The sequence below is a fragment of the Bacillus sp. FSL W8-0519 genome, from assembly GCF_038005585.1.
In the GTDB taxonomy this organism is placed as follows: domain Bacteria; phylum Bacillota; class Bacilli; order Bacillales; family Bacillaceae_G; genus Bacillus_A; species Bacillus_A paranthracis.
Genome location: NZ_JBBOTL010000002.1, coordinates 1 through 57,671, shown reverse-complemented (window position 1 = coordinate 57,671; position 57,671 = coordinate 1). Strand labels below are relative to the sequence as shown.

Genomic DNA, 57,671 nt, shown 5'->3' with positions numbered 1-57,671 from the left:
TTTGTACTACTGATTTTAGGCTAATTTAATATAAAAATAGGCAAATAAAACACAAAAAGCCCACTATTTAAGTGTGGGCAAAATAACGTATAGATAGCGAGCGTTTTTTTATATAAGGCTCTAAAAACAGCCATTTATAACATTATGTGAATAAATTGGATAGTGAGCCTGGTTAACAAAAAAATAAAGAAAAGACACCCTAAGGTGCCTTCCTTCGACTTGAACCACTTTAATTTTAATAACATCACTTTTAAAACCACAAATATATCTTTAATCTTTCATATGTAATTTTATCATATTTTTCAGTAAATTCAACAAAATAAAAGCACTCTTTCGAGTGCTCAATTACTATTCCAGCTTCAAAGTGATTTCTTTCCCTGTCATGCCACCACGAGCTTTTAACACTAATCCTTGAACGTCTTTTGGTACATCGAATATTATTTTACCAGTTTGAGATAAACCAGGATTTAATTTTTCTAATAGGGGTCACCATATCATTTTAAGAAAATTGTACGCTAAGAGATTTATAAAGGTCGTTGATACTTTATAAACGTTTATAAATATTTCGTTACATGTTTATAAACATGACAAGCCTTGATTTCATAAGGATTAAAGTTTCGTCCTTAAAGGTATACCTTTACAAACTACGAGAACTTTTCCCATTAGTGAAAGTAATATTCCAGTTGACATTTTAGAAAACATCGAATTTCCAGTGCCAAATAGTCCTTATTTAACTGAAAAATAGTCTTAGCGTACAGAAAACGCCTTAAATGTGTCTAAATTGTGACATAACGTACAATTTTCTTTTTTTGATATGGTGACCTCTTATAAATAAACCCTTATGTTATATAAAAATTAATGATATCAAATAACCCTAGAAATAGATTCTTTTATTATTAGAGATAGAACCTCAGAATAAAAAAGACACCCTAAGGTGCCTTCCTCTAATTTAAAACCTTTATTAAGTATAAGTGGTATAGAGCGTAAAATTCGTCTTATTATCAAAAATAATACCATTTCCGGTGAATTTTAATAAAAAAATCCACGCTAAACTAGACTCATATACTCACACCATCCTTTCTAGACGAGCATAAGATGTACTAACGAACGAAAGGGGGTCCATATTATGGGGTTTGGTTTTGGTGGAGGCTGCGACTTTAACAGATGTAATAGTCATAGAGAACAGCCTAGAAGAGAAGAAAATCGAAATAACAACAATAACGGTAGCCCAGAATTATTACAATTTTTAAGAACATTAACTCCTGGAACTTGTCTTGTTATTCAGTACGATTGTCAGCCGCCTACAAGTGCAACATTCCAAGGGTTCCAAGGTAACAATGTAATAATCCTTTCAGATTTTGATTGTTTCCCTGGATTAGCACGTATTGCCATCAATAAAATTAACGTAGTTTCTGTAAATTCTCCTGATTGCAGCCGTTTCTGCTGTAAACGTAAAAAATGCGATCATCATCACAGTTCTTGTGATGAATATGAAATCTAAAAGTTAATAAATCAGAAAACAAATTCTTTTAATTTATAAGCTTACTTTTGCAAGAAAAACACCTATTAATAAAAATAGGTGTTTTTCATTTGTATTTTTTATTAAAATAAACAATAATAACAAACCAATTATTAATTAAAACATACAATAATGTAAGGGACAGCATCCAAGCGTTCCAAACACCCATGCCAAGAAATAAAACTACAAACTATTTCTTGGCCCCTTTTACATAAAAATAAAATGAATTTTTTCCAAAATGTACAAGCTTATTTACGCACTATTCATAAGATAATATTAAGGATTTATTAATCCTTAAACTCCACCAATAGCTACACCTATAATTTACCCGCGGCATGAAAGTAAAACAGAGTGATATATGAAGTGACCCCTAAAAGTTAGACACGGTTATTTCATTAGGCAGCTTGATAAAAGTGAGTCCGGTATTGTACCGGGCTCATTTTTAATTTTGCCTTAATCCGTTTCGTATTATAATAATCTATATATTTTTCTAATTCTATTTTAAAGTGCTCTACATTTTCAAATTCTTTTATGTAGAGGAACTCCGACTTCATAATCCCAAAGAAATTTTCTATTACTGCGTTGTCGTAACAGTTGCCTTTTCGAGACATACTCTGGACGATAGCTCTTGATTCAAGTGTCCGGACGTACTGTCTCATTTGATAATGCCATCCTTGATCCGAATACATCAGTAGCTGGTGGGTTTCAGGTAAACGTTCCAATGCTTTCTCTAACATGTCTGAAACAAGCGAATACGTCGGTCTAGAACCAATTGTATAGGTAATAATTTCACCATTATACAAATCTAATACAGGTGATACATACAGTTTTTCTCCAAATAATTTAAACTCTGTGATGTCTGTTACCCACTTTTGATTCGGTGCATCTGTATGAAAATTACGCTCTAAAATATTAGGTGCAATTTTGCCGACTTTTCCTTTATAGGATTTATATTTCTTCATACGCACAACACACTTTAACCCAAGCACTTTCATAATGCGCTGTACCTTCTTGTGGTTCACTTTCTGGCCACGATTCGTTAATTCATCACGAATGCGACGGTAACCATAACGACCTTCATTTTCCTCATAAATCGCTTTAATCTCAGCTTTTAAATCGGCATCTACATCTGGACGATTCATTTTCTTTACTAAATCATAATACGTGCTTCGAGGAATAGTAGCTAGCTCCACGAGTGCCTTCACCGAATATTTATGCCTTAATTCATAGACTACTTGCGCTTTGTCTTGTTTTGTGATTTTTCCTTGTTTTGAACTAAGGCATTTAACTTTTTTAAGTACTCATTTTCCATCTCAAGCTGTTTAATGCGTGCTTCAAGTGCTTCGACAGATCCTTCAGCTAAAGGTTGTTTTACTTGTTTATTTGAATCTTTTTTCATGGATGGACGCCCCTTTTTCTTAGATTGAAGGGCATCAATTCCTTGTGTTTCGAGCTGTTTTTTCCAAACAGAAATCGTTGAAGGGGCAGGAATATTAAAGATAGCTGCCGTCTCAAATAAGGACATACCGTTTTCAATCATAAAGTTTAGTACGTCTAGTTTAAATTGTTGTGTGTAATTTGTACATCGTTTTAGAAAAGCTTCCAGACCATTCTGTTTATATTGGTTTACCCAATTCAAAATGATTGTGTCACTTATACCGAGCGATCTACCCACTTCTCGATAACTTTCATTTCCGTTCAAATAACGTAGAACGATTTGTATTTTTTCATCAGCTGTAAATTTAGCCATAGAAAAACTGCACCTCCAATTGTTAGATTGTGTCTAACAATTGGGGTGCAGTTCAATATATCACTCTGTTTTACTTTCATATTATAATTTTCTAAATTTAAAATTTCTATAATTCTTCCTCTCAATATTAAGAGCAAAATAAATCTAGCTACATATATTTCTTACTTCTCCTTTAGATCCATTTTTTATATAATCTCGATATTTATATACAATGAATAGAATATTTATCCAATCGCTTGTTCTAAACTTGCATATATTATTGGTAAAATCATTTAATGTTACAAAGGAGTTATGCTAATGGAAACTACCAATGGTAAATCTTATGTAAATACTAACGAAGGAGTATTTAATTCTATATAATTACAAGAAGCTATTGATCAGACTTTTTGAATACCTGTATTTTTAAGCACAGTAAATACTTTAAATCAATTACAACAACAATTTTTGGATCGGATCATCTTAGAAATTGAACAAGCTCTTTTATTCCCTCGTACTATACCACGAAGTGATCAATACCCGGAATCCCCATTGATAAGTATACGACAAATGATATTATCCAGCTATGGTTTAATAGCAATAAACTTCCAAAGATTTTTCGTCCAAGGAGTTAAAACAAACGTAGGAGCATTTCAACCTGTAGAACTATTTTGGGAAGGAACTACTTTTTCACAAATCGAACCTTCCAGGGGTTATCAATATGGACTTCCCTTATTATTGATACGAGAGATAGGAACTGATAATAACAGAGGTATTTGGCAATTAGGAAATGCTCCATTCTTAATTTTAAATTGGAATTCTGAAACTCAATCCATAGATTCAATTTTTAACAGTGTCTCATGGAAACAATTCTTTAATAATTGGACAGATCATGTAAGAAACGGTTATTACCTTCAGACAGAACCAAAATTTAAATACTAATCTAATTTTATAAAAAGCTTTTCATTAATATACTAAGTAATACAGTTAACAATCCACCTATGATTAAACGCAACACCCACGTAGTATTAGCACTTATTTTTTCTAGTTGTTTATTGATAGTTAAAATCTCCTTTTCATTTACCAATACCCTTGATTCTAAAACTCTTATATCATGTTGTATCTCTTTTTGATCTAATTTTAATTGTTGTATCTTATCATTTAATTCACGAAGTTCTTCTATACATAGTCCCCCTTCTCTAAGCTTGTCTTATATCACTGTAAATAAAAAGTTACTTAATATTTATATGCTGCTTAAATTATTGAGTATAGATTTTCTTCTTACTTTCCACTTTTAATCAAAACTATATTTTTAATGCTCATAGGCATTGGATATTTGATTTACAGATTTTCCGAATGGGAAAGCCCACTCACTCCCTTTAAGGCGGGAGTGAGGTCAAATGCGATATACAACTAAAACACAGAAGGTATGTTCTGTATGTCGAACATTTGAAATGATTTAATTTTCATAATAGACAAGTAAACTTCCTAAAACAACCTTTTTCTCTGAAAACAGAATATAAGGTTGGTGTAACAAATTCTTCTACTTCGTAAAATGTATTGAGCCGTCAAGCACAAGATGCTAAAACACATTTGAGAACTCATAATCTGACTTGTTTGGTAATAGAACATGTGCCATATCTGCTATATGCACTGGATACAGAGTGATGATGGTACACCGCATTTTTACACATCAATGATACTAGAAATAGACTTTGCCTTTATTAGTAAGAATCCCACTGATGTTAGTCAGTTTGTAGTTTTAGCCGAAGGGGGCAAATTATAACTTATACAGTAAATTTTTGTATAGGAGATTATTTTTAGTTTGCCCCCCTTTATATCCTCATTTTATATAATAAAATATACATTCCAAGTTATGTACATAAAGGTTTTGGATGTAAATAAAAAATAAGGAGTCCTCATAGGCTCCTTATTTTTTACAAACAACATTGTTTCATTAAATATACATTTTAATACCTAAAAACAAAAATAATTATTTATCAACATTTTCAAAATCTTATTAATTTTAATAAGGGAGTTTTCACATTCGTCAGAACCTATATTTTATATTATTTAATTTGAATAAAAAATCCACGCTAAACTAGACTCATATACTCACACCATCCTTTCTAGACGAGCATAAGATGTACTAACGAACGAAAGGGGGTCATATTATGGGGTTTGGTTTTGGTGGAGGCTGCGACTTTAACAGATGTAATAGTCATAGAGATCAGCCTAGAAGAGAAGAAAATCGAAATAACAACAATAACGGTAGCCCAGAATTATTACAATTTTTAAGAACATTAACTCCTGGAACTTGTCTTGTTATTCAGTACGATTGTCAGCCGCCTACAAGTGCAACATTCCAAGGGTTCCAAGGTAACAATGTAATAATCCTTTCAGATTTTGATTGTTTCCCTGGATTAGCACGTATTGCCATCAATAAAATTAACGTAGTTTCTGTAAATTCTCCTGATTGCAGCCGTTTCTGCTGTAAACGCAAAAAATGTAGAGATTGCGATCATCACCACAGTCTTTGTGATGATGAATATGAATTCTAAAAATTAAAAAATCAGAAAACAAATTCTTTTAATTTATAAGCTTACTTTTGCAAGAAAAACACCTATTAATAAAAATAGGTGTTTTTCATTTGTATTTTTTATTAAAATAAACAATAATAACAAACCAATTATTAATTAAAACATACAATAATGTAAGGGACAGCATCCAAGCGTTCCAAACACCCGTGCCAAGAGATAAAACTACGAACTATCTCTTGGCACTTTTTATATAAAATTAAAATAATTTTTTCAAATTGTACAAGCTTATTTACAAACTATTCATAAGATAATAGCTACACCTATAATTTACTTTCATGTAACCTCTAAATATATTTTTTGATATGTTATCAATCCTTCTTTATAAATATTGTTTCAAATTGTATTTTAGCAGTCTGTTTCTTTTTTATTTCTTCATACATTTGACTGACAGAGAAATCTTGAATTACATACAACATACCTTAATTAATATTCATTTATTTTTTTAACTTCAAAAAATTCACCTTTAAATTATACAAGCATATAGTATTGTATGGAGATTCCCCGCTCATAGGAATCTACCTTTCTATTTAAAAGCACACTAATAAGTGTGCTCTTTTTTATTTACCATAAAAAGAGAAATTTGATCACATTCCCATAAACATAAAAAATAGAAAATACAAATTTATAAATTTATTTATTGATTAAAAATAGGTGTTTTTCTTTATTAAAATAAACAATAATAACAAACCTTTTCTTCGTACAAACATATAATACTGTAAGGAACAGCATCCAAATGTTCCAAACACCCATGCCAAGAAATAAAACTACAAGCTATTTCTTGGCCCCTTTTACATAAAAAAACAGAACTAATGTTTAAAATATACAAGCTGTTTCATACATTACAAAAATTAATTAATAGAGAACCTAAAAAACATCCCTCTCTTTCTTAATACTATTTATGCTGTATTTTTCATTCTACGATTCATTCATCTATTCCCTTCCCTGGTCAAAAGTTATGAGACAAGGAGGAATCACATTAGAATTAATAAAAATATAATATATTAGACCAATTTTTGATCTACATAAAAAATTCATATAAAACTAGACTTATATCCCCTCACAATCCCTTTCAGACGAGCATAGGATATATTAACGAACGAAAGGGGGTCATATTATGGGGTTTGGTTTTGGTGGAGGTTGTGACTTTAACAGATGTAATAGTCATAGAGATCAGCCTAGAAGAGAAGAAAATCAAAATAATAACAACAACGGTAACCCAGAATTGTTACAATTTTTAAGAGCATTAACTCCTGGAACTTGTCTTGTTATTCAGTACGATTGTCAGCCGCCTACAAGTGCAACATTCCAAGGGTTCCAAGGTAACAATGTAATAATCCTTTCAGATTTTGATTGTTTCCCTGGATTAGCACGTATTGCCATCAATAAAATTAACGTAGTCTCTGTAAATTCTCCTGATTGTAATAATTTCTGTTGCAAACGTAAACACTGTAGAGACTGTGATCATGATTATGAAGTTTAGAAGAATAAAATTAAAATAATGAAATACCTTTCTTTTAATTTATAAGATACTTTTGTAAGAAAACACCTATTAATGAAAATAGGTGTTTTTCTTTTCCATTCCATTTAAATTGGTACTAACGTTGCTAATTTAACAATTACATGTGTTCCAGGACTAGACCAATCACGTGGATCTTGTGTCAAAGACCAAAGTACAATTTAATACTTACTTTTCTTGGCCAGAGTTAATACAGTTTCATTTACATAACCACCAGGTGGTCTAAAAAGAACAGCCCCTTTCATGTATTTACTGATTTGGGTACAGAATTCGCATCAGAAACAGATGTTAACGCGGTGAAAAAAGCAAATGCTCAATCTACAGCTCATAAATTAAACCGATCTAATAATCAACATTAATTTAAAAACACTTCTTTATGATTAGAGAAGTGTTTTTAGATGCAAATCAATACAGTTTGAATATTTCGAGTTTTTATTCTTTGTGGGTTAACATTATATGTAAAGAGACACAACTCCTTGCAAAAGTTAATATGCAATTATTACACACGAAAACGATTCCTTTATAGAGGAATTGTTTTTTGTGTGTAATACTAAATAATTATATTGGCGATGTGAAAAATATTTAGTATAATTACGATTGTATGACTAAGGCGATGGAGTTCGCCATAACCGCTATTTAATTAGCTAATGACTCCTACCAATGAACAAGATCACTCTTGTCTATTGGTAGGAGTCTATTTTTTTGGACAAAATATAAAAAGAGGTGAAAAAATGGCATATATTATCGTTGGGATTTTTGGAATATTAGGTGCGCTCTCTCGCTATCAATTTGGTTTAATAATTGATAGGTATTGGCATCAATCATTCCCTTTAGCCACATTATTAATTAACTTGATTGGATGTTGTTTATTGGGATGGCTTACAACCTATATTTCCCGTTTGAAAATTCTAAGAAAAGAGATTGTTACTGGCATTGGAACAGGATTTTTAGGGGCATTCACAACTTTTTCTACATTTAGCGTAGAAACGATAAAGTTAGTCAATCATTCGGAGTGGATTCAAGCGCTGCTGTATGTATGCATCAGTATGTTAGGTGGTTTACTTATGTCTGGAATGGGCTATAAACTAGGAGAAATTCAATTTATGAGGTATGAGATGAAACAAAACGTTTTACAAGCCAAAGGAGGAACAGAGTCATGACAGAGTATCATGCTTTATTGGTTGCCATTGGTGGGTTTTGTGGAGCAATTACTCGTTTTGGTATCAGCAATTGGTTTAAGAAAAGAAATAAAACCTCCTTTCCAATGGCTACATTTATCATTAATATAACAGGGGCTTTTTTATTAGGATATATAGTAGGAACAGGTTTGGATAAAAGTTGGCAACTGTTGGTGGGGACAGGATTTATGGGGGCCTATACAACTTTTTCTACATTCAAGCTGGAAGCTATTCAGCTTGGTACAAATAAAAAGTGGTTTCATTTCGTTCTCTATTTGGGAGCCACTTATACTATAGGTCTATTTTTTGCTTTTGTAGGAATGTATGTAGGAAAATTATAAACCTATAAATAAAACCAGCTGATAAAATCAGCTGGTTTTATTTATAATTCAGTTTTTGACTTCATAAGGTATGATACCAATATTTCCATGTCCAGAACCTGATATTCGTATGTGATAGCCCTCTCCTTTAGGTGCTCGTAATTTTATAAAAAAGCTTTCATTCGGATTATGGCTCCCCTTTACTTCAACTGAATCAAATACTTCATCGGATAAAAACTTCTTTTTTACTAGTTCATACTTAATTGTATGTTTTTCAGAATAAAGCGATTGAGAACCTTTGATACCAATTCCTTGATTTTCTACTGAAATATTAGGAATGTATGTAAATGGGATGTCTACACCTGTATGCCAATCATAGGAACTCTTTGCAATACTTACTGTGCATGCTATAAAGATACTCAATATCGCCAGAGCGAAAATACACACTTGTTTTTTTATCATGCTTCATCTTCTCCTTCAATCAAAGTACATGGCTTTCATTGAAAGAAATTTCTCTTTATTTATTTTGAAAAGGGTGTTGAAAATGGTTTAATCCCAATTCTTCCTCAATACGTAAAAATTGATTATATTTAGAAACACGTTCTGTACGTGCAACAGCTCCTGTTTTAATTTGACCTACCATCATCCCCACTGCGAAATCTGAAATAAATGTATCTTCTGTTTCGCCTGATCGATGTGAAATCATAGTTTGATACCCAGCTTTTCTCGCTATTTGAATGGTTTGTATCGTTTCCGTAACAGTACCAATTTGATTCAATTTAATGAGAATAGCATTACCAATATTCTTTTCAATTCCTTGTTTGAATATTGATGAATTTGTTACAAAAATATCGTCCCCCACGATTTGAATTGTATATCCTAATTTTGTTGTGAGTTCATTCCAGGAGTCCCAATCGTTTTCTGACAGGCCATCTTCAATTGAAATGATAGGATATTTTTGTACGAGCTGTTCATAATAAGAAACCATCTCAACACTAGATAAAGTCTTACCCTCAAAGTGATATTTCCCTTCTCTATAAAATTCACTAGCGGCCGGATCTAAAGCAATTGCAATATCTTTTCCAGATTGATACCCCGCGTCGTTCATAGCCCGTATTAAAAATTCAATTGCTTCTTCACTAGAAGATAGTCTTGGAGCAAATCCACCTTCATCTCCTACAGAGGTTACATAGCCCTCTTTAGATAAAAGCTCTTTTAGTTTATGATAAACGTTTACAATAGATTCCATTCCTAATCTAAATGTCGGCGCTCCTATGGGCGTAATCATAAACTCCTGAATATCAATACCAGAATCCGCATGCCTTCCGCCATTAATCACATTAAAGAATGGTAATGGTACACCAATATCCATCCCTCCAATATAACGGTATAGCGGAACTTGTTCAGAAGCAGCAGCGGCACGAGAAACCGCCATAGAAACTCCTAACATCGCATTAGCACCTAACTTACTTTTATTTGTTGTACCATCTAATTCAATCATCAATTCGTCAATTTCTCTTTGACGAGTAGGAGTCATTCCCCGGAGTTTAGGGGCTATGACATGTTGAACATTTTTTAACGCATTTAACACCCCATTTCCATTTAGCCGTTTTATGTCTCGATCTCTTAGTTCAACTGCTTCTTTTTCTCCAGTAGAAGCTCCTGAAGGTACAGTTGCCCTGCCGATTACTCCATTCGATAAGATACAATCGACTTCTACAGTGGGGTTGCCTCTGGAATCAAATATTTCACGAGCTATAAATGTTTCAATCGTTGGTTTCATAGAAATTCCTCCTACATATAAAGTGAAGTCCAATTTTGTATATGTTTTTATGTACAAAAAAATGACTCCTACCCATAGACAGAAATATTCCTGTCTATGGGTAGGAGTCATTAGCTATATAATAGCGATTATGGCGAACTCCATCGCCTATTATAAAAATATGGATTGTCTTACATGGATAGAGTATAACAAAAGATAAAGGCTTATACAAATTTTTTATCCACCTAATATGTTAAGGATTGTATTTTACAAGTCTAATTTGACATATTAAAGTGTTTAATAATTATCAAAATGAAAAAATGGGCACATGGGACTTACATACAGAATATGTATATACCAGGGGAGAATGCTGCTGTAAGGTTTCAAAATATATGATAGGGTGCAAATTAGCACATAGTAAGTTAGCTATATGTATGAAGAATCCCTAATTGAATAGGCGATGGAGTTCGCCATAACCGCTACTTAGCTAATGACTCCTACCAGTAAAAATTTACTGGTAGGAGTCTGTTTTTTTGTCAAGAAAAATGGAGAAAGGAGTAGATTTCTGGTGAATCCTAAAGTAAAAGAAGCTCACGAGAATTATATAGGTAATTTGTTTACACTAGGAGGTTCAACATTTTTTGTGATTGGTTTTTTCATAGCTGCGGGAGCGGCATATAAAACTTATAAACGATTAAGTAACAAGGAGTTGCAGGAATAAGCTTTAGCAAGCATAAGCTTATTTAGAATAAATAAAGTACATTCCGATATAGTTTCCCTTTTTATCAATTCCAAAAATCATTAAATTTAATTAGAGGATTGAATTTATGTAACACCTTTAAGATCTTGCGTTTATTATTTCTTGAGGGACATTTGTGCGGGTTACTTATTAAATCGTCCAGTATCTTCTTGCCGATTCCTGTTTTTTTTATAAGCCATTCTTCCTCTATCTTATGTTTATATAAAAATCTACCGAACGTTGTTTTTTTCTTTTTAAATTCCATTAAAATATTCACTCCTTATTTATGTAATTATGTGTGATATACAAAAAAATGACTCCTACTGATAAACATGAAAAAGCCTCGTTTATCAGTAGGAGTCATTAGCTATATATAGCGATTACGGCGAACTCCATCGCCTATTATGAAAAAAGTACATTTACTATATGTATTCCTATTCAAATGTTATTCTACATATAATTAATTTTCGTAAAATATGGTTATTTCTGTTAGAATGAATAGATTTTAAATACACTTTACAGAATATCGATAAATATGTAAATAAAAAATTGTTTTTTATTTATCAACCCCCATTTATGGAATTCTAACCCTAATTATGGTAATATACATGTAAATTTATAACTAACATTGTTGATCAACTATATAACATTCCCTATTAGAAGGTCCTGCTCCCCTAGTCAGGGCCTTCTAAAGTTAATAATAGTGCATTATTAATTTTAGACCGACATACAAATGCTATTTTCTTGCAATGAATATTTTGAAATTTTTTATATGTAAAATGAATCTATCCCATAATGAAAGTGGATAGATAAGTCCCAATTGATCTTCTATTAGATAAAATTCTGTCAACCATTCAGGTAGTTCACGGCCTATGTTGTTTGTTTTCCACAATTTAATTCGTTCTAATGCTAATTCAACACTCATCCGTACCCAACAATAACAATTGTAACTTTGACTGCTGTATCTCCACCTAAGGTGCCCTTCATGTTCAACTAAATAGGAAAAGCTATTAAAAAAAGGCTCTGTTTCTCCTAAATGACTGCAGTTTCTAACCCAAATTTTTGTGTTTTTAGGTAATAACGCTATATTAAGTTTATGACCTTTCCTCATTTTTAAAGGGCCATCGTCGTCAGTAATATTTTTTTCGTATTCACTTAAAAAACAAAAACAGCCTGACCACATATTGTCATTATATTTAGGTGTATGGACGTTTTTTTCTAGTATATCTTGATTAAATAAAGTTAGGTCGGTTACTTCAGTATCTATAAATTCAAATACATGATCGTATGTATCAGAATTATAAGGTTTGCAAAAAAAAACTTTGTTATCAAATCGATAAATTTTCACATAGTCGAGAGAATTCGTATCTATTTTCATATACTTTACTCCTATATTATTTATAATTTCATGGATATCTTATAGTAAATCACTTCTTGTAATTTATTTATTTTGCAATTTATTTATTTTGAATTTTCTTTTATTTTGGGTTATACTAAGAAAAAGAGTCGAATCTCCTTTAGGCTATGTTATTACAAAAAACCAATTCTACCATACAAGAATTGGTTTTTTGTAATTTATTCACTATAAATCTCGCAACTAGTTTTTGGGTTGCTATTCCTAATTAAAATTCATTTGTGCTATACTTTTAAAGAGAACATAACAATGACAAGTCTCTTCTATGTATAAATAACTTGTCACTGTACTTTTCTCTTGTGTCTTCTTCTTGTATCTTGAAAGAGCCATAATCTCAGCCATTGGGGATTGTGGCTCTTTTGCGTTCTTAATATAATATACATTTGAAGGAACGTTCCTCAAATTTTAAAGTTGGTTATTTTTTCATGTTCAGTTGGTCCATATTTGAGAATTACATATAAAATATATTCTTCAAAAAATATATAAAGAACCGGGCAATTTATGCCTGGTTCTTTTAAACTAAATTTGAGTTTGGAGTTCATTAAATTTAGACGCAATCTCTTCTTTTTCTTTTTGCTCATCTTTTGGTGTATGCGTGAAACATACGGAAATATTCCTTGTACCAATAACCTTATGAGCATCTGGTAAAAGTTTTTCTGTCTTCGCTTTATTTTCTAAACTCCGTTTATTTCCATTTAGATCATTATTAAGGAAACTGCGAAAATAAATTTTTTCTTGCTCATTATCTTTACTGGTAGGATATGAATATGAATATGAACAAGCCAATCTATCTTTAAATTTAATACTAGCTTTTGTTGGAATAGCGTTATGTAGAGCCTTGAAAAAATCTAGTGGTTTAAAAGGACCGTTTTTTGCATAATCAATTTCTAAGAATTTGCAAAGGTCTTTGTATAAACTAGCGTTTGGTCCTACTAATGGTAATGTAAATGACTTATATTCCCCTTTAATTTCGTATTCTAATGGTAATTCCAAAAATTCTCTAGTTCCTCTTTTAAATAAGCCCAATGTATATATTTTATTTGTAATTTCATCATACTTTATCTTATTATTTATATCTTTATAATCATACTTGAAAATTGCACATATTTCTAAATTGTTTTTATAGCGTATTCCATTTACAACCTGGTAATCAATTTTATGTCGTAACATATCTTCTGATAAAGAAAACAATCTTCCTAGTTTAAAGATTCCTCCCATGCTAATTCCCCTTCCGTAAATTAAATATACTTATTTTTTAGTAATTACGTGTACCTTTTTATTGTATCGTATAATTAGGAATTTTTTCAACACTTGTGCTGCATCGGCTATCAATGCTATACATTAATCCCTCCATTTTAGTAACAGGACAAGTACATAAGTATGTTTAATTTAGTTAGATTATGTAATAGGTGAAGTGGACATGAAATCAGTTGTTCTTTCTATATTAAGGTGAGGCATCTGTTAGGAAACTAATATAAAAATATCTGAGTTTTTTTGGAATAATTAGAAGGACTGTGGAGAATTTTGATAGAAATAACTTTATAAAAACGGAAGTGATTCTTTGAAAAAAATCATGTTTTTATTATTACTATTTATTGTTATTAGTTCCTCTATTTTTGTTCTTTCACATTTCAATAATACACATACTGATATTCCTTTCTCTACAAAAGTAACAAAAAATAATTATGGAAAACAAGATGGGATTACGATGTTTCAAGCTTATCAATTAGGACTAAAGGAAGCGAGGAAAATAGATGATGCATGTGAATTAATATATATCGGAAGTATTGAGGATGGAGAAAATAGTGGTCAAAATGGAAAAAAAGAAAATTGGAACATGATTCTTGGTTTATTAAATGAAAAAAACGATTAATAGTCTCAATAGAGAAAAGTAAATTAAAAAAGGCATCTGTAATAGAAGAATTAAATGAACCAACTATTAAAAATGAAGAAATTAAAATTGACAGTAACACAGCAGTAGAGAAAGCAATACAAGATTTTGCATTACTACCTGGACAAAATATGGTTGCTAAAGGATATCATTTTAGACTTTTTAAAGAGGAGAATAATATATTTTTATCAATTATAGGCAGTAAAAATCAAAAAGAAGAAGAGATATTTTTAGATGGAGTGACAGGTAACTATCTAGGCAGGACGCAGGTTAATTAATTAAAGGAGGTGACAAATTACGTTGTTATATTAGTTTTTTTAAGGGGGATATCAAATTGAGAAAATCTATTATTACTTTTTTTCACTTGTAACACTCTTTGCCTTGCCGGTTAGCTCCTTGGCAGAAACTAATCTAAATGAAAGTAATGAAACTGTAACTATAGAAGGGAAGGAGCTACTTGCTAATTATAAAAATGAGGTTGTAACAGCATATGTGGCTGCTTCAGGTAAGAAAACTTATCATGGTACAACACCACGTCAATATGTTACCGCTGCAGTGCATCCATATACATGTGGCAATGTTTGCTCTGGGACTAGATTTCCAAAAGGGACTATTATCAATACTAGCTATGCCTAATGGTACTGCAAAGAACACATTTGTAGTGGAAGATATGGGAGATGTATATTGCACAAGGGATATAACATACAATTGGTTTGATATTTATTTTGGAGTATCTAATACTAGTAATTATAATAATGCAGTCAATTTCGGTAAACAACCAATCAGCTACTCTAGTTATTAATTTTCTTGTTGAAAATTAATAACTGTTACCCCGCTTGGACTAACATTATAAGTAATTGTTACAACATGATTAGGTGGATTGTGAGCGTTGGTATATGTTTTATATTTAGCTACTACAATAAAGGTAAAAGTATATTTTTGGGGTCGCTCAATCTTTATAATTTTTGCATCCGTTAAACTATACTGATGATCTGGTCCAAGTTTACTTCGGATAGTTTTACTTGCGTAAGGAGCTAATAAAGTATTATAAGAATCATAAAAATCTTTATTGAGTATATTTTCTGCCTTTCCTTCTATTGGAGATTTAAATAAAACCAGTATTAAAAAACCACAAAATACCATTAACAGTTTCCGTTTAAACATAAAATCGACTCCAAACTCATTGTATAATATCGATTAGAGTGCACAAAAAAATAATGAATTATTCATTTGTAATATTTTTAATCAAATATCAATGTAAATTACGACCAGTTTTGCACTTATCTTAACTACTCTTTCCTTTTATACTTTTTGGTGTTATTAAAATAAATTTTGATCAGAAATTCTGTTATTCAAACTTTCTTATGCAACTAACAGGGGAGTTTAGTTCGTAGCTGTCAGTTGGTGAAAATTTCATTCTATTTCCGACAAAGAAAAAACCCAATGCAATTGCATTAGGTTTTAAATATTGGTACAAAGCGTTCGCCAAGTAACCGAGTCAATATAGCCTCATCTAAAAAGCAAATTTCGGTAGACCAATAGATATTAGAGGGCGACTAGCTCTGCAAGCTTGGCCGCTACTTCTGCCATTGACTCTTCTGAAGTGTTCAGACCGCTTCGTGATCCGAGTAAGGGACTGACTTCGCGGAGCGCTTCATATGTTGTATTGTGCACAATCGGAACGAGCCGCTCACCTGCGAGGAGTGCCGAAAGTTCTTTGTCGGCAATACCCTCTGTAGGGAGGCGGCGTAGCATCGCAGGAGTCACCAGCACAATCCCAACTCGTGAGTTCGCTAAGCCTTTGTCGATGGCACGAAGCAACGGCACACCGAGTCCAACGTCTTTCTCGCTGAACCAGACGGAGACACCATGTGACTCAAGTAGATCGTGCAGATCCTTGGCTGCCCCTTTCCGGTCGTCCCACGCATGGCAGAGGAAGACATCCCGAAGGTCAGGCTGATTTGCCAGGATTTCGACGTTGTTGCGGACTGGTGTAAGCGTCCGAACTTGTTCAAGCGTGTACAATATGGGTGAACCTTTTCCTGACCAGCTCGGTTTTGAACTGCGTACAGAACTTCCTCCGCTGCTTCGGCTGCCCCCACTTGTCAGGGACGAGGAGTAAGATGACGATGAATACGAGTTGTAGCCGCCATAACGCCCTCCTCTGCATGCTGGACAATTGGCTGCGGCACTCGCTGAGCTATGTCCCCTTACTGGAGCTGTACATCTAACCATGTTTCTACCTCCCTAATTGAATGAATATTCTTACAAATTATATCATTTTTCACCAATAAAATACATAAGATTTGAGATGCCCTACCTTTTATCATGGAGGGTATGTAATTCTTGTCTTGAGAGCATATTGTTTCTACCTTTCCTGTGAATTTGGACTCAGGGCATTGGATGTTTAGAAAAGAGAACGAATATGCGTAATTTTCTATTTTCATTCATGCCACGCTAACGGGAAACATTAGTTTAACGAGAAAAAGGCAGTAGTCACTATCATGTTCTTTTATTATCGGGCGCGATTGTTGAAGAAGCGATACTCTTCTTATTAAATTAAATGGGGCTTTAGTGAAATAAGGGGCATTAAAATAATCAAACTTTATTCCAAATCTACAACAATTCTGCTCATATATACGCTGTAAATCTTCAAGAAAAGATAAATGAATCGGATTTTATGATTTTAAAAATGAATGTCGTCTCTTTAACCCAATATAACGCTGACTAATCAGAGCATGCACTGACGTTATTATACTGATGTATATAATAGAAATCAATACTATGATAATAGGTAGATTTTCCCTCACCTTATTCGCTTTTTTTGATTTGAATATTATTAAAACATTATCTATAAATATATAGTTTTATAATTTTAATTATTATATACTTATACAAGTGATTTAGCTCTTTTTGCGAGTTGAAATTAAGTTATATGTAAGGAGCGGTTTAAATGAAGAACAAATTTATGCGTATGATCATGTTAATAGTGGTAATGGCTTTATCAGTTACAACACTTGCAGCATGTGGAAATAATCGTGATCCTGAAGAAGTTGCTACAGCGTATTTCGAGGATGCAAAAGAAGGAAATGTTAAAGATTTTGGTGAGTTATTCACTCCAGAAGCAAAAAAAATAGTTGGTTTTATTGGCGGAAATGCAGAATTAATGAAATCAATTAGTGAAGACCTTAAAAGCTATAAGATTCGAAAAGTCGAAGAGAAAAATGAAATTGCTACAGTAACTGTTGATGCTGTATACAAAGGTAATCCTAAAAAAGTAATCGTAATTGAGCTTGAGAAAACGGATGATGGTTGGAAAATTAGTAAATCATAAAAAAACGGTCTAGAATTCTAGACCGTTTTTTAGTTTCCTCAATTTTCTTCTTCGAAATCACGTAGACTTGCAAGCAATTCTGTAAATGTTGAGCAAACAGGATGTATTGCTTTTTCCATGTCCTCTTCTTCATGATCCCAAAATACGATTGTTGGTGATGTGGGATTGTTACGGTAGTCAAAGCATAAGAAATTCCCAAAAGGGTCATTTGCGAAAGGATATATGTTATCTAATAATTCTTCTTTTACATCTTCGTAATTTTTAATAATTGAATACTCATCTTCCATATGGAAGGTCAATAAATCATTGAATACATTTTCATCTTGTCCTGGTACATCAAATATTTTAGGCCGAGGGTAACCTCCATCGTATTCTTTCACACATTCAATAAAATCATTAGGTAGTTTAATGTTTAAATATTTTTCTACTTGTTCGATTTCATAATCTGTAACCTTTTCTTTACTTACACCGACCCATACAATGTTATGCATTAATAAACCTCCCTATTTTTCTCCGTCTTTACCCCAGATGTTATACCCACCCGTGTGACCAGTCTGCTTATGCAATTTCGCGTCTACAAGCTGCATTCTGCCTGTGTCCTGATGGTGATGCCATGTATATGTTTTGGGTTTCTGACCATTTTTAAATAATTCAACTTCCTCTGCAGTAAATTTAGCAGCAAGTTTGGGATCTTCTAATATCTGTTCGTATAACAGTTTATTACATATTCTATCATGAGTAGGTCTTGATTTTTTAAAGTCAACTTCTTTTAATTTTACTTCAGCAAAAGCATCGAAAATAGGGAATCCCTTTAAGTCATATGGTATACCTGAAACTGGATGTTTATCGCCAGCTAATTCACCCATTCTTAACCTAATTGTCTTTGGACCATTTTTACCTTCATAAGTATAGGTGGCCGCTTTCTGTAAATATTGATGTGTGCTACCAATTCCCGCATATGAAAGGTATTTACCACCTTTGAACTCATAGTTATTTAATATATGCAATGCATTCCTATAAGCAGGAGAATTAATTACAAGTGATTTCCCTTTGTTAATACCTGTAATTGCAGCTACCTTCCCCACTTGTCCTGCTTTACTAAGACCCTTATCCCCCAGAAGTCCGAATCCTAACGTTGCTACACCATAAGCTACATAATGCTCTCTACTTTCCATATCTCCATTCCAAAAATTGTTTACAAATGAATCAGATAGAGCATTCAACGCAGCAGGAATAGTTTCATCATAGTTTACAATCGCATCTCGCATATTTAACCAGGTTTCTTTATCACCTAAGGATATTAGTCCTTCCCAGGCATCCACTGCACCATCTACAAACCCAGTAGAAATACCAGTCCACGCAGCATTTAAATCCTTTTTATTCAAAAATGACTCTTCTGATTTTGGAGGGAGTTTACCACACATGCCTCCTTCTTGAATGTCAGAGTCAACTAAATTTCCGCCATACAATTCATCCGCTTCTCTGAATTTAACAGCTGCACGATCTAATTCTACTGCGATTTTATCTAATTCTTGCAAAATGTTAAACATCATTGGCTTTGCTTCATTAAACATCTGATAGAAACGATCACTGCTTGCTCCGCTCCACTGAGAAGCTATATATTCAGTTTGAGAGTATAAATCTTTATGTAAATATTCTAATGATGATTTCGTATTTTTTACGGTTTTAGCAGCTTGTTCTATTTGTTCCGGTGTTACTTTAATTTGTGTGCTCATTCCATCCCTTCTTTTCGTGTATATTATGAAAATTATAACATATCATTATTTCATGAATAGTTACCATTTGAAAATATCCATTTCTAAAAGCGAGAATATTTCGCCTTACAAAAAAGACCCAGTTCCTAATAAGGAATGGGCTGTTTTTGTGATAAATATGTTTTATTTTATATTAAATACAACATTAAAATTTATTCTGATTTTGGTTGTACATTGTACGCAGATCAAGCTACCCCTTCTCTATAAAACCACAGTTATTTTTTCTTATCACCTGTATTATGAATTAATGTATATACTTCTTTATTTAGCCCCTTATATTACCAAACGTTGACCAAAAAATAAAAATATGGTATGTTTACTGTAGATTAGATATATATTGAATGCATATCCAATATATATAAAGTATAGTACTTAACTGAATTGCATAAACTAAAAAAGACGAGATGCTGTCAACATCTCGCCTTATAACTGCTACTGTCAAGGTGGTTGTTATTATGCATTATCTTTTTCTTTTAGGCCCACGCTTGAACTTTGGTCGGTGAAGCGAGGGTTTTTTGTTGTCTTTTTTTTCAAATTGCTTTTTCAGTGCATATGCTGAAACCTCACGCACAACTGCTCTTGCAATTTCTTTTAAAAGTTCAAACAAAAATTCCATGTTATATCACCCCCTTTCCTTCCGAATGGAAAGAAGGGATAATAACAAGCCCACCTTCACACGATATACAGTTATACTTCTATTTTACCATACTTCTACACTCTAAAATAGCAAATTCGTCCAATTGAAGCCTAATCATAATCTTATAGTTTAAGAGTTTAACAAGAAATTAGTTTACTATAATCAAAATATGTAAACTTAAATGTTTGATTTTTTTATCTTGTAAATTTCATATAAAGCTTTGTACTCAACCTATTAATAGGTTCATTTTTAATTGCGTTTCTCATTTCTTTTTGTACTCTTTTTTCATCTAAAATAAACCTCCTTTAAAATCAACTCTCAAATTCCTTTTATTAACTTTACATTTATATAAAACCTATTTTAGAAATTTTAGTAATTTATACAGAAGTTGACGTAAAAAACGACCTCTCAAATTCCTCTTTAATAATCAATAGCGATTCAGTTAATGCAATTATATTCAACGGTTAAAAAACCTCTTAAAAACGGAAATAGACCCCTTGTAACGTTTTTTCGTTTTTTTGGAGTCTATCCTCTTTGGGAATTCTATTCTTCTATGTCTTCTTTTACTTCGGCGGATAAAATGTCTTCAGCAAACTTCTTGTAGCCATTATATCCTTTCTTTTCAGCCTTTTTCTTTATTGCTTCTAAAACTTTTTCATCAAGGTATAGGCTTAAATGCTGCTTTTTTTCTTTCGATTCCTCTTTTGATCTGTTTTCAATTTTTTCTTTGAAAACTTCCAAATCTTTTTTTAAGTACAGTCGTTCAGTAGATTTCCCTTTAGCAATCTCTTTAAAGGGCAATATCCCATCTTTAGCTGCATTATGAACGTAAGTCTTAGATTTATTTAAAAATTCAGCTGCTTCTTTTAATGTTAAAGAGTCTTTGTATAACTCCTCTAACTTTCTTACATCTTCTTGCTCAAAACGATATCCACCATCTGCTTTCCAGGTAGCCAAATTAATAGGTTCGATGTGTTTATACTTAACTAAATAGCCTAATTGATTTTTGGTTAAACCTACTCTATCGCATGCCTCTTCTAAAGATAAATAGTTCATTTCTCACCTCATCCGAAACTTTCATTCTAGCTGTTGTTTAAACTTTCTTAGTTGATATTTTGTTAAACCTGTTTCTTTTACTACATCTGTGATTGAATACTCCTTATACTGCAGGTACTTAAATGGATTTTCCATATAACGTTCTCGTACCTTATTAAATGTACTCTTTTTCGATAAAGAATTCAATTGCTCTCCTTTCTCTCGTATGGAATCAAAAATGGGACATCCTTTACAATGTTTGTAGTTTCTCTGTTTTGCCTGTTCTTGCTCATCTGTACAATTCACTGATAGGTTGTTCAGAGGGCAAATTGAACAATGGGTGCTTTCTAAATTATGGATTTCATGTAAAATTTTCAGACGAAGATGAGTCAAAAAATCTCCTCCTACCGCATTTGGATTGAAATGTACAAAAAAAATCAATCAAACATTTCCATTATACATTACCTAAATAGAAACGTTAAATATTTAGGTTGAAATATTTATTTAATCATTTCATTTTATACCACAATAAATTATGTATTTATTGTGGTATAATAAGAATCATGAAATTTTATAAAAAATATATGTGTATCTTTTCATTCCATTAAAGGGTGTGTGTAAATTTGAATATTATAAATTACGAACATAATAATCAACTGGTAAAATCCAAATCGGATTTTTTTGATAGCAGTCATTTCGAAAAGATTATGGCCATGGGCATTCGAAACATTGACTACTCCAAATTAAGCGAAGAATCATTAGTTTATTTATTTTTACACGATGAGCCTTCTTTAACGAAAAAAAGAAGTGAACGAACAAAAAAACTTTATCTGCATGATCTTTCTCATTTTCTTCGTTATATAAAAGAATCAATCGGAACCATTAAGGAATTATCCCATAATGAGATGGAAATCTACTTCTATCAACTAAGTAAGAAGTATGCGGCCACCACATTACGTCGAAAGAAAACAGTGGTTCAGCAGTTTTTAAAATATGTGTATGATAACAATGGACTTTCTGACAACTTTAGTAGTCGTCTCAAAAAAGTATCGGTAAGAAAAGAAGAGCTAATCAATCGTGATCTCTTTCCAGAAGAAGTGAACGAAATTCTAGATACACTGAAGAAAACGAATTTCTTTATGTATTCCTTGTTTTTTCTTCTTACAACTACTGGACTCCGGATTGAGGAAGTTGCAAATACAAAGTGGGCTGACCTTGCATTCCACTCTTCTTTAAATGTTTATCTTCTACGTGTAGTTGGAAAGGGAAATAAAACTAGAGAAGTCCGTATCTTTGAGGATGTACTTGATGATATCTGTCGTCTTCGTCAATTGCGTAAACAAACAAGTCAATTGGACGCCTCTAGCATATCTGCTTTTCTACCTAAAGCGAATGGCTCTCATTATAGAGCCGACTATTTATCAAAATATGTAGCAGAAAAAATTGAAGAAACAAACTTACCATTTCTACGTTACCGAAAAGATAGAATTACTCCCCATACCTGCAGACACTTCTTTGCAAATCATTTGATGGGAAAAGGTGTTGAGCTTAAGAAAATACGTGACTATTTAGGACATGAATCTATTATGACGACAGAACGTTATTTAAGGGAACGTACAAGACGCCAAAACTTGGCCACAATAGATATAGGAAATTCATTATTTTAGTAAGTATATAATTAGGAAGAAGCTCGATTTTAAGGTTTAAAAGTTCAATTTAGGAAATATCTCTAAAAACAACAAATGCGATTGCCTCTATTGAGATAATCGCATTCGAATTATTTAAGGGTTAATCCATTTTAGCTAATAATTGTTCTGATTCATTTTTACTAAATTGCTTGGTTGCTCTTTACTACCAGCAGCGGTGTAAACAATTCCTACCGTCAAAACGATACTTGTTAATATAAATAATATTTTCTTCGCATTATGCTACCCTCGTATATTATATCATTTTTTAAAAATTCTCCTACTATCTTTTTAGGGGATTTACTATAGAACCTCACTCATACAACTCAACTTTGCTTCTTTAAACTTTGTAACAGATGCACTTCTAATCTCGACTAAATAGGTCCCTAGTATAAACTTTATCAGTTAGGTCACATAATTCATCAGATAATCTATTAGCTACAATTACATCACTTATCTTTTTAAATTCTTCAAAGTTATTAATAACCCTAGAATTATAAAATGCTTTCCCGTGAAAAGCAGGTTCATATATAACTACTTCAATCCCTTTTTCTTTAATACGCCTCATAATTCCTTGAACAGCTGATTGTCTAAAATTATCTGAATTCATTTTCATGGTTAATCGATATATACCCACAACCTTAGGTTTTCTCTTTATAATCATTTCTGCAATATGATTTTTTCTCGTTCTATTTGCAGCAACAATTGCTGTCATTATATTATTGGGGATATTCTCATAGTTTACCAATAGTTGTTTTGTGTCTTTTGGCAAACAATATCCACCATAACCAAATGATGGATTGTTGTAATGATTCCCAATTCTATTATCTAATCCAATCCCATCGATAATTTGTTTTGTGTGTAATCCTCTTACTTCTGCATATGAGTCTAATTCATTAAAAAAAGCCACTCTCATTGCTAAATATGTGTTAGCAAACAATTTAATCGCTTCTGCTTCAGTTGAGTTTGTAAATAAGACAGGAATATCTTTCTTAGCAGCTCCTTCTACTAACAAGTCAGCAAATACTTTAGCCCTACTAGACTGTTCACCAACGATTATACGTGAAGGATATAAGTTATCATATAAAGCGTTACCCTCTCTTAAAAATTCTGGTGAAAAAATAATATTACTTGTTTTAAACTTTCGCTTTACTTTTTCTGTATAGCCTACGGGTACAGTTGATTTAATTATCATTATAGCTTCTGGATTAATTGTTAAGATTTTAGCAATTACAGTTTCAACGGTCCTTGTATTAAAAGAATTTTTTTCTGGATCATAATCTGTTGGCGTTGCAATAATTACATAATCAGCATCCTTAAATGCTTTGTAACTATCGGTAGTTGCAATTAAATTTAATTCTTTTGTTGCTAAAAATTTCTCAATTTCATCATCTAAAATAGGAGATTTTTTATCATTTATCATATCTACTTTTTTTTGAATAATATCAAATGCTATAACTTCGTTATTTTGAGACAATAAAATCGCATTAGATAGTCCTACGTATCCTATTCCTGCTATTGTAATTTTCACAATAAGCACACCCTCAATATCTTTTTGTTTTATATCCCAATCTCCTTAATTCTATATATTTTTTTATAGTATTTAAATCCAACTTTATTTTCTATATTAATAATAAACCTGTCTTATTAGAGTCTCAAGGAAATACAGTCAGCGTTGATTAATCATAAATTAATATAATACTAGAGTTAGTGTTGTCTATTATTGATTGATTTAACTTTTTAGTATTTTTGATAGCTACAATAATAACCTGTTTTCAATTTCCAAAAATATAAGGTAACATACTGTTTCTCTTTTAAATGAAAGTTGGATAGTACATTTTTTCAAGGAAATTTAGTTGGCCTAAATTTTTATTTAAGAATACCGTTAATTTATTATTATTACTAAAAGCTGTAACATAAATTAAATCTTGTATTTTTTCCAAGTTATCAAAGACATTGCTGATTGTATCATAATAAGAGCTCTTTTCGTAATCTGATACTTCTCCAATATAATTTATTGAGGTATTTGAAATCGAATTCCACTGATCTTTAAGTTTTTTTTGTTCTTTTGTTTTACTTGGGTAATTTGAACCAAACGCATACCCTGGTCTGTATGGGTGGGTAGTGTAGTATTTTCCGAATATCCCCTCAGATTTATTCGTAAATTGTTCATAGTTTTCATCTTTTGAATAAATTAAATATAAACTACCATGAAAATCACCGATTGTGGTTGAAAAATCAAAAAGCTTATTTTCTCGCCCGTTAATGACTGATTTTATTACAATTTGTTCTCGATCTACGATTTCTAATAATCTTTTTCCTATAACATATGAAAGAAAATTTATAATCCGAAAAGAATCACCTTGGCTAGGATAATCTATTTCATAACATTTTAAACTTTTACTTAGCTTATTTAAGTTGACATCATTCACATTTTTGCTTATAGCAAGTAAATTATTATGATATGCATTATTTTTTAAGCTATCAATTGTATTATATTCTCTAACCTCATAACAGAAATCATTATAACTTGCCTTTTCTTTACTTGAATAGCCATTTAGTTCCTCACCAATCATTTTTTTAATTATATTAATACATGAGATATCAGCAATAGTATGATCTAACACACCAACTATTGTATACCCTGATTTATCTATTAGTAAGGCTAAAAAACCGAGTAACCCACCATTATTGCGAGCCTTATACACCAAGTTTTCTCCTATTGATTCGATTTTTTGGATAAATGATTTTTTTTCAACATTTCGATTTAATGTAAATATAGGGAAACTATCAATGGAATTTAAAATTTTAAATTCTAATCTGGAATCACTTTCCCTTAACATAGCTCTCATCAAATCATTGCTATTAATAATAGTTTTAATTGCTTTTATTACTGTTTCCTTATCGTATGAAGTATCTACCCTATAATCAAAGGAAACTGAACTCTTAAAATTATCAAAATAGTAAACCCGTTGTGAGTGTATAGTTTCAAAGCTATAAGTAGTTTGATATTCATCATTTAATAAATAACCGTTGATTTCTTTTTCCATGAGCTTAAAGTCTTCCTCATGTAGCTTTTCTTCAAAAACTTCTTCTCTTTCTGTTGTTAATAATTTTGAAACTTCGGAAGCAATCCTAGATAATGTTCGATTAGTATAAATTAACTCCAAAGAAAACTCTGTTTCATACATTTCTTCTAATTTTAAAAGTAATTGAAATACATCTAGGGAATCTCCACCTAACTCAAAGAAATCACTATCTTTTCCAATTAACTCTTTTGGTAAATTAAGTATTAGAGCGACTTTATCTCTTAAAACCTCTTCAAATTCTGTCATATCCTTACTAATGATTAGTTTTTCCGATTTCTTACTCTCTTCATAAGAAAATAATAAAGATTTTCGGTCAACTTTATTATTTTCGGTCAATGGAAACGTCTTGATGATATGATAATCATTTGGAAACATATACCTTTCAAGTACTGAAGTAGCCATTTTTTTCATATCATGAATTGTTAAATTAGAACTCAGGATAAATGCAAGCAATTTATCCTGATAAAATAAAACAACCGCTTGTTGAACCCCATGTATTTTTTCAAGTAAATATTCAATTTCACCTAATTCTACACGTATACCGTTAATTTGTATTTGACTATCATTTCTTCCATGGTAGTATAGTTGATCTTTATTACATGAAACTACATCGCCAGTATTGTAATATTTTTCCCCATTAATTACTACAAACCTCTCTTTATTTAAGGATTCATCTGTATATCCAGCTGTTACTCCATCTCCCCCTATCAAAAGAATTCCTAAATTTGAGTCATCGATAGGTTGAATTTCAATTTTCACACCATCTAGTGGTTGGCCAATTGGAATATCATCCATCGCAATTTTCGGGAGTTCAAAACAAGTTGCATATATTGTCGTCTCTGTCGGACCATATGCATTGAACAATTTAAAATTCATGTTATTTTGAATCCATTTGTGTTGAATAATAGGATTAAATCTTTCTCCAGCTATTACAACATATTTCATAGAATTATTCATTAATTGCAAATCATTCATGTCCATTGAATCTAGAATTGTATTAAATGCGGAAGGAGATGCTGCCATATGTGTAACACCATACTTATTAATTAAGGATGGGAACTTCCTGTAGACTTCTAAAGAGCTTAAATCTAGACAATAAACTGATCCACCTCCAATAATCCACCCTAAAATTTCAGAAATAGATACATCGAAAGTATATGGAGTGGAGAAAAGGTATACTGATTCCTTATTTACAGGAAATAAATTTTGGAGATTTTCTAAAATATAGTCGAGATTTTTCCTAATAACCTTTACTCCTTTTGGCTTTCCTGTACTACCAGAAGTATGTAATACATACACTTCTTTTTCTGAAGCAATAATTTTAAAATTATTGCTCATAAAACAATCAGAATTTCTTATCTCTTCACTTAAACATTCATCTGGCGTATTAAACCTAGAAATCTCGCTTGGTAAAGTTAACTCCGAGTTATCGCTAATAATTGCACTTGCTTTTGTTCCTATAATAATATCTTTTATTTTCTCATTTGAGATTGTATTGCTAACAGGAACATAACTATTTCCAGATTTAATAATAGAAATTATTGCGAAAATAACATTTGCTCCGTGAGGTAATTTAACCAAAACTCTATTATTCTCACCAATTGATTTTAATAGTTTATTTGCAAAATAGTTTGTAATGTCTTCAACATCTCTATATGTGTATACTTCTGCACCATCAAAAATTGCTATTTTATCCGGAGTGTTTTTTGAATAATAACTCAATTTTTCTAAAAAAAACATCATTTCTCCTCCTTATTTTTAAACATTTTCATTTTTATTAGAAGTATTAAAAATAAAAATAGTATGCCAGTCCCAATAAATCCAAACGCATTCCAACTAGGTGTAGTAAAGTTGGCAAAAAAGAACGAACCTATTGGCATAAATAAAACCGCGACAGTAAATACAATACTAAAAACTCTACCTAAAAATTCTGTATCAACAGTATTTTGTATGTAAGTAAAGAACTTTATGTTATAAATTGTTAATGATATTGAAAAAATAAAAAAATAAAAAAACATACTCCACTTAAAGGGTCTAAATAAAGCAAGGAATAAAAGCGAAATCCCCATAAAAAATAAACAATAGTGTATACTTTTTAAATCGATTTTTTTAAAAAAAAATCGATTTAAAAGAGCCCCAACAATACTCCCTATAGATTCTGTAATTAAAATGGATGCATAGATACCTTGATTTTCAGAAAAAATATTTGTATATGGTAAAAAGAAATTATATCCTGCTAGAAAAAAATTAATAAAAGAAGATACAATTAATAATTCAAGAACATTACGCTGCTTCAAAACATATTTAAAACCATCTGAAAGAACTACCATATATTTTTCTTTACCCTTTTTCTTCTTCTGCACATAATTTATAACTTGAAATCTACTTACACAATAAGCAGAAATAAGAAAACTAATACTATTAATTAACATTCCTGTCTTAAATCCAAAATAATGTACGGTACTTATAGCAACTAAAGGACCCAATACAGAAACCACTTCTGAAAAAGCATTAGAGTATGAATTGAATTTATTTAAATCTTCTGCTTTCAGTATATCTTTAACAATAGCTTTATATGCAGGGGAATTAAAAGAATACAATAACGCCAATAAAATGTTTATTAAAATAATTAAAAATAAGGAATTTTTACTATCCCAAAAAAGATAGAGTAGAAAGGTTGCTAGTGAAGCAGTTAAATCTGTTATAATAATTATTTTCTTCCTATTTTTTAAATCTGCAAAAACACCACCTAACATATTAAACAATATATTTACAATAATTTCAGAACTTTGATATAGTGCTAAAAGGTTAGAAGCCTTTGTTCCTAAAGAAGCTATTAATACATTATTTATATAATCAAAAATTACATTACCTATTTTATTTGTTGTTTTACCCGTAAGCATATATATACCATTTTTCTTTGAACGATCCATTATGTTCCCTCCTACCAACTTAAAAATAATTTCAATATTTATTCTCCTCATCATTCCCAATAGTTCATTTAGCTTTGATACAACAAACAAGCGAAGGAGGGACTATACCGATATCGAAAAATTTAAGCTTCATAATTCATCTCTAAATTAATTTGAAATAGAGAAATTACTCCATTTTTCAACAAATAGAAGCCATTAAAATAGAATAAGAATTATAAACCATTTGCACTATAATTCAAATTTTTAATGTTATCATTTTAAAGTGATGAACGGACTATTTGGATCTTACAATAAGATAGTCAAATAGTCCGTATGATGAAGTTTTCAAGGAAAAGGATAGTTATTCGAATTTTAAAAAAATACAAGGTATTAATCTTTAATTTAAATACTGTTTATAAAATCTACATCAAATTCAACATCTGATTTGACAGCTTCATTTTTTTGTAATTGCAATAAATCAATTTCCTTTTCGATATTAAGTTCTGCATCTTTCACATTAGAAATGTTTTGTAAATAGTCTACAACACGTAACAAATAATACGGCAATATTGATTTTGCAAGCAATTGACTATCTACCTGTCCTATCCTTTTCTCATGAGCAAGCAATATTTCCACCCAAACTGATGGATTAATTTCAATATCTTTTCTCATATTTAATATTGTCTCTTTCGATGCTAATATTTTATTAGCTTCCTCTTTTTTCTTTAATATTTCCTCTTGGCTTAAAAATATTTTAGGAGAAAATAAAACTGATGGATTACTAGATTTTATTACTGCTGTATTGAAAATGCCATTTTTCTTTTTACTTTCAAATATGATTTTGGAGGTTTCATAATAACTACTCGCAACTTCAACAAACATGTCTACCATTTTCCCGAAACTAGGGTTATGTTCTTTTCTATCTAGATTGATCTCCTCTATTCGAAAATTATTATATACAGCATGTAAAGTAAGAAATATATCAATACCATACCCATAACAATATTTGTGCCAGTGCACAGAATTGACAAGAAATTTGATGAAATTTTTCGATAAACCAAAATCACCAGCGATTGGCTGTCTTGGGCAATTGCCGTTCGTATGGTAATTGATTAATGGATAAACAAAGTGATTTGTTGTGTTCCCTTCCTGAAAACTCCTTGAATAATTAGGTACAACAAAATCTACTTTGTCTATTAAAAGTTCAGTGAATTTTTTAAGCCAAGACTCTGAAAAAGATGTAATATCACCATCAATTAATATGCAACCTTCACAATTATCTAGGTTATTTACAATATCAATTATTGCTTTAATATTGAAACCTTTACCAACTTCCTTGGTAACAACAGATATTTTTTTATTTAATGTTTTAACTGATGTAAATATTGTGGCCGTATTATCTGGACTGTTATTGTCTGCATTAATAATAACTATTTCTAGCCCTATTTTTACTGCTACACAATCAATTAATTGGGTAAGTTTAGAAATATTTTTTGCTTCATTATAAGTTGGAATTCCGATAGCAATCATAGTACTTCTTCCTTAAACCAGGTTGCAAGTGCTTTACTGTCCGGACCAAATAGTTCAGTTATTCCTGTATTGACCATACACTTAACTATATTATCCCTTACCAATGAAGCCTTATCACGATTTATGCTTGGTAGTGATCCAAGATAATTACCCTGATCATCTTGAAATGGTGTAGCCTGACCAGATATATGCCTACCTATTTTTTCATGAAGTATTAAATTTCTCTGTACCCCTTCCCATGGAGAAACAGAAAAATAATTTTGATAAGGATCAATTCTAATATTTAAAATTTTATCTATTTTCGATTGCTCAAAATGGGTTTCTATAGAATGATCTTCTGGTAATATTCTAGTTTTATTATTCCATGAATTTGCCGATTTAGCAGATAATATAGTAGCTAACTTATTCATATAATCGTCAGCCTTTACTGCTGTCTCTCTTACATCGAACCATCGAATTCCTTCTTTTGTAAAAAGTTCACCATTTTCATCATATCCAATACGAACTAAGTCATTACCAATAAGACTTAATCCTAATTCTTGACATAATCTAAAGGACAATGTTGTTTTACCAGACCCTTTTTCTCCTAAAATCAAATATGATCTATCTTTTTCTTTTGAATAAACGGCTGCCGCATGTATCAATAAACTATTTGTGTAGGAAGCCTGTAAGCATTCAGACATATATTCAGATAAAAAATATAGCGCTCGTCCCTCAACAAATAGTTCCAATGGGCCTTTTACTGATAGGCAGCGATTATCAGAATCGAAAGTAACACTAGTAATTTCATCTTGAATGTAATTTATTAATCCCGATATTTTAATTGCTTCTACTTGGTTATGTGTATTCAATCCCAATTCTTTTTGAATCGATAAAATGTTATTAAATATAGTATCCCGTTCAGATGAAATTTGAATCTCAACACATCCATTAATAATTTTCTTACCTATATGTCCGCTTCTTTTCTTTGTATTTATTAACGTTGAATCAATATATATCTTTTCCATACTTCACCTCATCTATGACATTAGTTCGAGGAATAAATGGCTGTTCGTTTATAATAGATATAGTAGTCTCCACACCAGTATTAAGTGCATCTTTAATAATATTCTGTATAATTATCTCATCCACTTTTTTTGCTGTGGATACTAATATTTTTGAAGGTGAGTATAATTTATCCCCAATATTTGCCCGAAGTATAACTTGACATGGTACCCCAGTTGCTTCATAAATTCTTTTTGAAATGACATCAGCATGATATCCAAGAACCTTACCAACAAAGTATGTAGCATTCTTACCATGCGGGGCTTCCATTGTGTTAGGACGGAAACTTGAAATGATACCGTGAGTCTTATTCCCTCTACCAACTGCACCCTCTTCACCAAAGTCTGTACATGAACCAGCTGTAACTAGATATGGTGGACGGGAATTTAAAATCAATTGAATATCATCATTCGGATATAGAGATTTTATGTACCTTTTCAGGTTATCTTTTAACTTATTTTCACGCAAAAAATACTGATCTGCATTTGCTGTCATAGTTGTTATTTGTGGTACTGCGACTGTAGCTACGATAGTATCACCATCTCTAACTACCATTACTTTAATATCGCCACCAAATTCTGTAAATCTTGGATAAGGTAAATCAGCAGTATTATTTTTGTAGAAATATCCTTCTATATCAAGTGCTAGCTTTTCTGACTTTGTAAGTGGCCAGTAACTAATCATTGTTGCTGTATCGTTTGCAGTTGGACCCTCATTATTGTATTCTGGTAAATCATTTTTGTCTCTAGGGTTGAACCAATAAGGGCGTGTACTATGAGAACTAGTTATAGAACGAAATTCAATTACTGACTTAGAATTTACATCTAAATGTGGTAAGACTCTTGACAAATATTTCTTAGCTGCTTTAATTTGTATATCCTCCAGCGGGATTGTTTCATCACCAAAACTTTTACTTCCTCGTCCCATGAAAATGACTTTTATTGGATCTGAAAAATTATCACCACCATATTTTTGTATACAGTGGCCTCCTACAATCATGACCTTATCGAAATTATGATGCGGAATATAACCAAATTTATCAAGGCAATATCTACAATATTCGATTTCAGCTGCCTCTGCTATCCCATCAGCCAAAGTATCAGGATGTCCTAATCCTTTTCTTTCTACTACCTCGAATTGTAATTTATCTGGTGTAATAAAATCATTATTAATAGTTATAGACATAATTATCCTCCTTTTTAATATGAATAATATTTGCATTGTTAAATAAAAGGATTGCTTGTTTAGATTGCTGTATAGCGTATTCTAGTTTACAACCCTCAGCAATATTATTATTAATAATACTGAATATATTTTCTCTTAACATATCATCATGAATTAACATCGATTCTTCTCCAAATTTTAATTCAGCATATAAGCGTTTATTTGAGGGATGAGGATCCATAATAACTCTATGATTAAAGTTTTCTCCTTCTATCACTAAGGATCTATCTATGAAACAATTATCAGAAACTTCATTTTCGGGGGATACTTTAAAATCACCCAGAAAACTATTTATAACTACTGTTGTATCATTTTTAGTGACATATTCAATATAGATTCCCTGATTATTTTTATCATCTGAATCAATATATAGTATATTTTTTACCAATGCCATGAGATTAACTGGTTTATCTAGTATATCTAGTATCGCTAATATATGTGGCAACTCAATACCATATGCACCGATATCATTATCTATAAATCTTCCGCTTTTATTATCTGCATTCCTATCTTTGGACATGGTAATTTTCACCCGTTTAATCTTTTCTTTAGAAAGTCTTTCTTGTAAACATTTTATTACTTTTGATCTGTAATATTGTTCATTAACAATAATTCTTTCATGTAGTGAATTATCATTATTAAGTAACTCATACAATATATGTTTTTCATAGGCATTATTAAATAAAGGTTTTTCAATAATAACACGATCAAATCTAACATCATCTGATATTATTCGTCTCAAAACCTCGATATGGGTATTAGATGGTGTACAAATATCCACAAAACTATACGATATATTTGATGGGGATTTTTCAATACGAAAACCATCTGCTTGAGCACTCTCTAGTCGTGTTTTAGTAACATCAGTTACAAAAACATTTATACCACATTGTTTCCAAATCTTTGCCTTAATTTTGCCAATCTTACCATAGCCCATAATTAATACACTGGGATTTAATTGATGCATTACCACTTACTCCTTTATACATAACTAATATAAATTGACGTCTATTGCAGTTAACCTTCTAAATAGTTACAAATTTACACCTCTTTCATTCTTTTGTAAAAAAATGTCTTTAAAAGCGGTATTTTGTTGGCTATTATACAATAATTGTGTATGTTGTCAATATTATAAAAAAATAAATATTCTAAAAATGAAAAGGAGGAGACAAATATGAAAGAAAAATATTCTGCATTAATTGGTAACCCAGTAGCTCATTCTGTTTCTGATATTATGTTTAGCGAATTAATTAATAGTGCTGAATTTGATTGTAATTATCGTCATGATAAAATCAAAGTATTATCTAACGAACTAAAAGATACATTAGAGTTGCTATTAAAAAAGAAATATGTAGGACTAAATGTTACTTTGCCCTATAAGCGATCTGTAATGGAACTTATAGATCAATTAGATTTAACAGCCGTTAATGTCGGGGCCGTAAATACAATTAAAATAAACAGCAATGGACTCGTCGGATATAATACAGATTGGATTGGTTTATACAAGCCTATACTAATAAATTCAAAAAAAGATAATCCGACAGTTTGTATTTTGGGAACTGGTGGTGCTAGTAGAGCTGCAATATATGCAGCAAAAAAAATTAGCAATAATGTGTATGTTCTATATAGGGATCATCCAAATATTAGTGATTCAACTCAAGATTTACTCAATAAACAGAAAGCACTACAAATAACTCTACTACCCTACTCTGATGTAAAAGGGATAGTTGATAAATCTGATATTATTATCAACACAACATCAACTGGTATGAAAGGTAATGTGGCAAAAGCCCCTTTTAATATTGACCTTTTAAAAAGTGTTAACATGCAGGAAAAACTCTTTATTGATGCGGTCTTCAATCCAGTAAAAACTATCTTATTACAATTTTTCTCCAATAATGGTGCAAAAGTAGTTGATGGCTTATGGATGATGATCTATCAGGGGATATTAGCATTATCTATTTGGTTTGATAAAGATATTGATATAAAACATTCAGAACTAATAAAAATCCACAAATTATTAACGGAGGCCATTCTATGAAAGCTAAATTAACTATCAATCTTGATGAGATTTCGAGCAACATAGATTCATCTTTTACTTTTTTAAAAGAAATGGATTTACATACATGTGAACTACGCATGATTAATAATAAAAACCTTTCCCTAATGAATAAAAATGAAATTGTAGATTTTGCTAATAAGTTAAAATCGTCAGGAATTACCCCTGTTTCTATAGCAAGTCCACTTTTTAAATGGACTACTAATAACTCCATCGAGACTATCATACATGATAGTTTCGGCATAGACCCTAATTTATCTCTTTCTGAAAAGGAGAAACTAATGGATAATATTCTAAAATATGCTGACATATTATCTATTGATAAAATTAGAATCTTCTCCTACCTAGGTAAAGTCGAGAATCCGGTTAGCAATTTTGTCAGAGATAAATTGTTCGAAAAAATAATAAACGATAATCATACATTTTTATTGGAAAATGAACCAGTTTGTACGATTTATATGAAAAAGCACTTAGAAGATTTTGTTAAATTTATTGATAGTAATAATATTACTAATATTAAAATCTGGTTGGATATTGCGAATTTAATCCAAGTTGGTGAAGATATAGATGAATCGTTCCTAGAAAAGATTGCACCACATATTGAGTACCTGCATATTAAGGACTTTATATATGTAGGTACTTCTATAAAATACGTACCTGTTGGAACGGGGGTAATTAATTATGCGAAAATTCTATCTCTACTAAATAAACACATTCCAGATAGTCAAGATATCACTATAAGTATTGAAACCCACGCTAAAAATGAAGAAGAGAAATACAGTTATTCAAAACAATCTGTTATTAAGTTACGGGAAAAATTAGAGGAGGTAAAAATATGAAGATCAATGTTGAAGCAGTTCCAGGTATACCAAAAATTAATATAGGTGACAATATTGGCGATTTTATCGCTTTGTCAGTCATAAAATCGAGCTTTGAAATAAAAGATGGTGATATACTATGCGTAGCTTCAAAAGCAGTTTCAACTGCAGAAGGACGCGACATCAATCTTAGTAACATAAAACCAAGTGATTTAGCTAATCAAATACATGAAAAAATCCCAAGAAAAAATCCTAGAGTAATTCAAAAAATAATAGATGAAACAGGTGATCCTTCAGGTGGTAAGTTAGAAATAGACAATAATTATATTGGAGCTTGGTTACCAAATGGAATGCGTTTAACAAGTGCTGGAATAGATAAAATTGATTTTGAGCATGTAATGCTTTTACCAGAGAATCCCGACCTAAGTGCAAAGAAAATTAGTGAAACATTACAAAAAAGACTAAACGTTAAAGTTGGAGTGATAATTACCGATAGTGATGGGCGGATTGAAAAGCTTGGAGCGACTCAAATTGCTATAGGCCTATATGGTGTCCCTGCTCTAAGAATCAGTGAGGTAGTCGACATAAATACTAATGAGATGAAGAAATCTACAGAAACCTTTTGTGACCTTCTTGCTGCTACTGCCGCTCTTATAATGGGACAACGAGGTACAAATAAACCAATAGTAAAAATTAGTGGTGTAGAATATGAATTTAATGAGAATAGCCAAATAATTGATTCATTAAGTAGAGTCCCAAAAGATTATTTTAATTCCCATAAAAAATAACTAAATTAGATTTAAAATAGCATATTAATATTTTATTAGTTCTGTTGCAAATATATGAAGAAGAACATGGATGATAGTAGATTCCTAACGGAATCTTATTTTATGCTATAAGTTCAAATACTCGGTGGACAAACTGATTCTACAAATCAATTTGTCCCTTTTTATCATATGCATGGCTTCTACACCACTCAATACAGAAGTTGCTGTTTTATATAACTTAAATCCCAACATAGCACACACGCTTCTTGATAAAACGATGATTTTGTTCCACTATATTATTAAGGTATCTAACTTGCCTTTGGGTATATGGCTCTCTCTCCTTCAATCTAGCTATCAATCACATATGGACACAGATGGACTAAAGGATGTATGCTTGGTATCATTTACATTTAATACTACAATTTTATCAATAAGATTAATTGCTTTATGCAATGAAATGTTTTTTCCATAACATTTATAACCTAGTTCTAGAGTTAAAAGTGTAGCTTCACTTAACAGATATTGTTTTTGAATCTCCTCAATTTCTTTCCCTGCTTCACGAAGATTTATATACTGTTCTATAGACATATTTTTATTCTTCTCTCACTACACTTATATATCTAAATTGCTATTGTCATCTTTTATTTCGTTTTCTCTTTCTTCAGCTTCTAACATAAATTTAGCGTAAATCATTATCTTTTCTAGTTCATCTTTCGTCGCGTTATAATCTGTGATATAGCGTTCTTTTCTTCCTGGACTCATATATTTATTATTTTTCATTTCGTTTATTGTTTCTATATTCAAGATTTTTCTTTTTTCTTTCAACTCATGAAAGAGTTTTAAATTAATGGCTAGACCTATACTCCAAAGAATCAAACCAATAATGAAAGAAAGTAATAGATGTACTGAAAGAGAATTATCACTGATCATGAAATAAAGAAAATAGATAATTGAGATTGTCCACAAAAATGGATTGTAGTACTCTTGTATTTTTTTATATTTTTTTATTTTTATTTCGTGTTGCTTTTTTCTCATTTCAAGAGTCTCTAACATGTAAAAGCTCCTTTTAATTAGTTAACAAAGTTTTTTTCAAGCGTTGAGTATAAACGTTACATTTTTACTCTGTTTCTATAATAATAATTGTGATTTTCCTGCTCAGAATTACCTTCTTAGTTTATTGTAGATGTTGTATTCTGTCCTTTCATCTGTCTATATTTAATAAATTGATTACTTTTAAAACAATAATTTCAAATAGAATTAAGTTCTTCAATCTTTTCCGGCATCACTACTGCTTGTAATAGATGAAAACAAAGCAACATCCATCGCCTTCTTATTACTACTAGAATACCCTCTATATGTTGGTTTACCAAAAAACATCCGTCCCATTAATATCAAAGTGATTAGTAATGTAGATACACAACCCACTATCCATAAATAAGACCAAAATAAATTAATCAAATCATTAAAATTATTCATTTAAATCCCCCTAAATTAGTTATTTTATGTTCATAGTCTAATTGCATTAAAAATAGCTATCAGCAAAAAAAATCCTAATAAGCATAAAATTATTATATTCAATGAGGTCCCTGTGTACTGTCCAATTGTTGCAGTCAAGTTTTTATAAGTAGGTTCAAATTTATCTTTAAACATAAGTAAAATTCCCGAACTAATTAAACATATAATTGCACCAGTTAATCTTATTATGTCTGGGGCATACAACTGTTTATTTTTTAACCAAAGAACAATAATCGATGCCATGGTAACTATAGAAAAGATAAAGATTGATGTGATAAGAGTTAAAAGTCCCATCGTGGTAACACCCCCTTTGTTTAATCGAAGTCATATCCGGCAACTAAAACCTTATATTTTAATTATATAATGAATATGGAGATTAAACAACAATAAACTTCATGAAGTTTATTGTTGTTTAATTAAATTGATAGAAACTCAATAGTAATGCTATTATATAACTATGAAAAAGTTAAAGGATGTTTAATATGACTAAAAAGAAACACTATAAAGTAGTGAATAGAAAACAATTATCTACAACATTAGCCAATGATTTAAATGAAAAATTAGAAAAGCTTAAAGAGGATACTGATATACCTAAAACAAGATTATTAGACCAGGCGGTATCATTGCTATTACTCTTTCAGTCTAATTCTACTAATGCTTTCATTAGCGAAATGAATGAATTAAAAGAACAAAAGGGATTTAATAGTAGTGAACTGACAGACTATATTTTAAATAATCTTAAGAAGGAATAGAGGTAATTAATTTTATTGGAGGTTTTATATTTGCACATAGCGACTATTAATAAAGCTATTATTTCTCATTTAGGGGTCCCGCCACACATCCATCAACTTAACGTATATTTTTATATAAAATGCGGTCTTTCCACGTAGTTTTTTATTATCTTTTATAGATGTTATAAAAGTAGGCACATCAAATAAACCCTGACGGGTTTCAAATTTTTCGCTATGCTACCTGATGGGCAGAAGTGGTATACTCATACACAACACCTAAAATATCAAAGACTGTTTTTTTCTCATATCTGTGAGATTTTCGTCCGTTTCGCTGTAGGAGGTTAAACAGACGAAGGAGAATCTTTGATAATTCTTGGGTGTTTTTATGTAGTGCTTGATGAAAAAGTAAGAAATAATCTTTAATTATGTACATCGCTTTATATTCACTTAGTTCTTTCTGTTTCTTACGTAACAGGAGTTCTCTCATTTTAAACATAGTAGAAGAACATAATAGGATACTAATGAGTTGTCCATAAAGGTGGCATTCTAATCGCTCTTGTTTAATAGATTTACAACGATGAATTCGAAACCAAGATTTCCATATTTTAAATAACAGCTCAATTTGCCAACGCAGTGAATATAAATCATAGATTTTCTCTTTCGGTACCCATTCCGTAGGAATGTTTGTCATATATACCGTAATTCCTTGTAAAAGTTTCGTACGCTCTGTATATGTAATCCCTTTTTTCTTTTCACGAATAGCTCGATCATGTAGACGTTTCTGTTTTTGCTCCTCTGTACATCTATAAACCACAATGCGAGTGGGTAGTTTGTCTTTGCTCCCTACATATACATCATGTAATTCATACACTTGGCCAGGTTGTAATTGGTTCATGATGTCTTCCAAATGAATTTGTATATATACCGGTCTCAATTGAGCAGGTTTTGTTTTAAATACCACTGTTTCGAATTCTTTTCTATATATTTTAGTTGGTAATTTAAGACGCGATAAATAATACCCTTCCTTATCTTGGATCGATTTAAAGTCTTGTAAACGAAAATACCCTAAGTCACGAATATATAGTTCATTCTTTTGTGTCATGTCCATTCGAGTCGCCCCATATGCCTGATCACTTCGTTTTCCTGGTTCAATTTTCACATCAGAAAACTCTCCGCTCAACAAGTCATACTCTAATTGAATTTTCACACCAGCTGTATGACTACAGCCTCCGGCACCAGGATAAGTAGCTGCGAATCGATCTGGAACTTGAAAGGTTGTAGAATCAAGGATGCGAATCCGCTTAAAGTAAGCAGAAAGAGAATGAGAAATTGTAGATGATCCTCCAATTTTAGCTTGTAGAAGTGTAGTAAATACATTTCGAAAGAAGGCTACAGAAGCCGAGTTAAATCGTCGATTCAGTCCCTCAGGACTTAATAAAATTCCTGTTGAAGTTTCTAATTGACTACAAAGTTGAGTAAGAGAGGTTGTAGCGATTTGTTGATTTAACCATACACACAAAGATAAAAAATGGTGCCCATGGCACTTACGTTTTCGTTTCATTCCACCTGCTTCTATAGCTAATTGATTAAGTGTAGCGGGAGACATATATCGATATAACTCTTCGGCAAATAAAGACAGCTCTTGTTTTTGATGCATATTCATAAAAAGCACGTCACCCTTTCTCATTAACATAAGAGAATAGTAACGTGCTTTTAAGTTTAAGAATAGTCTAAATCCTTAAGTTGATGGATGTGTGGCTGTACCCCTAATACTCTTATTGTGAAAGGAAATGAAAAGGAAAGAATGAGCTTTTTAGTATCAGAGGTAAAAGCCCCGAAAAACTATGATGGCTCTCTTTATATTCGTCAAACAGCAGAAGAAATTTTTTTGTTGTTTGAGACTCGTTGGAGTCCGGATGAACACTGGTTTCAGGAAGCCTGCGAGAAATTTCCTACTCTTGAAATTGAATTAATCCATGTGGAAGAAAACGAGGGGATTGCCGGTAGAATGTGGAACGATGGTGGGAATGTCAAAAGCATCTTAGCTTACAGAGACGAAGATAGACACGCCTATAACCAAATTGTGTATTCATAAGAATATCGCTTGATATATTAACCTTAAAATATATCAATACCAATAGGTTAATCTAGTTTACTAGGTTAATCATTTACAAATCACGATAATTTTATAAAGTGAACAACAAAATGAACTAAAATAAAAAAACCACAATGCACATTACAATGCAACTTGTGGTTTTTTTATTTCAATACGTTTAACTTGTTCTTTTATTTTTCACGAAGTCGATTCATTTGTTCATACAACTGTTGTATTTGGTTAGTATAAGCTTCATTCATCTTGCGTATTTGATTTGCATATTCTTCATTAGCAGTAGTTAATTTTTTTTGATACTCTCTTTCTAATTCTAGCAAAGCGTTATTCTTTTCGTTAAGTGCTTTTTCATCTTTTCGCTCTAACTCTACCATGTGATGTTCTTTTAACGCTTCCATTTGATCGTTCAAATTTTCAATTTCCTCCTTTATGTCAACCGTTTCATAAAAGTGTTTCTGTATCTGCGCCTTTAACTCTTCTCGCTCAGTAGCAAACTCTTCTTTCAATTTCTTATTTTCATCAACGTAAGACTGGTATTCATTAGCTATTCCGGTCAGCATATCAATCCTTATTCAAATCAATTATATTACTATGTTAACTAGGTTAATAAAGTTAACTAAAAAGATATATTTATTTCATTTATTGTATCATTCCAATTCCTCTTCATCTATCGTTACAAACGAGAAGAATAGATTTAATTGTTTCTGTTAAACTAAAACTTTAACCTTTTCTCAATACATTACTAACATCTCATTTTAAAAAAATATTAACCTTTTAAATATTATATTATCGATTGATTAACCATATTAACCTAGTTAACTTTTATAAAAAAATAAAAAACTAATAATAAAATAAAATAGCCACTTATTCATATGAACAGGGGCTATTCAGTGCTTGAGAATCGCATTTAAACGAAGCTATCTTTTATTTTGTGCGTAATTGGTCACTCGATGCAAAATAAACGCATTTATTTTTTCGGTGATATTTCAGAGCTACAGTATTCATTTTAAACTCTTCTTCTTTGGTGAACGCTTTCAAGTGCTTGATTAATTGTTCGTTCTACCCATTGGCTCATGGTGATATTCTCTTGTTCGGCTAATTGCTTTACAGTGTCCAACATCTTTATTGGTAGTTCTAAATTCGTTTTACGATAAGCACTCCGAACAACCAAGAAGCCTTCAGCAATCTCAATCGTTCCCTCTTTTATAAAAGGAATAAGCTGGTCTAGTTTAAAAGGAACAGAATGATGGAGGGATATTTCCCCTGCTTTCATCGAAATATACACACCCTGCTCCTGTTCCCGAATCCCTACATTTTCAATTCCCCAAGATTCATACAAAAAGTCAATAAACGGATATAAAATATCCTCCCCTTTAGGAATCTGGATATGAACGTAGCCTTTATAATCTAGTATATCTTTATGGATTTCATAACAAGGTTCTAGGCCATACTTTTCAATCCCTTCATTATATTCTACCCATTTTTGATAGTATGGAAGATAAAATCCCCAGTTTAATTCTTCATCTTTCATCACCCTGGCAGCTGTACTATCTGGAGATTGAAAGTACTGAAAAAGCACAATATCATGGTTAGTATCATAATATTCATTTTTTCGAACACGCTCAAATTCCAAGGACTGAAACAATTCTTTTGCTTCTAGGAATGCCTTTTCTGAAATAACATAATTCGTTCGATAATTTCCATCACAAGCTATGTGTTATTTATAATTATCGAACACATCATAATAATATACAAGAAAAGGAGGTTAATCATTATCTCAAATGATTAACCTCCTTTTCTTGTATATTACAAATCTCTCATGAAAACCAGTTTTTTCGGAGTGTCACAGTGACCGGTTTTTTGATTCTAAAAATCTCAATAAACTTCGGGCGGTCACAGTGACAGTACTTTAGATTTAAGATAATGGTATACTCCATCTTCATCGCAGGTGAATTCCGTTACATCATCCGCGATTTCTTTGATATGTTCTGGAGCGTTTTTCATAGCGACAGCATAACTAACAAACTGTAACATTGGTAAATCATTATCGCTGTCCCCAATAGCGAGAGTCTCTCCTCCGGACAAACTAAAATGCTGCAGCATCTGTTTTATCCCTGTTGCTTTATTCACGTTTGCAGCCATTAATTCAACATTGTGTTCAGTAGATGAAGAGGTAGTAAAATCCATTACCTGCTTAATTTTATCAAGTTCATTTTTCCAACTATTTATTTGTTTTTTTGTTCTAGCAAAGAAGTAGAACTTTGAGAATTCATTTCCTTCTATTTTATCCATCCATGCTATTTCTTCTTTAATGGAATGCTTACGAGAAAGCCACTCGTTCATACCGACACTGTTTGGTTTCGGTTCTTTTACTTCATTTAAAACATATTGTTGATCTTGTTTTAATATAACTCGGGATGCTCCATAAGGGTAAAGCTCATAATATACTTTATTTTCTCTAGCTTTGTTAATAATAGTTTCCACCAATCTAAGTGATAGTGAATGTTTAAATATAACTTTTTTCCCTACATACCCTGTCGCACCATTTGAGGTAATTAACCCATCAACTTGAAAACCTTTTGGGACTAATCTTTCTATTTCATCCGCATCTCTACCTGTAGCTAGAATAACGTATATTCCTTGATTACGTAATGCATCAATGATTTCCTTTGTTTGAATTCTCACCTTATTTTGGTGATTTAATATGGTACCATCCATGTCCAAGAAAATAGCCTTAGGTTTTAATACCATAATGATTCCTCCTTATATAATTATGTCTAGATACTTCTTTCAGCCATATTGAAAAATGGTAAAAGCAGAGTAATATCATATACTCTGCTTTACTCAATGAGTTTTTAATTAAATATTTTCTACTTTATCAAACCATGGACTTGCTGTTTCTTTTAAAACGGCATTAAGTTCTTCGATGTTTTGTCTGCCTTCTGATCTTAGCCATTCTCGGCCATCTTGTTCACCTTTTTCACCGAAAACATTAACACCATTCTTCCAGGTTGCTCGTCCGCATAATACACCATTAAAGGTAGATCCCGCCTCTTTTGCAAATGTTAATGTATCTTGGAATAACTGCGCTGAAACACCCGCACTTAAAAAGATGAATGGTAACGTCGTAGCATCACTTTGTTCTTTAAATAATTGAAGCGCTTCTTCCCTAGAATGGATAACTTCATCTCCATATCCTTCTACGAATTTCATATTAACAGGAACTTCGACTTTCAGGACGTCCACTTTGTATTGTGGTTTTGAGAATTCCTTCATTGCATCAATCACTTTATGAGGTTTCACCTTGGCATATTCTTTTCCTTTTACATCATCGTTATTGGCATCATAAGTCACAATTTCTAAAAAGAAGGGGATTTCTTCAGCCTCACATTCTGAACCAATTCGCTCCATATATACATGTTTATACTCATTAATTTTTTCTTCTTCATCTACATCATAGTAGAGTAAAAATTTAATAGCATCGGCACCAAGGTCTTTTAGGCGTTTAACAGACCATTCCTCCAATAAATCAGGCAGGCGTCCTGGCTCTGATGCATCATAGCCTGTTTTTTCATAAGCCATGATGAGTCCGGCATCTTGATGTCTTATTTTCGAAGCGGGTAAGCCATATTCAGGATCAAGTAAGATCGATGAAGCAAAAGGTGTCAGTTCCTCCGATACCAATTTTTTATACGTAATGATTCCTTCATCTCCAATCTCCTGATCACTTGCATTAGCAATCATTTTCTTAAGAGATCCACGTTGGTCAATCGCAAGTGCCCCGATTACTCCGTTTTCATTTGATAATCGTTTCAATGCTTCTAATTTATTCTTTTTTAATGATAGCATAGTAGTAGTCTCCCTTTTTAGTAGATTTCGTTTATCTCAACTAAATTAAAATAGTGCAGAAAGTGGTTCAGATTAACGCTTCCGGTCCCAGCTTCTATTGTGTTCAGCATCCCTGCCGTCATCGAGGTTTTGATGGCGGTTTCAATGGATTCCCCTCTATTTAAAGAAACAGCTAACCCCGCAACTGTCGCATCACCTGATCCTACTGGATTTACCACATTAATTTTTGGTATAATTGCGTTATAGAATCGATCCTTATATTTAACCAAAGCACCTTTACTTCCCATTGAAACCATCACGCATTCAATATCGTTAAATAATTCATGCGATAATACTTCTTTTAAGAGATTTCTATCATTATTGACCTCTTTCCCAATAAGCTGAGACAATTCAGTATGGTTTGGTTTAATGGCAAAGGGCTTTTCCTTATGAAGAAGTACTTGTTTTAAGGATTCTCCCGAGGAGTCAAGTATCACAGGAACGTCTTTTTTATGACTGATGACTAGCATTTGATGGTAGAAATCATCGGGTAACCCTTTTGGCAGACTTCCTGAAATCGTAACAAATGAGGTCTTTGATAATAGACCTTCAAATTTATCTAAAAATGCTTTGCCTTCTTTTAGGGATAGGGTTGGACCCGATTCGAGGATCTCTGTTTGCATTCCTTCGTGAAGAATGGCAATACAATTTCGTGATTCTTTTTCAGTCTTTAAAAAGTCATTTTTAATACCAGATTTTTTTAATTCTTGGTTGATAAAATCACCAAGGGTGCCGCCAATAACACCAGTAGCCAGAACATCTTCTTCTAATTGTGAAATAACCCGTGTAACATTTAATCCTTTTCCGCCTGCGGTTTTACTCACATGTTCTATTCTATTAATCTCATTTAATTTAAATTGTTTAAGAGGGTAAGAAATATCAACTGAGGGATTCATTGTGACTGATAAAATCATTTCACTGCCTCTTTCTCGTGTTTTTTCTTTTTTAGCTCTGTTTATGATGAATGTTGATAAATTGCCTTTGGGCCATGTGATCAGCATTTTTCTGCATAAATGGCTGAACGTATGCCCCGAAGGCAATTGCAGCATCAACAAGGATGTTTAACAAAGCCTTTCATTTCATTGCTTATCATCAATCGTGATATTCGCCCCTATCCCATTTTTCTAGGAACTCGTCAAAAAAGTGAATGTCTCCTGTTTGATGATCATTTTCTGGTTCAAGGGACATAATTTTTTTCACTAATTGGTTGTTTTCCTCTGTTTCATCATATTTTGCTTCGATAAAGTGATCGACAATCTCTAGGATTAAATGTTCTCCAGTAATTTTGCCTCCAACGCCAATGACATTTGCATTTAGTTTTTCTTTAGCATATTTGGCCGTGGCAACGTCTCTTACCAATGCTGCTCTTGCTCCTAGTACTTTAGCGGCTGAATTTGTAATTCCTACACCTGTTCCGCAAATCACTACACCTAAATCAGCTTCTCCGGTCGTAACCGCTTCTGCCACCTTTTTCCCATAGATAGGATAATGTGTTCTTGTAAAATCATACGTCCCCATATCAACAACCGTATGTCCTTTAGATTTTAAATGGTCAGAAACTGCCATTTTTACATCTGTTACAATATGGTCACAACCTAATGAAATAATCATCTTATACTCTCCCTCATTCTTTTAATGTAATCTCTCTAAATGGTTTATACGTTTTACATCATTTTGTTTAACATATCTACTCGGATTTGATGGCGTCCCCCTGAGTACTTTGAGTTAATAAAGGCCATCACAATACTTTCAGCCAAGCCTTTACCTACAACTTCGGCCCCCATCGTAATAATAGAAGTGTTATTATGGTCCCTTGTCATTCTTGCTGATCGTTCATCAGAGACTTCCGCACAAACGATGCCTTTTATTTTGGTTGCTGCCATAAAAGAACCCGCTCCATAGGAATCGATCAGAATAGCAAGTGAATCGCTGCCTTCTTTTACTTCATTTGCGACTAAAACAGTTGAATCTACAAAGTCAACGGCTCCATCTAGTGTTTTATCTATTACATCGATGTTTTTTTCTTCTAAGAAAGTTTTTATATGATTTTTCAACTCTAACCCAGCTTTATCTGATCCTAATAATATGTTCATGTCCATTCACCTCATATTTAATAAATTACTTTTACAAACTCTTCTAGCTTAAGCTTCTTTTCTTCGGGAATTTGATCATCGGTTATTAAAGCAGTTACCCCATCCAAATGATAGAAGCTAAAAAAGTCCTGTCCCCAAATTTTGCTATAATCAGCAACAATGTATTTTTCGTGGGCATTATCTAAAATAATGCTCTGTGTAATTCCTTCCTCTTCATTAGCTGTGTAAACTTCATTCCCATGGACGCCATTTGCGCCTATAAAGGCTTTTTTTACATTAATCTTTTTTAATGTATTATTCGCGAAGCTTCCGACAAAGGCTCCAGTTCGAGCTCGATAGCTTCCACCAATTAAAATAAGATCATAACCTTCGTTTTTATTAAAACGGTTGAAAACATGAATGGAATTGGTCACGATTCTTGCAGGAAATACCGTCAAGAAGTCATACACATACTCAATCGTTGTACCTGGACCGAGAAAAATTGTGTCATTTTCTTCGATTAAGGAGGCAATCGTTCTAGCAATTTGTTGTTTTTCTTCTATATTGATGCCTTGCTTCTCAATATGAGTCAGCTCTTTATCAGAAAATCCATTGACAGCTTTTGCTCCCCCATGAATTCTCTCAACTTGACCTAAATCCTCAAGCAGCTGTAAATCTCGTCGAACAGTCATTTCTGTTACATTTAATAATTCAGTGATTTCTGAGACGCGCACCATTCCATGAGTATTAATTAACTTTAATATGGTTTCTAGGCGTTGCTCTTTAAGCACACTGTCACTCCCTTCTCGATTTGTTCTAAAATGTTTGATTTTGTTCCTTTTCCTAGAATTTATCACCCGAAACGATAAATGTCAAACAAAAAAATAGTGGTGATACAATTAGCGAATAATATATTAACAGTTAATGAAAACGGTTGACAAAAAAATAATCGCTGATTTATAGTTTAAATGTAAACAAAAATAAACAAAAAGGAAAATAATAGAACATAATACAAACAAAAACAAAGCATTTCTATTATTTTCAGTAAGGAGTATTAGATATGAATAAAGAAGAAGTGAGCATGGTAGGTTTCGAAATTGTTGCATTCGCCGGTGAAGCACGTTCCAAATTATTACAAGCTGTTAATGAAGCAAAAAAAAGCAACCTAGATGCTGCAGAAGGACTAGTGAAAGAGGCGAAGGAAAGCTTAGCAGAAGCACATAATTCCCAAACCCAAATACTAGCAGCAGAGGCTGGCGGGGAATCCGTTGAGTTAGGCTTTATTATGGTACATGCCCAGGATCATTTAATGACTACCTTACTATTAAGTGATATTGTTGAACATTTAATTGAGATTTATACGAAGGGATGATTATTTATGAACTCCATGATGAATTCCTTAATTGCACAAATAGAAAAAATGAAACCTTTTTTCGAAAAGGTTTCTCGGAATATCTATTTAAGAGCGGTTAGAGATGGCTTCATTTCTGGAATGCCGATTGTCTTATTCTCAAGTATTTTTTTACTGGTAGCATACGTGCCGAATATTTTTGGTTTTTATTGGAGCAAAGAAATTGAAACAATATTAATGAAACCGTATGCATATTCAATGGGAATATTGGGCTTAGTTGTCGCGGCTACTACAGCAAAACATTTAACTGACTCATTTAATCGGGAATTGCCAAAGAATAATCAGATAAGTAATATATCTACGATGCTAGCGGCTATTGTTGGATTTTTGCTGTTAGCTGCTAATCCAATTGACGGTGGTTTTGCAAGTGGATATATGGGATCAACCGGATTACTTACAGCATTTATTATTGCTTTTATTGTAGCTAATATTTATAAAGTATGTATCAAAAATAACGTGACAATCAAATTACCTGAAGAAGTTCCGCCAAATATTGCCCAAACGTTCAAGGATTTAATTCCATTTGCAGTTACAACGATCTTCTTCTGGCTTTTTGACCTGGCATTTAGAAGCTTTTTCGAAATAAACTTTGCGCAGGCAGTTATAGAATTCTTCAAACCTCTCTTTTCAGCGGCTGATGGTTATTTAGGTCTCACGATTGTTTATGGTGCGATAGCATTATTCTGGTTTATCGGCATACATGGCCCTTCAATTGTAGAACCAGCTGTTGCGGCAATTTATTACGTTAATATTGAAGCAAACCTACAAATGTATCAAAACGGGGAACAAGCAGTAAATATTTTAACACCTGGTGTTCAACAATTCGTTGCTACTTTAGGCGGAACTGGCGCAACTTTAGTTGTTACTTTAATGTTCGCTTTCTTAGCAAAGTCAAAACAACTAAAAGCTGTTGGTAAAGCTTCTTCCATCCCGGTTCTTTTTGGTGTCAATGAACCATTATTATTTGGTGCACCGATCGTTCTAAATCCCGTTTTCTTTGTACCATTTATACTTGCACCGATTGTAAACGTTTGGCTTTTTAAATTCTTTGTTGATGTTTTAGGTATGAATTCATTCATGTATGTCTTGCCTTGGACAACTCCTGGTCCACTTGGAATCATCATGGGTACTGGATTTGCCGGTTTTGCCTTTCTCTTGGCCATTCTATTATTAATGGTAGACTTTCTTATTTATTATCCATTCTTCAAAGTTTACGACAAGCAAAAGGTTCAAGAAGAACTTGAAGAAAATAATCATCCTGTCAAAGAAGTAATTGCTCCGAAAAGCGAAACAGTTGTACTTGAAGTTAAACAAGACATAATAACAGATGAGAAAAATGTTTTAGTCCTTTGTGCAGGCGGTGGTACAAGCGGATTATTAGCTAATGCCTTAACAAAAGGTGCAAAAGAATGTAATGTTTCTATTTCAGCTGCGGCAGGAGCCTATGGATCACATAATGATATTTTGAAAGATTATGATTTAGTTATTTTAGCTCCACAGGTTGCATCAAACTATGAAGTGCTAAAAAAGGATACAGATCGTTTAGGAATCAAATTGGTATCTACAGGTGGTAAAGAATATATAGATTTGACTAGGAATCCTGAAAAGGCATTAACTTTCGTATTAAGCCAATTAGCATCATAAGAGGAGGATATTAAATTGGAACATATCAAAAAACAAGCATTTCCTAAAGACTTTTTATGGGGAGCGGCTTCTGCAGCTTATGAAATAGAAGGTGCATGGAATGAGGATGGGAAAGGTCCTTCAGTTTGGGATGTCTTTTCTCATATTCCCGGCAAGACACTAAAAGGAACAAACGGTGATGTTGCAGTTGACCATTATCACAGATATAAAGAAGATATTCGTTTAATGGCTGAAATGGGTCTGAAAGCGTATCGATTCTCTGTAGCATGGAGCCGGATTTATCCTAAAGGGTACGGTGAAGTGAATGAGAAAGGACTTCAATTTTACGATGATATTATAAATGAATTAATCGCCAATAAAATTGAACCTGTATTAACCATCTATCACTGGGATATCCCTCAAGCTCTAATGGAGGAATATGGAGCATGGGAATCAAGAAGGGTCATTGAGGATTTTAAGAACTTCGCCATTACCTTATTTAAACGGTATGGAGACCGGGTTAAATATTGGGTTACATTAAACGAACAAAATGTCTTTATTGGTCACGGATATGAGGCCGGCATCCATCCGCCGGGTGTACAGGACAGAAAACGAATGTATCAGGCTAACCATATTGCGAATCTTGCTAGCGCAGCTGCTATTAGTGTATTTCATGATTATGTACCAGATGGAAAGATTGGTCCAAGTTTTGCTTACTCGCCATACTATCCATTAGATTCTAAGCCAGAAAATGTATTAGCAGCAGATGAAGCGAATGATTATAACAATTATTTTTGGATGGATGTCTATGCGTTTGGCAGATATCCTAAGAGAATGTGGCGATACTTGGAGGAAAATGATTTACTGCCTGAAATTGAAGAAAGCGATTGGCAGTTACTTGAGAAAGCGAAACCAGACTTTATGGGAGTAAACTACTACCGGACAGAAACAGTTGTTGCCAATCCACTTGATGGAGTTCAAATGAACCATGCATTTAATAACACGGGTGAAAAGGGAACAACTCCTGAGAAAGGGATTCCTGGCCTGTACAAAATAGTAAAAAATCCGTTTACAGATGCAACAAATTGGGACTGGACCATTGATCCAACTGGTTTACAAGTAGCAATTACCAGAATTACAAGTCGATACAATCTTCCGGTTCTTATTACAGAGAATGGATTAGGGGAATTCGATACGGTTGAAGATGGCAGAATTCATGATGACTATCGAATTAAATATTTGCGTGATCATGCGAAGGCGATTCAAAACGCTATTGCGGATGGTTCCGAGGTGATTGGCTATACACCTTGGTCTTTAACAGATTTACTCAGCTGGTTAAATGGTTATCAAAAACGATATGGATTTGTATATATTGACAGAGATTTTGATGATAACGCATCAATGGAGCGTATAAAAAAGGATAGCTTCTATTGGTATAAAGAAATCATCAAGTCTAACGGGGAAAAATTAACTTCTGATGTTCAAGCATTAATTTCAGAAGGGTTAGCGAAGTAATTTCATTAGAAAATTTTTATAAACAGAAAACAAAAGGACTGGGTTTTTTCTCGCAGTCCTTTTCCTATCCAAGTAGGGTTTTCCAGCTCCTAGATGACGCAAGCAACTAAGTATTTATGATTAATATTCAACGATAGGATGATGAAAATGGAAGGTTTAATCTTTGCAATTGATTTGGGTGGAACATCAACAAAATTGGCTATTCTAACGAATGAAGGAGGTTTTGTGCATAAATGGCAAATTCCAACGGATACAAGTGAAAAGGGTCAAAATATTTTGCCTCATATTAAAGAGGCTTTTTATCACATTTTAATAGAATTAGATCTGAACTTAGAACAATTTATAGGTGCAGGGATTGGTGCTCCTGGTCCTGTAATGAATGAGGGAGTTATAACAAAAGCGGTTAATTTAGGATGGACCAATTTCCCGTTAAAAAGCCAATTAGAAAATCTCCTATCTATTCCTGTCTTTGTAGGCAATGATGCAAATTGTGCTGCCTTAGGAGAGATGTGGAAAGGAGCAGGAGAAGGATTAAAGGAATTAATATGCATCACATTAGGTACCGGTGTCGGTGGTGGTGTTATCACAAAAGGAAATATTGTAGAAGGAATAAAAGGTGCTGCTGGTGAAATTGGTCATATGACAGTAAAATTAGAAAACGGCCAAATGTGTAACTGTGGTAAGACAGGATGCTTAGAAACGATAGTCTCTGCAAATGGAATCTTGCATGTAACCAAAGAAAAGTTAAAATCCTGTAAAACAGAAACGAAACTAAGAAAAATAAAAGATGAAGAGTTAACTGCCAAAGATGTATTTGATTTGGCCGCTCAAGCTGATGAACTAGCATTAAAAATAGTGGATGAGGTTTCTTTTTATTTAGGTTATGCACTAGGAACCTTGAGTACCGTTATAAATCCTGAAGCCATTATCATTGGCGGTGGAGTTTCCAATGCAGGTGAAACATTAATTAAGCCAGTAATAAATTATTATCAAAAGTTTGCATTTCCAGCATCATCTTCGAATACGAAAATATTACGGGCAACTCTTGGAAATGATGCTGGAGTTATTGGTGCAGGTTGGCTAGTTACAAATGCAAGTTCAAGCATTAACCTTTTTACTAGATAATCTCAACTAGATTACTATTGATATAAGAGGAAAAGAAAAAACTTTTCCTCTTATACTGCAAATCTTAACTACTTCGGGTTGACCACTGTGACGGTTCCGGAGAACCTTCCCCCGCATTTCTTCAAAGTGTGAAACAAGGTTTTTCGGGGCGTCACAGCGTATCGAAGGTCCCCCCATTTATGCGTAGAGTTCAGCTCCTGATACAACACCTATACCTTGAATGCTGAAAATGAAGGCTCCTTTTATTTGAACAAATAAACCTTCGATTTTTCTTTTTAAGATTTTAATTTGGTCACTTAAAAAGTGTAATTGGTCTAGTTTTTGAGCCAAAAGGAAGATTTCTGTTTCTACCTTTTCTCTAGGCTTAGAAATGGATGTCTTGGCAAAATCTAATAGAAGTTGAATACATGAATCCCTTAGCTTTAAGTTTTCACGGACCGAAAGATCTCGTTATTCCTGTTCCCCAAGCTCTAGAATGTCACTAGGATGCGGATAATATCGCATGAGATAACAAGGAGCTTTCCCAAAATTTTTAGAAAAGGGCCGGACATGTTTTCACTTTCCATCTTTCCATATAGATTTACTCTGAAACTTTCGAAAGATATGTATGATCCATATATACAAGAATTAGATTCTCGGTGGAGCTCCTTTCATTGACAAGTTCCCTGCGGGCATGTATTAATTTTTGTAGGTCATGAACCTTCCCTGTAGGCAGTTCATTAAAGGTGCCCCGGCCATTAATCATGGATTGTAGAATAGCCATAAGGTTCACATTATCTGTTTTTGACCAGTTTAAAAGGGCTTTTCTTTCCTCCACAGTAGTACAGCAATAATCGTACGAACATGATATCCTTCTAACTGACAAAGAAGAACTAGGTCCTAATAGTGACCAGTAGTTTCAATTCCTAAAACAATTTCTTTCATGTAATATCGATCTTTTACCGTTTTAATCTGTTGCCTTACCAGATCCAACCCTATCAATGAGTCAAAATTAAAAAAAATGGGACTTGGTCTTGCTTCGACCTAGTTACCACTTTTTCATAGACTTATTAATTGTTTATGACCTATACTTTTAGTAGACATTTTGTGTTCCTTTGTAGAAGATTTGGGAACATTTTATTAATCCATTATTTAGAAGCGCCTAAATGGAAACTTTCGCTGGAGGAATTCTTTAAAAAACAAAATTAAAGGTATAGTCTCCTTCTTGATTTGGTTTAAGAACGGACATACCCCCTTCCGACAAATCTAAATTTTCTTGTAGTCTTTCTTCTTCATTATAAATATTAAAATCCTTTACTTCTTCTGAGACGGTTTTTAACTTTTCATTAGTTTCAATATAAACCTTTATTTCATTGCTAGATTCATACATTCTATTAATGTCTCCAAGGTATTCCTTACCAGTATTTTTTAGAACCAAATGGTAACTAATCAAAAGAGGTTGTATGATTTAAAAACACCACTCCTAAACTAACCTTCCGTTACCTTAGGTATATAATTTCACAATCTCCTTTACAATTTAACATATAGATATAATTTTCTTTAAAAGGACTTGCTCCACAATATGACACTATAATGAAGTATGAAGTAACAAAGGGATACCATTTCAACAAGAGCAAAAAAATCCTGCTTAAACTAATACAGGATTTTTATCAGCTTTATTTTTTAAAATCTATATTACCTATATTGAACCTCTACTGCAGCAGTAAATTTAACTAATTACACTTAAATATAAATTGAGTGAATCTTCCACCTCAGCTGCTACTAATTGAATAAAGTCATGGTAATCTTTTGATGTATGAGCTTTATCCAGCGCATCATAATATTCTAGTCGATTCGCTACTTTAATAATGACAGGTGGAAATCCATCTTTCATGAGTTCTAAATTAAGTAATAAACGTGCGGTTCGCCCATTTCCATCAATAAATGGATGAATACCGACAAAAATAGCATGTAACATTGCTCCATGTTCCACTGGATGAAGGGATTTAGCTTCTGATTGATACCATGTCATCACTTGTTCCATCTGTTCCTGAATTAAATAAGGAGCTGGTGGTACATGTGAAGCACCTGAGATAAAAACCTGCTGATCTCGATAGACGCCTGCATACGCATCATCAATCCCTTTAAGTACTAATCGATGTAAATTCTTAATCTGCCATTCAGATAAAGGTTCTCCTTTATGGACAATTTCTTCTACATAAGCAACCGCCTCTCGGTGGTTAATAACCTCTAAATGCTCACGAAGTGTTTTGCCTCCGACCGTAATTCCTTCCAAAACCACTTTCGTTTCATTGATGGTGAGCGTATTCCCTTCAATGGCATTGGAGTGATAGGTCCACTCTAGTAATAATTTTTCACGTAAACTTTTTATAGTATATCTCGGTAATGGGCGTTTGCTATCTAAGAGCGCTTTTTTTTGATCAATTTGTTCAAACATACAGCCTCACTCCTCATAGGGAATTTGAGTTTCTTCCTATTATATACTTTTTATAAACATGTCTCTATGTTAACTGTTTTAAATTCATAATCGTGTATTCCTATATTATTCTTCAGAAGTTGTAACAAATCCTTTCTCTCTAGGATTCTCCCATCTGTAGAGCTTGTTGAATAACCTGCTCTACCCACTGGCTCATGGTAAGATTCTTTTTTTCTGCTAATTGCTTTGCCTCATCCAACATATTGATTGGCAACTCTAAATTCGTTTTGCGATAAGCACTTCGAACAATAAATAACCCCTCTGCAATCTCAACCGTTCCCTCTTTTATAAAAGGAATAAGCTGGTCCAAGTTAAAAGAAATAGAATGTTGAAGAGATATTTCCCCAGCCTTCATCGAAATATATACACCCTGCTCCTGTTCCCGAATCCCTACATTTTCAATTCCCCAAGATTCATATAAAAAATCAATAAACGGATATAAAATATCCTCCCCTTTTGGAATCTCGATATAAACGTAACCTTTATAATCTAGTGCATCTTTATGGATTTCATAACAAGGTTCCAACCCATATTTTTCAATTCCTTCATTAAATTCCACCCATTTTTGATAGTACGGAAGATAAAATCCCCAATTTAACTCCTCATCTTTCATTACTCTCGCAACTCTACTATCTTGAGATTGGAAATACTGAAAAAGTGCAATGTCATAGTTAGAATCATAATATTCATTTTTCCGGATACGTTCAGATTCCAAGGACTGAAACAAATCTTTTACCTCCAGGAACGCTTCTTCTGAGATGACATAATTCGTTCTTTCATCACCGAAAGGTACCTCCACAGCTTTAATAGTTCCATCCTTGATATATTTATAGACACTTTGAACAGATAAACCCAACTGTTTGGCCACTTCTGAAGGTCGCATACCTGTTGGATATTGCTCCCTCTCACTGGCTAATCGATCCACTTCCTCTTTATAGTATCGAGCTTCTCGATGTAGCCGATGAGGATCTGCCATTTTTCTAATTTTATTTTGTTTGGCATAATGGTAATTGGTCACTTTTTGCATGTAAAACGAAATTGGTAGAATCATTTTTTGACATAATACACTCTCCATAAGTGGCGTCATTATTTTTTTAACTTTATTATACATAATAATGGAATCTAAGTATGAAAATATATATTATCAATCTAAAACAGTACGGTGGATATGCGTATTGTAAGTGTTAAACTTAAACAACTTATTGTAATCTTAACGTATCCTTATTGCAAATGGTGACAGCTTCGCTGGTACTCACCCTAATATTGCCGTCTATAGCAAAAATATTCATTTTAGTTACAACCCTTAGCGTACCTAAATCAAGGATTTGAATTCCAAAAAATGTCTTAACGTGGGTTTTATGTCATTTGGTTGGCGGGACCCCTGAACGAACAAAGTCTGGTCTTCAAGCAGCAAGATCAAGAGGAAAGAAAGGTGGGAGACCTACTAAGAAAGAAGATAAAGTGGAAATGGCTGTTAAGATGTATAAGAGTAAAGACTATACAATTAAGCAAATTACAGTGGCGACTGGTATCAGTAAGACCACGCTGTATAGGTATTTAGACAAGGCGCTATAGGGTTGCCTCAGTAAGTCGGTTGCAGAAATTACATTTTATGTAAATCATCTGACGGACTAGAGCAGCAACCCTGTGACTAGGCCATATTGAAAGTGTTGTATTTGAAAATGATAAAGCTAAATGTTTTTATGATAAATTCCCAGTAAATAAAGGTCATATGTTAATAGTACCGAAGAGACACTGTGAGGATTATTTTGGTTTAACTATTGAAGAAAAACTTTCAATAGATAAATTAGTATTGAGATGTCAACAGCGGTTCTATTTTCCCTAATTTCAGCGGTCCAAAATTCCCTATTACTAATTAACGGCCGGTTGTATGCCGGCTTTTTGCTTTTCACGAAGTCTAAATGATTGTCCTTTGATATTGAAAGTTGTGGAGTAATGCAACAATCTATCCAAAACCGCTGTTGCTAGGACGTCATCGCCAAATATTTTCCCCCACTCAATATACGATTTGTTAGAGGTTAAAATAATTGACCCTTTTTCATAACGTTTTGAAATGATACGAAAGAATAAATCTGCACTTAACTCATCAAACGGAAAGTATCCCATTTCATCAATTATGAGTACATCGCACCTACTTAACGATCGGACCAGGCGAGAAGTGGTTCCCCTTTGTTCTGCCTTGCGGCAGGAAGTAATGAAATCATCGGCCCGGGTGTAGTAAGCTGTGTATCCTTGACGAAGTGCTTCGATAGCGAAACCTATCGCCAAGTGGGTTTTACCAACACCTGGCGGTCCTAATAATAAGATATTTTCTCCATTCTCAATATAACGACCAGTTATTACTTCTTTTACACGCCGTTCGCTAACACTTGGTTGAAATGAGAAGTCAAAGTCTTCGATAGTCTTGTGAAACGGTAGCTTTGATTTCTTTATTCTAGTTTCTAGTGCTGCACCTTCTTTGTGTTCAATTTCATGTTGAAGAAGGGTGTTTAGAAATTCAGAATATGTTACATTATGTTTAGAGGCATCTTCTAGGATGCCATCTAATTGATTGGCTATGTAAACCAAGCCAACTTTCTTAAGACGTTCAGTTATAAGTTGTGCGTTCAT

General features: G+C 32.6%; 58 protein-coding genes, 4 pseudogenes and 4 riboswitches. Of the genes and pseudogenes, 22 read left to right on the top strand and 40 right to left on the bottom strand.

Annotated elements, in window-relative coordinates:
• Positions 1–348 precede the first annotated feature (348 nt).
• Positions 349–480: pseudogene (locus NST14_RS28230) on the bottom strand (DUF4352 domain-containing protein); the annotation flags it as partial.
• A gap of 646 nt (positions 481–1,126) precedes the next feature.
• On the opposite strand from NST14_RS28230, the gene NST14_RS28225 reads away from it, so the two are divergent.
• Positions 1,127–1,501: a hypothetical protein gene (locus tag NST14_RS28225; RefSeq protein ID WP_048548621.1), complete on the top strand. Its 375-nt coding sequence runs from the start codon at positions 1,127–1,129 to the stop codon at positions 1,499–1,501.
• A 413-nt stretch (positions 1,502–1,914) separates the two neighbouring features.
• Here the strand turns inward: NST14_RS28225 and NST14_RS28220 are convergent.
• Positions 1,915–3,269, bottom strand: a protein-coding gene (locus NST14_RS28220) for an IS3 family transposase (protein ID WP_088083120.1) whose coding sequence is annotated in 2 segments (ribosomal slippage) — positions 1,915–2,816 and positions 2,816–3,269 — 1,356 coding nt in all. Because the reading frame shifts where the segments join, the coding sequence is not laid out codon by codon here.
• A gap of 925 nt (positions 3,270–4,194) precedes the next feature.
• Positions 4,195–4,428 carry a hemolysin XhlA family protein gene (locus NST14_RS28215; protein WP_048519243.1) on the bottom strand — a complete coding sequence of 78 codons (234 nt, stop codon included), beginning with the start codon at positions 4,426–4,428 and terminating at the stop codon, positions 4,195–4,197.
• A gap of 991 nt (positions 4,429–5,419) precedes the next feature.
• On the opposite strand from NST14_RS28215, the gene NST14_RS28210 reads away from it, so the two are divergent.
• Both NST14_RS28210 and NST14_RS28205 read left to right on the top strand, forming a co-directional pair.
• Positions 5,420–5,806 (top strand): hypothetical protein, encoded by a 387-nt coding sequence (locus NST14_RS28210; RefSeq protein ID WP_073519109.1) that lies wholly within the window; start codon positions 5,420–5,422, stop codon positions 5,804–5,806.
• A gap of 1,153 nt (positions 5,807–6,959) precedes the next feature.
• Positions 6,960–7,325, top strand: a complete 366-nt coding sequence (locus NST14_RS28205) for a hypothetical protein (protein WP_000505645.1) — start codon at positions 6,960–6,962, stop codon at positions 7,323–7,325.
• 131 nt (positions 7,326–7,456) lie between these two features.
• On the opposite strand, the pseudogene NST14_RS28200 reads toward NST14_RS28205, so the two are convergent.
• Positions 7,457–7,597: pseudogene (locus NST14_RS28200) on the bottom strand (chitooligosaccharide deacetylase); the annotation flags it as partial.
• Positions 7,598–7,618: 21 nt separating this feature from the next.
• On the opposite strand from NST14_RS28200, the gene NST14_RS28195 reads away from it, so the two are divergent.
• The 3 genes from NST14_RS28195 to crcB (NST14_RS28185) all read left to right on the top strand — a co-directional run bounded on the left by NST14_RS28195 (position 7,619) and on the right by crcB (NST14_RS28185) (position 8,880).
• On the top strand, positions 7,619–7,720 hold the full coding sequence (locus NST14_RS28195) for a gamma-type small acid-soluble spore protein (protein WP_210737662.1): 102 nt from the start codon (positions 7,619–7,621) through the stop codon (positions 7,718–7,720).
• Between the two features lie 241 nt (positions 7,721–7,961).
• A riboswitch (Fluoride riboswitch) is annotated at positions 7,962–8,025 on the top strand.
• Between the two features lie 67 nt (positions 8,026–8,092).
• Positions 8,093–8,521: a fluoride efflux transporter CrcB gene (crcB, locus tag NST14_RS28190; RefSeq protein ID WP_000323413.1), complete on the top strand. Its 429-nt coding sequence runs from the start codon at positions 8,093–8,095 to the stop codon at positions 8,519–8,521.
• A complete protein-coding gene (crcB, locus tag NST14_RS28185) occupies positions 8,518–8,880 on the top strand; it encodes a fluoride efflux transporter CrcB (RefSeq protein WP_000141444.1) in 363 nt (120 codons plus the stop codon). Before crcB (NST14_RS28190) ends, crcB (NST14_RS28185) begins: the two co-directional genes overlap by 4 nt.
• A 48-nt stretch (positions 8,881–8,928) precedes the next feature.
• Here crcB (NST14_RS28185) and NST14_RS28180 read toward each other — a convergent pair whose 3' ends face one another.
• On the bottom strand, positions 8,929–9,321 hold the full coding sequence (locus NST14_RS28180) for a hypothetical protein (RefSeq protein ID WP_000592587.1): 393 nt from the start codon (positions 9,319–9,321) through the stop codon (positions 8,929–8,931).
• 55 nt (positions 9,322–9,376) lie between these two features.
• Positions 9,377–10,642 (bottom strand): phosphopyruvate hydratase, encoded by a 1,266-nt coding sequence (gene eno, locus NST14_RS28175; RefSeq protein ID WP_000805121.1) that lies wholly within the window; start codon positions 10,640–10,642, stop codon positions 9,377–9,379.
• A 94-nt stretch (positions 10,643–10,736) separates the two neighbouring features.
• Positions 10,737–10,799: riboswitch (Fluoride riboswitch) on the bottom strand.
• A 269-nt stretch (positions 10,800–11,068) separates the two neighbouring features.
• Positions 11,069–11,128: riboswitch (Fluoride riboswitch) on the top strand.
• Between the two features lie 61 nt (positions 11,129–11,189).
• On the opposite strand from eno, the gene NST14_RS28170 reads away from it, so the two are divergent.
• Positions 11,190–11,342 carry a hypothetical protein gene (locus tag NST14_RS28170; RefSeq protein ID WP_001068485.1) on the top strand — a complete coding sequence of 51 codons (153 nt, stop codon included), beginning with the start codon at positions 11,190–11,192 and terminating at the stop codon, positions 11,340–11,342.
• A 365-nt stretch (positions 11,343–11,707) separates the two neighbouring features.
• Positions 11,708–11,769: riboswitch (Fluoride riboswitch) on the bottom strand.
• Positions 11,770–12,096: 327 nt separating this feature from the next.
• Here NST14_RS28170 and NST14_RS28165 read toward each other — a convergent pair.
• Both NST14_RS28165 and NST14_RS28160 read right to left on the bottom strand, forming a co-directional pair.
• Positions 12,097–12,738: a hypothetical protein gene (locus tag NST14_RS28165; protein ID WP_000687299.1), complete on the bottom strand. Its 642-nt coding sequence runs from the start codon at positions 12,736–12,738 to the stop codon at positions 12,097–12,099.
• A gap of 555 nt (positions 12,739–13,293) precedes the next feature.
• Positions 13,294–13,992, bottom strand: a complete 699-nt coding sequence (locus NST14_RS28160; RefSeq protein WP_016117882.1) for a DUF6037 family protein — start codon at positions 13,990–13,992, stop codon at positions 13,294–13,296.
• 343 nt (positions 13,993–14,335) lie between these two features.
• On the opposite strand from NST14_RS28160, the gene NST14_RS28155 reads away from it, so the two are divergent.
• Positions 14,336–14,647 (top strand): hypothetical protein, encoded by a 312-nt coding sequence (locus NST14_RS28155; RefSeq protein WP_016117881.1) that lies wholly within the window; start codon positions 14,336–14,338, stop codon positions 14,645–14,647.
• 508 nt (positions 14,648–15,155) lie between these two features.
• Positions 15,156–15,467: a hypothetical protein gene (locus NST14_RS28150; protein ID WP_000266556.1), complete on the top strand. Its 312-nt coding sequence runs from the start codon at positions 15,156–15,158 to the stop codon at positions 15,465–15,467.
• Here the strand turns inward: NST14_RS28150 and NST14_RS28145 are convergent.
• Together NST14_RS28145 and NST14_RS28140 are read right to left on the bottom strand one after the other, a co-directional pair.
• The gene (locus NST14_RS28145; RefSeq protein ID WP_000476435.1) at positions 15,464–15,829 is read right to left on the bottom strand and encodes a DUF3888 domain-containing protein; all 366 of its coding nucleotides are present in this window, start codon (positions 15,827–15,829) and stop codon (positions 15,464–15,466) included. The two genes, NST14_RS28150 and NST14_RS28145, sit on opposite strands and share 4 nt — an antisense overlap.
• 381 nt (positions 15,830–16,210) lie before the next feature.
• Positions 16,211–16,690 (bottom strand): toll/interleukin-1 receptor domain-containing protein, encoded by a 480-nt coding sequence (locus NST14_RS28140; RefSeq protein WP_227599714.1) that lies wholly within the window; start codon positions 16,688–16,690, stop codon positions 16,211–16,213.
• A gap of 928 nt (positions 16,691–17,618) precedes the next feature.
• Between NST14_RS28140 and NST14_RS28135 the strand changes: the two genes are divergently transcribed.
• Positions 17,619–17,999, top strand: a complete 381-nt coding sequence (locus NST14_RS28135; RefSeq protein ID WP_000790787.1) for a DUF4878 domain-containing protein — start codon at positions 17,619–17,621, stop codon at positions 17,997–17,999.
• Positions 18,000–18,037: 38 nt separating this feature from the next.
• Here the strand turns inward: NST14_RS28135 and NST14_RS28130 are convergent, their stop codons facing one another.
• The 5 genes from NST14_RS28130 to NST14_RS28110 form a co-directional block, all read right to left on the bottom strand.
• Positions 18,038–18,490, bottom strand: a complete 453-nt coding sequence (locus NST14_RS28130; protein WP_000551584.1) for an SMI1/KNR4 family protein — start codon at positions 18,488–18,490, stop codon at positions 18,038–18,040.
• A gap of 12 nt (positions 18,491–18,502) precedes the next feature.
• Positions 18,503–19,735, bottom strand: coding sequence for a WXG100 family type VII secretion target (locus NST14_RS28125; protein ID WP_341119441.1), 1,233 nt, complete (start codon positions 19,733–19,735; stop codon positions 18,503–18,505).
• A 499-nt stretch (positions 19,736–20,234) separates the two neighbouring features.
• A complete protein-coding gene (locus NST14_RS28120) occupies positions 20,235–20,390 on the bottom strand; it encodes a hypothetical protein (protein WP_000394774.1) in 156 nt (51 codons plus the stop codon).
• A gap of 564 nt (positions 20,391–20,954) precedes the next feature.
• Positions 20,955–21,467 (bottom strand): helix-turn-helix domain-containing protein, encoded by a 513-nt coding sequence (locus tag NST14_RS28115; protein ID WP_001108537.1) that lies wholly within the window; start codon positions 21,465–21,467, stop codon positions 20,955–20,957.
• Positions 21,468–21,488: 21 nt separating this feature from the next.
• Positions 21,489–21,839: a hypothetical protein gene (locus tag NST14_RS28110; protein WP_000149387.1), complete on the bottom strand. Its 351-nt coding sequence runs from the start codon at positions 21,837–21,839 to the stop codon at positions 21,489–21,491.
• Positions 21,840–22,069: 230 nt separating this feature from the next.
• Here NST14_RS28110 and NST14_RS28105 point away from each other — a divergent pair, with 230 nt between their 5' ends.
• Positions 22,070–23,113, top strand: coding sequence for a tyrosine-type recombinase/integrase (locus NST14_RS28105; protein ID WP_048520027.1), 1,044 nt, complete (start codon positions 22,070–22,072; stop codon positions 23,111–23,113).
• A 382-nt stretch (positions 23,114–23,495) separates the two neighbouring features.
• Here the strand turns inward: NST14_RS28105 and NST14_RS28100 are convergent, their stop codons facing one another.
• The 7 genes from NST14_RS28100 to NST14_RS28070 form a co-directional block, all read right to left on the bottom strand.
• A complete protein-coding gene (locus NST14_RS28100) occupies positions 23,496–24,662 on the bottom strand; it encodes a nucleotide sugar dehydrogenase (RefSeq protein WP_048520028.1) in 1,167 nt (388 codons plus the stop codon).
• Between the two features lie 283 nt (positions 24,663–24,945).
• Complete coding sequence (locus NST14_RS28095) at positions 24,946–27,960, bottom strand: non-ribosomal peptide synthetase (RefSeq protein ID WP_227572110.1); 3,015 nt, start codon at positions 27,958–27,960, stop codon at positions 24,946–24,948.
• Complete coding sequence (locus NST14_RS28090; protein WP_227572109.1) at positions 27,960–29,153, bottom strand: MFS transporter; 1,194 nt, start codon at positions 29,151–29,153, stop codon at positions 27,960–27,962. The genes NST14_RS28095 and NST14_RS28090 overlap by 1 nt, the downstream gene beginning before the upstream one ends.
• 381 nt (positions 29,154–29,534) lie before the next feature.
• A complete protein-coding gene (locus tag NST14_RS28085; protein WP_048520031.1) occupies positions 29,535–30,662 on the bottom strand; it encodes a glycosyltransferase family 2 protein in 1,128 nt (375 codons plus the stop codon).
• Positions 30,659–31,669 (bottom strand): hypothetical protein, encoded by a 1,011-nt coding sequence (locus NST14_RS28080; RefSeq protein ID WP_175550453.1) that lies wholly within the window; start codon positions 31,667–31,669, stop codon positions 30,659–30,661. Before NST14_RS28080 ends, NST14_RS28085 begins: the two co-directional genes overlap by 4 nt.
• Complete coding sequence (locus tag NST14_RS28075; RefSeq protein ID WP_000028781.1) at positions 31,650–32,891, bottom strand: methionine adenosyltransferase; 1,242 nt, start codon at positions 32,889–32,891, stop codon at positions 31,650–31,652. Before NST14_RS28075 ends, NST14_RS28080 begins: the two co-directional genes overlap by 20 nt.
• On the bottom strand, positions 32,875–33,897 hold the full coding sequence (locus NST14_RS28070) for a Gfo/Idh/MocA family oxidoreductase (RefSeq protein ID WP_048520032.1): 1,023 nt from the start codon (positions 33,895–33,897) through the stop codon (positions 32,875–32,877). Before NST14_RS28070 ends, NST14_RS28075 begins: the two co-directional genes overlap by 17 nt.
• Positions 33,898–34,104: 207 nt before the next feature.
• On the opposite strand from NST14_RS28070, the gene NST14_RS28065 reads away from it, so the two are divergent.
• The 3 genes from NST14_RS28065 to NST14_RS28055 are packed head-to-tail and all read left to right on the top strand — an operon-like array spanning position 34,105 to position 36,595.
• Positions 34,105–34,971: a shikimate dehydrogenase gene (locus NST14_RS28065; RefSeq protein ID WP_048520033.1), complete on the top strand. Its 867-nt coding sequence runs from the start codon at positions 34,105–34,107 to the stop codon at positions 34,969–34,971.
• Positions 34,968–35,828 (top strand): sugar phosphate isomerase/epimerase family protein, encoded by an 861-nt coding sequence (locus tag NST14_RS28060; RefSeq protein ID WP_073542001.1) that lies wholly within the window; start codon positions 34,968–34,970, stop codon positions 35,826–35,828. The genes NST14_RS28065 and NST14_RS28060 overlap by 4 nt, the downstream gene beginning before the upstream one ends.
• On the top strand, positions 35,825–36,595 hold the full coding sequence (locus NST14_RS28055) for a coenzyme F420-0:L-glutamate ligase (protein ID WP_048520034.1): 771 nt from the start codon (positions 35,825–35,827) through the stop codon (positions 36,593–36,595). Before NST14_RS28060 ends, NST14_RS28055 begins: the two co-directional genes overlap by 4 nt.
• Positions 36,596–36,700: 105 nt before the next feature.
• Here NST14_RS28055 and NST14_RS28050 read toward each other — a convergent pair.
• From NST14_RS28050 to NST14_RS28030, 5 genes and pseudogenes are all read right to left on the bottom strand, one after another.
• Positions 36,701–36,893, bottom strand: a pseudogene (locus tag NST14_RS28050) (DDE-type integrase/transposase/recombinase); the annotation flags it as partial.
• Positions 36,894–36,928: 35 nt separating this feature from the next.
• Positions 36,929–37,162, bottom strand: a complete 234-nt coding sequence (locus tag NST14_RS28045; protein WP_048520035.1) for a hypothetical protein — start codon at positions 37,160–37,162, stop codon at positions 36,929–36,931.
• 24 nt (positions 37,163–37,186) lie between these two features.
• Positions 37,187–37,627 (bottom strand): LapA family protein, encoded by a 441-nt coding sequence (locus tag NST14_RS28040; protein ID WP_048520036.1) that lies wholly within the window; start codon positions 37,625–37,627, stop codon positions 37,187–37,189.
• A gap of 213 nt (positions 37,628–37,840) precedes the next feature.
• Positions 37,841–38,050 (bottom strand): hypothetical protein, encoded by a 210-nt coding sequence (locus NST14_RS28035; RefSeq protein ID WP_048520037.1) that lies wholly within the window; start codon positions 38,048–38,050, stop codon positions 37,841–37,843.
• Positions 38,051–38,080: 30 nt separating this feature from the next.
• Positions 38,081–38,383 (bottom strand): hypothetical protein, encoded by a 303-nt coding sequence (locus tag NST14_RS28030; RefSeq protein WP_048520038.1) that lies wholly within the window; start codon positions 38,381–38,383, stop codon positions 38,081–38,083.
• A 188-nt stretch (positions 38,384–38,571) separates the two neighbouring features.
• Here NST14_RS28030 and NST14_RS28025 point away from each other — a divergent pair, with 188 nt between their 5' ends.
• Positions 38,572–38,841 carry a ribbon-helix-helix domain-containing protein gene (locus NST14_RS28025; protein WP_048520039.1) on the top strand — a complete coding sequence of 90 codons (270 nt, stop codon included), beginning with the start codon at positions 38,572–38,574 and terminating at the stop codon, positions 38,839–38,841.
• 211 nt (positions 38,842–39,052) lie between these two features.
• Here the strand turns inward: NST14_RS28025 and NST14_RS28020 are convergent, their stop codons facing one another.
• Positions 39,053–40,483, bottom strand: a complete 1,431-nt coding sequence (locus NST14_RS28020) for an IS4-like element ISBce2 family transposase (RefSeq protein ID WP_001055915.1) — start codon at positions 40,481–40,483, stop codon at positions 39,053–39,055.
• A gap of 141 nt (positions 40,484–40,624) precedes the next feature.
• Between NST14_RS28020 and NST14_RS28015 the strand changes: the two genes are divergently transcribed.
• Positions 40,625–40,915, top strand: coding sequence for a DUF1281 family ferredoxin-like fold protein (locus NST14_RS28015; RefSeq protein WP_000009206.1), 291 nt, complete (start codon positions 40,625–40,627; stop codon positions 40,913–40,915).
• A 191-nt stretch (positions 40,916–41,106) separates the two neighbouring features.
• Here the strand turns inward: NST14_RS28015 and NST14_RS28010 are convergent, their stop codons facing one another.
• The 8 genes from NST14_RS28010 to NST14_RS27975 form a co-directional block, all read right to left on the bottom strand.
• The gene (locus NST14_RS28010; protein WP_000955217.1) at positions 41,107–41,490 is read right to left on the bottom strand and encodes a hypothetical protein; all 384 of its coding nucleotides are present in this window, start codon (positions 41,488–41,490) and stop codon (positions 41,107–41,109) included.
• Positions 41,491–41,936: 446 nt separating this feature from the next.
• Positions 41,937–42,461, bottom strand: coding sequence for a hypothetical protein (locus NST14_RS28005; RefSeq protein ID WP_227585696.1), 525 nt, complete (start codon positions 42,459–42,461; stop codon positions 41,937–41,939).
• Positions 42,462–42,823: 362 nt separating this feature from the next.
• Complete coding sequence (locus tag NST14_RS28000; RefSeq protein ID WP_000243342.1) at positions 42,824–43,681, bottom strand: HAD family hydrolase; 858 nt, start codon at positions 43,679–43,681, stop codon at positions 42,824–42,826.
• Between the two features lie 108 nt (positions 43,682–43,789).
• Positions 43,790–44,779, bottom strand: coding sequence for a tagatose-bisphosphate aldolase (gene lacD / locus NST14_RS27995; protein WP_000949804.1), 990 nt, complete (start codon positions 44,777–44,779; stop codon positions 43,790–43,792).
• 17 nt (positions 44,780–44,796) lie between these two features.
• Complete coding sequence (locus tag NST14_RS27990; protein WP_049119202.1) at positions 44,797–45,732, bottom strand: hexose kinase; 936 nt, start codon at positions 45,730–45,732, stop codon at positions 44,797–44,799.
• Positions 45,733–45,910: 178 nt separating this feature from the next.
• Positions 45,911–46,429 (bottom strand): galactose-6-phosphate isomerase subunit LacB, encoded by a 519-nt coding sequence (gene lacB / locus NST14_RS27985; RefSeq protein WP_000587219.1) that lies wholly within the window; start codon positions 46,427–46,429, stop codon positions 45,911–45,913.
• A 53-nt stretch (positions 46,430–46,482) separates the two neighbouring features.
• Positions 46,483–46,911: a galactose-6-phosphate isomerase subunit LacA gene (lacA, locus tag NST14_RS27980; RefSeq protein ID WP_001023673.1), complete on the bottom strand. Its 429-nt coding sequence runs from the start codon at positions 46,909–46,911 to the stop codon at positions 46,483–46,485.
• 17 nt (positions 46,912–46,928) lie between these two features.
• The gene (locus NST14_RS27975; RefSeq protein WP_000910758.1) at positions 46,929–47,681 is read right to left on the bottom strand and encodes a DeoR/GlpR family DNA-binding transcription regulator; all 753 of its coding nucleotides are present in this window, start codon (positions 47,679–47,681) and stop codon (positions 46,929–46,931) included.
• A 269-nt stretch (positions 47,682–47,950) separates the two neighbouring features.
• On the opposite strand from NST14_RS27975, the gene NST14_RS27970 reads away from it, so the two are divergent.
• From NST14_RS27970 to NST14_RS27955, 4 genes are all read left to right on the top strand, one after another.
• Positions 47,951–48,262: a PTS lactose/cellobiose transporter subunit IIA gene (locus NST14_RS27970; protein WP_001030967.1), complete on the top strand. Its 312-nt coding sequence runs from the start codon at positions 47,951–47,953 to the stop codon at positions 48,260–48,262.
• A gap of 18 nt (positions 48,263–48,280) precedes the next feature.
• Entirely contained in the window at positions 48,281–49,945 is a 1,665-nt protein-coding gene (locus tag NST14_RS27965) for a lactose-specific PTS transporter subunit EIIC (RefSeq protein ID WP_033674580.1), read from the top strand.
• Positions 49,946–49,960: 15 nt separating this feature from the next.
• Positions 49,961–51,439 (top strand): glycoside hydrolase family 1 protein, encoded by a 1,479-nt coding sequence (locus NST14_RS27960; protein ID WP_000400079.1) that lies wholly within the window; start codon positions 49,961–49,963, stop codon positions 51,437–51,439.
• 147 nt (positions 51,440–51,586) lie between these two features.
• Complete coding sequence (locus NST14_RS27955; RefSeq protein WP_000398674.1) at positions 51,587–52,564, top strand: ROK family glucokinase; 978 nt, start codon at positions 51,587–51,589, stop codon at positions 52,562–52,564.
• Positions 52,565–53,735: 1,171 nt separating this feature from the next.
• On the opposite strand, the gene NST14_RS27950 is transcribed toward NST14_RS27955, so the two are convergent.
• The 3 genes from NST14_RS27950 to NST14_RS27940 form a co-directional block, all read right to left on the bottom strand.
• Positions 53,736–53,933, bottom strand: a complete 198-nt coding sequence (locus NST14_RS27950; RefSeq protein WP_000273339.1) for a hypothetical protein — start codon at positions 53,931–53,933, stop codon at positions 53,736–53,738.
• Between the two features lie 339 nt (positions 53,934–54,272).
• The gene (locus NST14_RS27945) at positions 54,273–55,001 is read right to left on the bottom strand and encodes a Fic family protein (RefSeq protein WP_000462861.1); all 729 of its coding nucleotides are present in this window, start codon (positions 54,999–55,001) and stop codon (positions 54,273–54,275) included.
• Between the two features lie 139 nt (positions 55,002–55,140).
• A complete protein-coding gene (locus NST14_RS27940) occupies positions 55,141–56,115 on the bottom strand; it encodes a helix-turn-helix domain-containing protein (RefSeq protein ID WP_227599717.1) in 975 nt (324 codons plus the stop codon).
• Positions 56,116–56,423: 308 nt separating this feature from the next.
• Here NST14_RS27940 and NST14_RS27935 point away from each other — a divergent pair.
• Together NST14_RS27935 and NST14_RS31065 are read left to right on the top strand one after the other, a co-directional pair.
• A pseudogene (locus NST14_RS27935) lies at positions 56,424–56,615 on the top strand (helix-turn-helix domain-containing protein); the annotation flags it as partial.
• 85 nt (positions 56,616–56,700) lie between these two features.
• Complete coding sequence (locus tag NST14_RS31065) at positions 56,701–56,886, top strand: HIT family protein (protein ID WP_078214948.1); 186 nt, start codon at positions 56,701–56,703, stop codon at positions 56,884–56,886.
• Positions 56,887–56,912: 26 nt separating this feature from the next.
• On the opposite strand, the gene istB is transcribed toward NST14_RS31065, so the two are convergent.
• Positions 56,913–57,671, bottom strand: a 759-nt coding sequence (gene istB / locus NST14_RS27930) for an IS21-like element ISBce16 family helper ATPase IstB (protein ID WP_000993737.1), incomplete at its 5' end; no start/stop codon positions are given.

Bases quoted from the DNA above. Each gene is read 5' to 3' on its own strand.
- NST14_RS28225 (WP_048548621.1), top strand. From the start codon at position 1,127: ATGGGGTTTGGTTTTGGTGGAGGCTGCGACTTTAACAGATGTAATAGT.
- NST14_RS28210 (WP_073519109.1), top strand. From the start codon at position 5,420: ATGGGGTTTGGTTTTGGTGGAGGCTGCGACTTTAACAGATGTAATAGT.
- NST14_RS28205 (WP_000505645.1), top strand. From the start codon at position 6,960: ATGGGGTTTGGTTTTGGTGGAGGTTGTGACTTTAACAGATGTAATAGT.
- crcB (WP_000323413.1), top strand. From the start codon at position 8,093: ATGGCATATATTATCGTTGGGATTTTTGGAATATTAGGTGCGCTCTCT.
- crcB (WP_000141444.1), top strand. From the start codon at position 8,518: ATGACAGAGTATCATGCTTTATTGGTTGCCATTGGTGGGTTTTGTGGA.
- NST14_RS28180 (WP_000592587.1), bottom strand. From the start codon at position 9,321: ATGATAAAAAAACAAGTGTGTATTTTCGCTCTGGCGATATTGAGTATC.
- eno (WP_000805121.1), bottom strand. From the start codon at position 10,642: ATGAAACCAACGATTGAAACATTTATAGCTCGTGAAATATTTGATTCC.
- NST14_RS28165 (WP_000687299.1), bottom strand. From the start codon at position 12,738: ATGAAAATAGATACGAATTCTCTCGACTATGTGAAAATTTATCGATTT.
- NST14_RS28160 (WP_016117882.1), bottom strand. From the start codon at position 13,992: ATGGGAGGAATCTTTAAACTAGGAAGATTGTTTTCTTTATCAGAAGAT.
- NST14_RS28150 (WP_000266556.1), top strand. From the start codon at position 15,156: ATGTGGCTGCTTCAGGTAAGAAAACTTATCATGGTACAACACCACGTC.
- NST14_RS28145 (WP_000476435.1), bottom strand. From the start codon at position 15,829: ATGTTTAAACGGAAACTGTTAATGGTATTTTGTGGTTTTTTAATACTG.
- NST14_RS28135 (WP_000790787.1), top strand. From the start codon at position 17,619: ATGAAGAACAAATTTATGCGTATGATCATGTTAATAGTGGTAATGGCT.
- NST14_RS28130 (WP_000551584.1), bottom strand. From the start codon at position 18,490: ATGCATAACATTGTATGGGTCGGTGTAAGTAAAGAAAAGGTTACAGAT.
- NST14_RS28125 (WP_341119441.1), bottom strand. From the start codon at position 19,735: ATGAGCACACAAATTAAAGTAACACCGGAACAAATAGAACAAGCTGCT.
- NST14_RS28120 (WP_000394774.1), bottom strand. From the start codon at position 20,390: ATGGAATTTTTGTTTGAACTTTTAAAAGAAATTGCAAGAGCAGTTGTG.
- NST14_RS28115 (WP_001108537.1), bottom strand. From the start codon at position 21,467: ATGAACTATTTATCTTTAGAAGAGGCATGCGATAGAGTAGGTTTAACC.
- NST14_RS28095 (WP_227572110.1), bottom strand. From the start codon at position 27,960: ATGTTTTTTTTAGAAAAATTGAGTTATTATTCAAAAAACACTCCGGAT.
- NST14_RS28090 (WP_227572109.1), bottom strand. From the start codon at position 29,153: ATGGATCGTTCAAAGAAAAATGGTATATATATGCTTACGGGTAAAACA.
- NST14_RS28085 (WP_048520031.1), bottom strand. From the start codon at position 30,662: ATGATTGCTATCGGAATTCCAACTTATAATGAAGCAAAAAATATTTCT.
- NST14_RS28080 (WP_175550453.1), bottom strand. From the start codon at position 31,669: ATGGAAAAGATATATATTGATTCAACGTTAATAAATACAAAGAAAAGA.
- NST14_RS28075 (WP_000028781.1), bottom strand. From the start codon at position 32,891: ATGTCTATAACTATTAATAATGATTTTATTACACCAGATAAATTACAA.
- NST14_RS28070 (WP_048520032.1), bottom strand. From the start codon at position 33,897: ATGCATCAATTAAATCCCAGTGTATTAATTATGGGCTATGGTAAGATT.
- NST14_RS28065 (WP_048520033.1), top strand. From the start codon at position 34,105: ATGAAAGAAAAATATTCTGCATTAATTGGTAACCCAGTAGCTCATTCT.
- NST14_RS28060 (WP_073542001.1), top strand. From the start codon at position 34,968: ATGAAAGCTAAATTAACTATCAATCTTGATGAGATTTCGAGCAACATA.
- NST14_RS28055 (WP_048520034.1), top strand. From the start codon at position 35,825: ATGAAGATCAATGTTGAAGCAGTTCCAGGTATACCAAAAATTAATATA.
- NST14_RS28045 (WP_048520035.1), bottom strand. From the start codon at position 37,162: ATGTCTATAGAACAGTATATAAATCTTCGTGAAGCAGGGAAAGAAATT.
- NST14_RS28040 (WP_048520036.1), bottom strand. From the start codon at position 37,627: ATGTTAGAGACTCTTGAAATGAGAAAAAAGCAACACGAAATAAAAATA.
- NST14_RS28035 (WP_048520037.1), bottom strand. From the start codon at position 38,050: ATGAATAATTTTAATGATTTGATTAATTTATTTTGGTCTTATTTATGG.
- NST14_RS28030 (WP_048520038.1), bottom strand. From the start codon at position 38,383: ATGGGACTTTTAACTCTTATCACATCAATCTTTATCTTTTCTATAGTT.
- NST14_RS28025 (WP_048520039.1), top strand. From the start codon at position 38,572: ATGACTAAAAAGAAACACTATAAAGTAGTGAATAGAAAACAATTATCT.
- NST14_RS28020 (WP_001055915.1), bottom strand. From the start codon at position 40,483: ATGAATATGCATCAAAAACAAGAGCTGTCTTTATTTGCCGAAGAGTTA.
- NST14_RS28015 (WP_000009206.1), top strand. From the start codon at position 40,625: ATGAGCTTTTTAGTATCAGAGGTAAAAGCCCCGAAAAACTATGATGGC.
- NST14_RS28010 (WP_000955217.1), bottom strand. From the start codon at position 41,490: ATGCTGACCGGAATAGCTAATGAATACCAGTCTTACGTTGATGAAAAT.
- NST14_RS28005 (WP_227585696.1), bottom strand. From the start codon at position 42,461: ATGAAAGATGAAGAATTAAACTGGGGATTTTATCTTCCATACTATCAA.
- NST14_RS28000 (WP_000243342.1), bottom strand. From the start codon at position 43,681: ATGGTATTAAAACCTAAGGCTATTTTCTTGGACATGGATGGTACCATA.
- lacD (WP_000949804.1), bottom strand. From the start codon at position 44,779: ATGCTATCATTAAAAAAGAATAAATTAGAAGCATTGAAACGATTATCA.
- NST14_RS27990 (WP_049119202.1), bottom strand. From the start codon at position 45,732: ATGATTTTATCAGTCACAATGAATCCCTCAGTTGATATTTCTTACCCT.
- lacB (WP_000587219.1), bottom strand. From the start codon at position 46,429: ATGATTATTTCATTAGGTTGTGACCATATTGTAACAGATGTAAAAATG.
- lacA (WP_001023673.1), bottom strand. From the start codon at position 46,911: ATGAACATATTATTAGGATCAGATAAAGCTGGGTTAGAGTTGAAAAAT.
- NST14_RS27970 (WP_001030967.1), top strand. From the start codon at position 47,951: ATGAATAAAGAAGAAGTGAGCATGGTAGGTTTCGAAATTGTTGCATTC.
- NST14_RS27965 (WP_033674580.1), top strand. From the start codon at position 48,281: ATGAATTCCTTAATTGCACAAATAGAAAAAATGAAACCTTTTTTCGAA.
- NST14_RS27955 (WP_000398674.1), top strand. From the start codon at position 51,587: ATGGAAGGTTTAATCTTTGCAATTGATTTGGGTGGAACATCAACAAAA.
- NST14_RS27950 (WP_000273339.1), bottom strand. From the start codon at position 53,933: ATGTATGAATCTAGCAATGAAATAAAGGTTTATATTGAAACTAATGAA.
- NST14_RS27945 (WP_000462861.1), bottom strand. From the start codon at position 55,001: ATGTTTGAACAAATTGATCAAAAAAAAGCGCTCTTAGATAGCAAACGC.
- NST14_RS27940 (WP_227599717.1), bottom strand. From the start codon at position 56,115: ATGGAGAGTGTATTATGTCAAAAAATGATTCTACCAATTTCGTTTTAC.